This window comes from Spirosoma lacussanchae, from assembly GCF_005870035.1.
Taxonomy (GTDB): Bacteria; Bacteroidota; Bacteroidia; order Cytophagales; family Spirosomataceae; genus Spirosoma; species Spirosoma lacussanchae.
The window spans coordinates 576,715-634,385 of record NZ_SWJG01000002.1 but is presented as its reverse complement, the minus strand read 5'-3'; the positions used below and the strand labels follow the sequence as shown (position 1 = coordinate 634,385).

The 57,671-nt window shown below is 56.0% G+C and carries 46 protein-coding genes and 1 pseudogene (2 of these 47 only partly in view); 22 read left to right on the top strand and 25 right to left on the bottom strand.

What is annotated here, in order from left to right; translation table 11 throughout:
- The 7 genes from FBR45_RS13015 to FBR45_RS12985 all read left to right on the top strand — a co-directional run.
- Positions 1-715, top strand: partial view of a LamG domain-containing protein gene (locus FBR45_RS13015; protein ID WP_138502955.1) — the 3' portion only. The gene continues 350 nt to the left of window position 1, outside the view; the window shows 715 of its 1,065 coding nt (coding positions 351-1,065); the start codon falls outside the window, past its left edge; it ends in the stop codon at positions 713-715.
- A gap of 76 nt (positions 716-791) precedes the next feature.
- Positions 792-2,087 (top strand): extracellular solute-binding protein, encoded by a 1,296-nt coding sequence (locus FBR45_RS13010; RefSeq protein ID WP_138502954.1) that lies wholly within the window; start codon positions 792-794, stop codon positions 2,085-2,087.
- A gap of 81 nt (positions 2,088-2,168) precedes the next feature.
- Positions 2,169-3,020: a carbohydrate ABC transporter permease gene (locus tag FBR45_RS13005; protein ID WP_138502951.1), complete on the top strand. Its 852-nt coding sequence runs from the start codon at positions 2,169-2,171 to the stop codon at positions 3,018-3,020.
- A 185-nt stretch (positions 3,021-3,205) separates the two neighbouring features.
- On the top strand, positions 3,206-4,012 hold the full coding sequence (locus FBR45_RS13000) for a carbohydrate ABC transporter permease (RefSeq protein WP_138502949.1): 807 nt from the start codon (positions 3,206-3,208) through the stop codon (positions 4,010-4,012).
- Positions 4,013-4,031: 19 nt separating this feature from the next.
- A complete protein-coding gene (locus FBR45_RS12995; RefSeq protein WP_138502947.1) occupies positions 4,032-5,486 on the top strand; it encodes a glycoside hydrolase family 130 protein in 1,455 nt (484 codons plus the stop codon).
- Positions 5,483-6,799, top strand: coding sequence for a hypothetical protein (locus FBR45_RS26500; protein ID WP_138502944.1), 1,317 nt, complete (start codon positions 5,483-5,485; stop codon positions 6,797-6,799). Before FBR45_RS12995 ends, FBR45_RS26500 begins: the two co-directional genes overlap by 4 nt.
- A gap of 2 nt (positions 6,800-6,801) precedes the next feature.
- Positions 6,802-7,902, top strand: coding sequence for an ABC transporter ATP-binding protein (locus FBR45_RS12985; protein ID WP_138502942.1), 1,101 nt, complete (start codon positions 6,802-6,804; stop codon positions 7,900-7,902).
- Positions 7,903-7,907: 5 nt separating this feature from the next.
- Here the strand turns inward: FBR45_RS12985 and argC are convergent, their stop codons facing one another.
- The 5 genes from argC to FBR45_RS12960 form a co-directional block, all read right to left on the bottom strand.
- The gene (gene argC / locus FBR45_RS12980; RefSeq protein WP_138502940.1) at positions 7,908-8,888 is read right to left on the bottom strand and encodes an N-acetyl-gamma-glutamyl-phosphate reductase; all 981 of its coding nucleotides are present in this window, start codon (positions 8,886-8,888) and stop codon (positions 7,908-7,910) included.
- Between the two features lie 170 nt (positions 8,889-9,058).
- A complete protein-coding gene (locus FBR45_RS12975; protein WP_138502938.1) occupies positions 9,059-10,267 on the bottom strand; it encodes an argininosuccinate synthase in 1,209 nt (402 codons plus the stop codon).
- Positions 10,268-10,366: 99 nt separating this feature from the next.
- A complete protein-coding gene (locus FBR45_RS12970; RefSeq protein ID WP_138502936.1) occupies positions 10,367-11,260 on the bottom strand; it encodes a diacylglycerol/lipid kinase family protein in 894 nt (297 codons plus the stop codon).
- A gap of 223 nt (positions 11,261-11,483) precedes the next feature.
- Positions 11,484-12,221, bottom strand: a complete 738-nt coding sequence (fabG, locus tag FBR45_RS12965) for a 3-oxoacyl-ACP reductase FabG (RefSeq protein ID WP_138502934.1) — start codon at positions 12,219-12,221, stop codon at positions 11,484-11,486.
- 200 nt (positions 12,222-12,421) lie between these two features.
- Entirely contained in the window at positions 12,422-13,399 is a 978-nt protein-coding gene (locus FBR45_RS12960) for an NADPH:quinone oxidoreductase family protein (protein WP_138502932.1), read from the bottom strand.
- Between the two features lie 66 nt (positions 13,400-13,465).
- Between FBR45_RS12960 and FBR45_RS12955 the strand changes: the two genes are divergently transcribed.
- Positions 13,466-13,927, top strand: coding sequence for a YybH family protein (locus tag FBR45_RS12955; protein WP_138502930.1), 462 nt, complete (start codon positions 13,466-13,468; stop codon positions 13,925-13,927).
- A gap of 19 nt (positions 13,928-13,946) precedes the next feature.
- Here FBR45_RS12955 and FBR45_RS12950 read toward each other — a convergent pair whose 3' ends face one another.
- Positions 13,947-15,191, bottom strand: a complete 1,245-nt coding sequence (locus tag FBR45_RS12950; protein ID WP_138502928.1) for an acyltransferase family protein — start codon at positions 15,189-15,191, stop codon at positions 13,947-13,949.
- Between the two features lie 132 nt (positions 15,192-15,323).
- Here FBR45_RS12950 and FBR45_RS12945 point away from each other — a divergent pair, with 132 nt between their 5' ends.
- On the top strand, positions 15,324-15,731 hold the full coding sequence (locus FBR45_RS12945; RefSeq protein ID WP_138502926.1) for a MaoC family dehydratase: 408 nt from the start codon (positions 15,324-15,326) through the stop codon (positions 15,729-15,731).
- 286 nt (positions 15,732-16,017) lie between these two features.
- On the opposite strand, the gene FBR45_RS12940 is transcribed toward FBR45_RS12945, so the two are convergent.
- Both FBR45_RS12940 and FBR45_RS12935 read right to left on the bottom strand, forming a co-directional pair.
- On the bottom strand, positions 16,018-16,203 hold the full coding sequence (locus FBR45_RS12940; protein ID WP_077921775.1) for a histone H1: 186 nt from the start codon (positions 16,201-16,203) through the stop codon (positions 16,018-16,020).
- Between the two features lie 145 nt (positions 16,204-16,348).
- The gene (locus FBR45_RS12935) at positions 16,349-17,653 is read right to left on the bottom strand and encodes an aminotransferase class I/II-fold pyridoxal phosphate-dependent enzyme (RefSeq protein ID WP_138502924.1); all 1,305 of its coding nucleotides are present in this window, start codon (positions 17,651-17,653) and stop codon (positions 16,349-16,351) included.
- Positions 17,654-17,876: 223 nt separating this feature from the next.
- Between FBR45_RS12935 and accC the strand changes: the two genes are divergently transcribed.
- A complete protein-coding gene (gene accC, locus FBR45_RS12930) occupies positions 17,877-19,382 on the top strand; it encodes an acetyl-CoA carboxylase biotin carboxylase subunit (protein WP_138502922.1) in 1,506 nt (501 codons plus the stop codon).
- 10 nt (positions 19,383-19,392) lie between these two features.
- Here accC and FBR45_RS12925 read toward each other — a convergent pair whose 3' ends face one another.
- On the bottom strand, positions 19,393-20,550 hold the full coding sequence (locus tag FBR45_RS12925; RefSeq protein ID WP_138502920.1) for a patatin-like phospholipase family protein: 1,158 nt from the start codon (positions 20,548-20,550) through the stop codon (positions 19,393-19,395).
- A 148-nt stretch (positions 20,551-20,698) separates the two neighbouring features.
- Between FBR45_RS12925 and FBR45_RS12920 the strand changes: the two genes are divergently transcribed.
- Genes FBR45_RS12920 through FBR45_RS12910 form a run of 3 tightly spaced genes read left to right on the top strand, consistent with a single transcriptional unit; the run spans position 20,699 to position 24,108 of the window.
- The gene (locus FBR45_RS12920) at positions 20,699-21,799 is read left to right on the top strand and encodes a Nif3-like dinuclear metal center hexameric protein (RefSeq protein ID WP_138502918.1); all 1,101 of its coding nucleotides are present in this window, start codon (positions 20,699-20,701) and stop codon (positions 21,797-21,799) included.
- 17 nt (positions 21,800-21,816) lie between these two features.
- A complete protein-coding gene (locus FBR45_RS12915) occupies positions 21,817-22,572 on the top strand; it encodes a zinc ribbon domain-containing protein (protein WP_077921770.1) in 756 nt (251 codons plus the stop codon).
- Between the two features lie 15 nt (positions 22,573-22,587).
- Positions 22,588-24,108, top strand: a complete 1,521-nt coding sequence (locus FBR45_RS12910; protein ID WP_138502916.1) for a tetratricopeptide repeat protein — start codon at positions 22,588-22,590, stop codon at positions 24,106-24,108.
- A 42-nt stretch (positions 24,109-24,150) separates the two neighbouring features.
- Here the strand turns inward: FBR45_RS12910 and FBR45_RS12905 are convergent, their stop codons facing one another.
- From FBR45_RS12905 to FBR45_RS12895, 3 genes are all read right to left on the bottom strand, one after another.
- Entirely contained in the window at positions 24,151-25,338 is a 1,188-nt protein-coding gene (locus tag FBR45_RS12905; protein WP_138502914.1) for a phosphoglycerate kinase, read from the bottom strand.
- 227 nt (positions 25,339-25,565) lie between these two features.
- Positions 25,566-26,603, bottom strand: a complete 1,038-nt coding sequence (locus FBR45_RS12900; RefSeq protein ID WP_138502912.1) for a sugar phosphate isomerase/epimerase family protein — start codon at positions 26,601-26,603, stop codon at positions 25,566-25,568.
- Positions 26,604-26,745: 142 nt separating this feature from the next.
- Complete coding sequence (locus tag FBR45_RS12895) at positions 26,746-29,535, bottom strand: PQQ-dependent sugar dehydrogenase (RefSeq protein ID WP_246082220.1); 2,790 nt, start codon at positions 29,533-29,535, stop codon at positions 26,746-26,748.
- 83 nt (positions 29,536-29,618) lie between these two features.
- On the opposite strand from FBR45_RS12895, the gene FBR45_RS12890 reads away from it, so the two are divergent.
- Positions 29,619-30,401 carry an NUDIX hydrolase gene (locus FBR45_RS12890; protein WP_138502910.1) on the top strand — a complete coding sequence of 261 codons (783 nt, stop codon included), beginning with the start codon at positions 29,619-29,621 and terminating at the stop codon, positions 30,399-30,401.
- Positions 30,402-30,724: 323 nt separating this feature from the next.
- Entirely contained in the window at positions 30,725-32,383 is a 1,659-nt protein-coding gene (locus tag FBR45_RS12885) for a carboxylesterase/lipase family protein (RefSeq protein WP_138502908.1), read from the top strand.
- Between the two features lie 297 nt (positions 32,384-32,680).
- Here the strand turns inward: FBR45_RS12885 and FBR45_RS12880 are convergent, their stop codons facing one another.
- On the bottom strand, positions 32,681-33,907 hold the full coding sequence (locus tag FBR45_RS12880) for a hypothetical protein (protein ID WP_138502906.1): 1,227 nt from the start codon (positions 33,905-33,907) through the stop codon (positions 32,681-32,683).
- Positions 33,894-34,886 carry a DUF2157 domain-containing protein gene (locus FBR45_RS12875; protein ID WP_138502904.1) on the bottom strand — a complete coding sequence of 331 codons (993 nt, stop codon included), beginning with the start codon at positions 34,884-34,886 and terminating at the stop codon, positions 33,894-33,896. Before FBR45_RS12875 ends, FBR45_RS12880 begins: the two co-directional genes overlap by 14 nt.
- 108 nt (positions 34,887-34,994) lie before the next feature.
- Here FBR45_RS12875 and FBR45_RS12870 point away from each other — a divergent pair, with 108 nt between their 5' ends.
- Complete coding sequence (locus FBR45_RS12870) at positions 34,995-36,683, top strand: VRR-NUC domain-containing protein (protein WP_138502902.1); 1,689 nt, start codon at positions 34,995-34,997, stop codon at positions 36,681-36,683.
- Positions 36,684-36,743: 60 nt separating this feature from the next.
- On the opposite strand, the gene FBR45_RS12865 is transcribed toward FBR45_RS12870, so the two are convergent.
- The 5 genes from FBR45_RS12865 to FBR45_RS12845 form a co-directional block, all read right to left on the bottom strand.
- Complete coding sequence (locus FBR45_RS12865) at positions 36,744-37,670, bottom strand: heme-dependent oxidative N-demethylase family protein (RefSeq protein WP_138502900.1); 927 nt, start codon at positions 37,668-37,670, stop codon at positions 36,744-36,746.
- An 84-nt stretch (positions 37,671-37,754) separates the two neighbouring features.
- Entirely contained in the window at positions 37,755-39,176 is a 1,422-nt protein-coding gene (locus FBR45_RS12860; RefSeq protein ID WP_138502898.1) for a glucoamylase family protein, read from the bottom strand.
- A 102-nt stretch (positions 39,177-39,278) separates the two neighbouring features.
- Positions 39,279-40,775 (bottom strand): RagB/SusD family nutrient uptake outer membrane protein, encoded by a 1,497-nt coding sequence (locus FBR45_RS12855; protein WP_138502896.1) that lies wholly within the window; start codon positions 40,773-40,775, stop codon positions 39,279-39,281.
- A gap of 18 nt (positions 40,776-40,793) precedes the next feature.
- Positions 40,794-43,841 carry a SusC/RagA family TonB-linked outer membrane protein gene (locus FBR45_RS12850; protein WP_138502894.1) on the bottom strand — a complete coding sequence of 1,016 codons (3,048 nt, stop codon included), beginning with the start codon at positions 43,839-43,841 and terminating at the stop codon, positions 40,794-40,796.
- A 141-nt stretch (positions 43,842-43,982) separates the two neighbouring features.
- Complete coding sequence (locus tag FBR45_RS12845; RefSeq protein ID WP_138502892.1) at positions 43,983-44,720, bottom strand: class I SAM-dependent methyltransferase; 738 nt, start codon at positions 44,718-44,720, stop codon at positions 43,983-43,985.
- A 171-nt stretch (positions 44,721-44,891) separates the two neighbouring features.
- Here FBR45_RS12845 and FBR45_RS12840 point away from each other — a divergent pair, with 171 nt between their 5' ends.
- Entirely contained in the window at positions 44,892-45,293 is a 402-nt protein-coding gene (locus FBR45_RS12840; protein WP_077921758.1) for a c-type cytochrome, read from the top strand.
- Between the two features lie 64 nt (positions 45,294-45,357).
- On the opposite strand, the gene FBR45_RS12835 is transcribed toward FBR45_RS12840, so the two are convergent.
- A complete protein-coding gene (locus FBR45_RS12835) occupies positions 45,358-45,948 on the bottom strand; it encodes a class I SAM-dependent DNA methyltransferase (protein WP_138502890.1) in 591 nt (196 codons plus the stop codon).
- Positions 45,949-46,141: 193 nt separating this feature from the next.
- Positions 46,142-47,716, bottom strand: a complete 1,575-nt coding sequence (locus tag FBR45_RS12830; RefSeq protein WP_138502888.1) for a M81 family metallopeptidase — start codon at positions 47,714-47,716, stop codon at positions 46,142-46,144.
- A 143-nt stretch (positions 47,717-47,859) separates the two neighbouring features.
- Here FBR45_RS12830 and FBR45_RS12825 point away from each other — a divergent pair, with 143 nt between their 5' ends.
- Positions 47,860-48,714: an aldo/keto reductase gene (locus FBR45_RS12825; protein ID WP_138502886.1), complete on the top strand. Its 855-nt coding sequence runs from the start codon at positions 47,860-47,862 to the stop codon at positions 48,712-48,714.
- Between the two features lie 82 nt (positions 48,715-48,796).
- On the opposite strand, the gene FBR45_RS12820 is transcribed toward FBR45_RS12825, so the two are convergent.
- Together FBR45_RS12820 and FBR45_RS12815 are read right to left on the bottom strand one after the other, a co-directional pair.
- Complete coding sequence (locus tag FBR45_RS12820) at positions 48,797-49,558, bottom strand: PIG-L deacetylase family protein (protein ID WP_138502883.1); 762 nt, start codon at positions 49,556-49,558, stop codon at positions 48,797-48,799.
- Positions 49,539-50,708: an acyl-CoA dehydrogenase family protein gene (locus FBR45_RS12815; RefSeq protein WP_138502881.1), complete on the bottom strand. Its 1,170-nt coding sequence runs from the start codon at positions 50,706-50,708 to the stop codon at positions 49,539-49,541. The genes FBR45_RS12820 and FBR45_RS12815 overlap by 20 nt, the downstream gene beginning before the upstream one ends.
- 172 nt (positions 50,709-50,880) lie before the next feature.
- On the opposite strand from FBR45_RS12815, the gene FBR45_RS12810 reads away from it, so the two are divergent.
- The 3 genes from FBR45_RS12810 (at position 50,881) to FBR45_RS12800 (ending at position 53,656) form a co-directional block, all read left to right on the top strand.
- Positions 50,881-51,822, top strand: coding sequence for a ribose-phosphate pyrophosphokinase (locus FBR45_RS12810; RefSeq protein WP_077921915.1), 942 nt, complete (start codon positions 50,881-50,883; stop codon positions 51,820-51,822).
- A gap of 86 nt (positions 51,823-51,908) precedes the next feature.
- The gene (locus tag FBR45_RS12805; protein WP_138502879.1) at positions 51,909-52,475 is read left to right on the top strand and encodes a 50S ribosomal protein L25/general stress protein Ctc; all 567 of its coding nucleotides are present in this window, start codon (positions 51,909-51,911) and stop codon (positions 52,473-52,475) included.
- Positions 52,476-52,582: 107 nt separating this feature from the next.
- Positions 52,583-53,656, top strand: coding sequence for a saccharopine dehydrogenase family protein (locus FBR45_RS12800; protein ID WP_138502877.1), 1,074 nt, complete (start codon positions 52,583-52,585; stop codon positions 53,654-53,656).
- 71 nt (positions 53,657-53,727) lie between these two features.
- Here FBR45_RS12800 and FBR45_RS12795 read toward each other — a convergent pair.
- Together FBR45_RS12795 and FBR45_RS12790 are read right to left on the bottom strand one after the other, a co-directional pair.
- A pseudogene (locus FBR45_RS12795) lies at positions 53,728-54,444 on the bottom strand (hypothetical protein).
- A gap of 226 nt (positions 54,445-54,670) precedes the next feature.
- The gene (locus FBR45_RS12790; RefSeq protein ID WP_138502875.1) at positions 54,671-57,367 is read right to left on the bottom strand and encodes a sodium-translocating pyrophosphatase; all 2,697 of its coding nucleotides are present in this window, start codon (positions 57,365-57,367) and stop codon (positions 54,671-54,673) included.
- A 225-nt stretch (positions 57,368-57,592) separates the two neighbouring features.
- On the opposite strand from FBR45_RS12790, the gene FBR45_RS12785 reads away from it, so the two are divergent.
- Positions 57,593-57,671, top strand: partial view of a PIG-L family deacetylase gene (locus FBR45_RS12785; RefSeq protein ID WP_138502873.1) — the 5' portion only. 2,438 nt of this gene lie beyond the right edge of the window; the window shows 79 of its 2,517 coding nt (coding positions 1-79); it begins with the start codon at positions 57,593-57,595; its stop codon lies off the right edge, out of view.

The window sequence follows — 57,671 nt, the reverse complement described above, 5'->3', positions numbered from 1 at the left end:
CGCCCCCGATAAACTCGTGCTGCACATGCTGTTCAACGGCAACGCCAACGACGCGTCGGGAAAAGGGTTTAACGGTACGCTGAAAACGGGTGGTGCACAGTGGGGCGCGGGCCTGCCGGTGCTGACGGCCGACCGGTTCGGTAATGCCAACCGGGCTTATTACTTCGACAAGGGCGGCAACATCGAGATTCCGTACAACTCGGTGCTGAACCCCTCGAAAGAGATTACGATCAGCATGTGGATCAAGCGCGACACCACCCGGGCCAGCAACTACCTGCTGGCGCTGAACCGCTGGAACGGCTACAAAATCCAGTTGCAGGAAGCTAACAAGGTGTTCTTCACGGTGAAGACCACGACTGGGCCCAAAGACAAGGATAACGAGTCGGTTACGCTGGCCCGCAACAAGTGGTACCACATTGCCACCACCTACAAGTCGGGGGAGATGAATTTTTACATCGATGGAACGCTGGTCAAAAGCTGGACCGACGTAACGGGCGATCTGGCTCCTGTGAAAAGCACGATCAACATGACCATCGGTCAGGATCTGCCTACGAGCCTGTACCAGAACAACGAGAAAGACGATGCAGACGGCAACAACTTTAACGGACCGTGGGGCGGCTACTACACCGGGGCGATGGACGACGTTCGTATCTACAACGCCGTGCTGACCAGTACCCAGATTACCTCGCTGTATAACGCCGAGAAGAGTCAATAGTACTGTTTATGTCCGGCCGGGGCGGTGCATTAATAAAAGGAGCACCGCCCTGACTGGGCTTTGTTTAGCTTTGAGTATGCAAAAAACTGGATGGTTGATTAGTGCGTTGTGGCTGCTGGCCAGCGGATGCCGACAGGAGCAGGCCTCGCGACCGCTGCTGTTCTGGTGTTCCAACAATGCCGCTGAAATTACCTTCGCGCGGGAGTTCACGGATCGCTGGCAACGCACCCGCCCCGACAAACCCCTGCGCTACCAGCCCATTCCGGAAGGGCAGTCGAGCGAAGAAATCATTCTGGCCTCGGTAGTGGGCAAAACAACGCCCGACATCTACGCCAACATGTGGCAGGGCAGCGTGGAGATGTACGCCAAAGCCGGGGTACTCGTGCCGCTCGACACCATCAGCGGGTTTATGTCGTTCCTGCGCGCCCGCTGCGACACGGCCGTGATTCGGGAAATTACCTCCTCGGACGGCCATATTTACCAGGTTCCCTGGAAGGTGAACCCGATCATGACCCTCTGCAACACACGGCAGGTCAAAGGACCGGGTTTACAACCCCCACCCTATACCTATTCGAGCTACCTGAACGCGGGCCAGCAGCTCAAAAAGGATGCAGACCAGGACGGCTATACGGATCAATGGCTGGGTTACACGGAGGTGAAGGTGATCTGGTACCAGCGCTTTTTCAACTTCTACCCGCTCTACCTGGCCGCGTCGAACGGTGCTCCACTCATCAAAAACAACCGGGCTGCGTTTAACAACCGCCACGCGGTGGGCGTCTTCCGGTTTTTACAACAGCTTTACCGCAACGGCTACTTCTCGAAAGAACGCCTGTCGGCCACGCGCGACCCTTTCCTCGACCAGCGCATCGCAACCTCATTTACGGGTCCCTGGCAGGTGGGCTTTCTGGAGAAATACAAAGACACCAGCCTCCAGTACGACACCTGGCCAATGCCCGTTCCCGACACCCATACCGGCCCGGCCTATACCTACGGCGACCCCAAAAACATTGTCATTTTCAATACCTGCCCCGACCCCACAGCTGCCTGGGCGTTTATCAAAACCCTCGTCGATAAGCCCGGCGACCTGCGGCTGATGGAACTGACGGGCCAGTTCCCGAACCGGCTCAACGTAGACACCGACCCGTACTTTCAACCGTTTTTGCAGAAGAACCCGAAACTGATTCCCTTTGCCCGGCAGTCGCGCTACATCCGGGGCGTCGATAACAGCGAAGTCATCGTCGAAGTGTTCGACATCATCTCGCAGGAGTACGAAGCCTGTGTCGTTTACGACCGCAAAACCCCCGAAGCCGCCATCCGCGATGCCGCCGAAGCCGTTGACGTTTTATTAAGGAGCGAACCGGCCAATGAGTGAATTTGTGAGTGAGTTAGTGAAGGTCTTAACAGGTGAACCACTCAATCGCTCAATCACTAACTCACTCAATAAAAATAGCTTATGAAAAAACAGATCCCTTACTGGCTGGTTTCGCCTTACCTGCTGTACTTCGCGGTTTTCGTGGCGTTTCCGGTAGCGTTCTCGGTGGTGCTGACGTTCCATAGCTGGAATATTATTTCGCCTATGAAGTTTGTTGGGCTCGATAATTACCAGCGGTTGTTCAGTGACCGGCTGTTCTGGCAGGCCATCTACAACACACTTCGCTTCCTGCTGGTGCATATTCCGTTGCAGATTGTGGTGGCGCTGGCACTGGCCGAGTTTCTCAACCAGAAAATACGGGGACAGGCTTTCTTTCGGGGGGCGTTTTTTCTGCCGGTCATTGTATCGGGCGTGGTCGTGACGATTCTCTGGCAACAGCTGCTGGGTTTCAATGCGGGTATCCTGAACCGGGGCCTGACGGCGCTGTCGCTCCCCCGCGTGGCCTGGCTCGAAGAACCCGGTATCGCCATGTACGCCATAGCGCTGATGGCCACCTGGAAAAACGTAGGGCTGTACGTGATTCTGTTCCTGGTTGGCCTGCAAACCGTACCGGTTCAGTACTACGAAGCCGCCGACATGGAAGGCGCTACCGCCTGGCAGAAGTTTCGTTACATCACCCTACCCATGATCAACCCCACTATTTTTATGGTCGTCGTGCTGTCGACAATCGGTGGATTTTCGCTGTTTATCGAACCCTACATCATGACCGAAGGCGGACCACTGAACAGTACCCTGTCGGCCGTCATGTATATCTATAAACAGGCGTTTCAGTACTACCACATGGGCTACTCGGCCACGCTCGGCTTCTTCTTCGCCCTGCTGATCCTGGGCGTCGTAGCCATCCAGAAACGTTATGTCGAACAGGAAAATTAACCTTTTTATTAAGTGATTCTTATTGAGTGAGTTAGCGATTGAGTGATTGAGCGACGCCCGGAATCATTCACCATCCATACAATCACTAACCCACTCAATCACCAATCACTAACTCACTCAATCACCAATCACTAACTCACTCAATCACTAATCACTAACCCACTCAATCACCCCATAAAAAGCCCATGAAACTACTCCGCTACGCGCTACTCCTCCTGGCGGCTTTGTCGTTCATTTATCCGTTTGTCTGGATGATCAGCGCGTCGCTTTCGTCGGAGCAGGGGATTGGGTCGCTGACGTTACTACCGGTTGGCCTGACGATCAGCAACTACACAACTGTTTTTGAGCGCATACCGCTGGGCCGGGCCTTCCTGAACAGTTTGTTCGTGGCACTCGTGACAACGGGTCTGGTGCTGGTGCTGGGGGCCATGGTCGGCTACGCGCTGGCCCGGTTGCGCTTCCGGGGGCGTGATCTGATCTTTTACCTGATCATTTTCACGATGACGCTGCCCTTTCAGATCACGCTCATTCCCAATTACATCACGATGGTAAAGCTGGGTTGGGTCGATACCTATTTTGCGCTGATTGTTCCTTTCGTTATGAACTCGCTGGCGGTCCTGCTCTTCCGGCAGGCGTTTGCCAGCCTGCCCCAGGCGCTGATCGATGCCGCCCGGATAGATGGCTGTGGCGAGCTGCGGATCATTTTCCAGATCCTGCTGCCCAACATCGTTCCGACCGTGCTGACCATCACGATTCTGACCTTCATGGGCCTCTGGAACGAAGCGCTATGGCCCCTGATCGTTATCCGCGACGAGTCGACGATGACCATGCCGCAGATGGTGACGCTCTTCTCGGTCGGGGGGCGTGCCGACGCGCAGCTGGGGGTAAAAATTGCGGCAGCGGTCATGCTGGCCCTCCCTATCCTTGTCGTGTACCTGTTTTTCCAGAAACATTTTATCCGAAGCATGGCCTCGTCGGGCCTGAAAGATTAAGCTTTATTCCCCTCAACGTATGACCCAGGCAACCCGTACCGCCATTCGTTTTTCGGCTAATCCCGAGCGAGTCATTGCCCGCTACCTCACCCTGCACGGCCCCCACCGCGTGCTGCACATCTGCGAACGGATCGCCCGATTTTCAGAGGCCGAGGTCGACACGATGCTGGCCGAGGCCCGGCGGCAGTTTGGCGAACGCCACCGGAACCTCGACGCGGCTTTCGAGCGAAACTACCAGCGGGCCGTCGAAACAATGGCGCAACCGCCCTCCGAGTTTTCAGCCAACCGCCGGTTGCTGCTCGGCGCCTGCCTGACCATGGAGTATTCGACCCAGTCGGCAGCTTTGTTCAATCCCTCTATCGTGCCCCACCCCGATCAGTCGGGTCTGGAGCCTGGTACGCTTCGGTTCGTTATGAGTTTACGCGCCACCGGCGAAGGGCATATTTCGTCCATCGAGTTCCGGACCGGTACCGTCAACCAGGCCGGTCTGATCCACCTCGACGAAGCGGATCGATACGCCACCAGTTCCGAAAAAGACTGGCGCAAAACCTACACCCGCGCGTTTGTCCGGCATCGGCTCGCCTACTTCCCCCATTCCGACGAACGCGTGCTGGAGCAGCTGCCCGACGAGTTCGATCTGCAACAGGCCACCCAATGTCTGAACGAGCTAACAGCAACCCCGCCCGTCGACCCGGCCGTACAGACGACGAAGAAAGCGATCCTGACCATGCTGGACACCAACTACGATGTAGTGACCGATGCCGACGCCCCGCTGCACGAGCGGATTATCTTCCCCAATGCCAAAGGCGAAAGCAAGGGCATGGAAGACGTCCGGTTCGTGAAATTCCGCGACGACGACGGGGCCGAGCGCTACTACAGTTCCTACACGGCCTACGACGGCGAAACCATCAAAACCCAGCTGATGGAAACAAACGACTTTGTCCGATTCAGCGTCCGGACCCTGTACGGCGAGGCCATTCAGGACAAAGGCATGGCGTTGTTTCCGGAGAAGATAAACGGGCAGTATGTGATGATCAGCCGACAGGGGGGCGAGTACATAAACATCATGTTCTCCGACGACCTGTATGTCTGGAATAGCTTTCAAACGCTGCTGGAGCCGGCTTTCCCCTGGGAGGTCGTTCAGCTGGGCAACTGCGGGTCACCCCTTAAAACCGATCAGGGCTGGCTGCTGCTCACCCATGGCGTTGGACCGGTCCGTCGCTACGTCATCTCGGCCGTGTTGCTCGATCTCAACGACCCGACCCGCGTTCTGGCCCGGCTGCCGGAACCGCTTATCTACCCGCTCGAATCGGAACGGGAAGGCTACGTGCCCAACGTAGTTTACACCTGCGGCTGGCTCGACCACGGCGACCTGATCGTTATTCCTTATGCCATGTCGGACTCGGCCTGCGGGATCATTACCGTGTCGAAACAGGAATTACTTCACGACCTTTTAACCGCTCCTGCGTTATGAAAATCTACCAACGACTGCTCTGGCTACTCCTGCTTCAGTTCCCGCTGCTGTCGGTTTCGTGCCATAAAAATCAACCCAGCCAGCCCGCGCCCGATAGTGGCCGCCTGGTCAACACGACCCACCTCGACCAGCTCTATCAGGTCGTCAAACTAAACGGCGCCGATGTGGGCCTGATCAATATTTACAGTGAGTATCCGGATTACAAATGGGTAGCCGACGACGACGAAGGAGCCGCCTGTATCGACGACATAGCCCGGACGGTGGTGTTCCTGGCCCACGAACCCGATCTGGCTACCAACTCGGCCAAGCAGGACAAACTGCGCAAATTAACCGAATTTGTGTTGCAGATGCAGGCCAGCGACGGCGGCAGCGGAGCCGGCTATTTCTACAATTTCATCTTCGGCAACGGGGCCATCAACAGGACTGGTGTGACCAGCATCAACCAGCCCAACTGGTGGTCGTGGCGGGCCCTCTGGAGCCTGACCGAAGTGTATCCGTATTACAAAACGGCCGATCCAGCCCTGGCCACCCGGCTCCAGACCGCCAGCCAGCGGCTCGTGAGCAACATGATCCGCGATTTTGGGAGTAAAGCCCGTACCTATACGTTTCCGGGCGGGCTCAAAATACCGGGCTGGCTACCGTTTGGCTCCGGTTCGGATCAGGCGGCCGTGATGATCCTCGGCCTGCTGAACTACCAGCAGCAAACGCCGGACGGGCAAGTGCAAAAACTCATCGAAACCCTGGCCGATGGCATTGTACAGATGCAGTTCGGTGCGGCTAACCAGCCACCGTACGGCGCCATTTTGAGTTTCGACAACAGCTGGCACGCCTACGGCAGCGATCAGTCCTACGCCCTGCTGCGGGCGGGCAAGGCCCTGAACCGGCCCGACTGGATTACCGTTGCCCGGCGCGAAGTGGATACCTTTTATCCTTTTTTGCTCAACGAAGGGTTTCTGGAATCGTTTACCGTAAGTGAACAGGGAGCTGCGCTGGCTATTGGCCGGAAATCGCGTTTTTCGCAGATTGCGTACGGCGTACGACCCATGGTCTGGGCTACCCTCGAACTCTACGATCAGACCCGCGATGCCCGCTACCTCACCCTGGCGGGACAGCTGGCGGGCTGGTTTCTGGGTAATAACCCCGCCAAAGCCATTATGTACGACAGCGCGTCGGGTTTGGGCTATGACGGCATTAGCTCAGACACGCAGATCAACAAAAATTCGGGAGCCGAATCGACAATCGAATCCCTAATGGCTTTCCAGCGGCTGGAAAAATACCCCGACGCCGTTACGCAGGCCAATAAATACCGGTAAGTATGGCAGAAGTTAAACTGGTGCATGTGGCCAAAGCCTATGAAAACGGCCCGCGCGTGATTCGGAATGCAACCATTACCGTACAGGACCGCGAGTTTCTGGTACTGGTTGGTCCCTCCGGCTGCGGCAAATCGACGTTGCTCCGCATGATTGCGGGTCTGGAAGATATTACCGACGGCGACCTGCTGATTGATGGGAAACGCATGAACGACGTGCCGCCCAAAGACCGCGACATTGCCATGGTCTTTCAGAACTACGCCCTCTACCCCCATATGACCGTCTATGAAAACATGGCGTTTGGGCTGAAGCTGGCCGGTTTGCCCAAAGATGACATCCGGCAGCGGGTCAGCCGGGCGGCCCAGTTGCTGGAAATCGATGCGCTGCTAGACCGGAAACCCAAGGACATGTCGGGGGGGCAGCGGCAGCGGGTGGCCATCGGCCGGGCTATTGTCCGCAACCCGAAAGTCTTTCTGTTCGATGAACCGCTGAGCAACCTCGACGCCAAACTACGCGTACAGACCCGGATCGAACTCCAGAAGCTCCACCGCGAGCTGAACGCCACCATTATCTACGTTACCCACGACCAGGTTGAAGCCATGACCCTCGGCGACCGGATTGTGGTGCTGCGCGATGGCGATGTGGTGCAGCAGGATACGCCCATCAACCTCTACAACCAGCCCGCCACGCAGTTCGTAGCGGGGTTCATCGGTACCCCCCCCATGAACTTCGTGCCCGGTCGGCTCAGCGAAACGGGGCCGCTGTACTTTACCAGCACAGGGGGACAGGTACAGATCGACCTCAGTAACAGCCAGCCCGCAGCCCGGTTACAGGCCCATCGCGGCAAACCCGTTACATTCGGCATCCGGGCCGAACACCTGAGTGAGCAGCCACCGGCCGCGCAGTCCGTTCACGAGCAGGCCCTCGCGGTAGAAGCCGTCGAAAATATGGGCAACGAAACGCTGGTCTACTGCCCCATCGATACCGGTCAGCTGATTGCACGGCTACCAGCGGGATATGTAGCCAGCTTTGGGCAACCGATCCGGCTATTCTGGAATCTGGACAAAGCCCATTTTTTCGACGCCCAGACCGGGCAGGCCATCTAACCGGCTCAGAACGCGACCGCTTTCAGCCGCAGACCGGTTTCTTCGGGTAGTCCAAAGATCAGGTTCATATTTTGTACGGCCTGGCCCGAAGCGCCTTTGGTGAGGTTGTCGATAATGCTGGTGATGAGCAGCTGCCCGTCGTGCACTTCCAGGTGCAGCAGGCATTTGTTGGTATTGACAACCTGCTTCAGATCGATTGGCATGTGGCTCAGGTGCGTGAACGGATGATCTTCGTAGTAACGCTGATAGAGGTCTTTAGCCTCGTCGATCGTGCCGGTGAAGGGCGTATAGACGTTGGCCATGATACCCCGGGTGTAATCGCCCCGGTAGGGTACGAAGTTGATGGCCTTCCCAAAATCTGGATCGAGCTGGGTCAGACTCTGGCGAATCTCGGCCAGGTGCTGGTGGGTAAACGCCTTGTAGATCGACACGTTGTTGTTACGCCAGGTAAAGCCAGTAGTAGGTACCAGGGCCTGACCAGCTCCGGTACTGCCCGTAATGGCACTAACGTGTATGTCGCCCTGTAGCAGGCCCGCCTTGGCCAGCGGCAGCAGGGCCAGCTGAATACTGGTGGCGAAACAGCCGGGGTTGGCAATCCGGGTAGCCTCGGCAATCCGGTCGCGGTTCAGCTCGGGCAGGCCATAAACGAAATCATCGTGTTCGTCGCGAAAGTCGGCGCTCAGATCAATTATGGCCACATCGTCGGAGATATCATGTTCGGCCATGAACGTATGCGACGCCCCATGGCCTGAGCACAGAAAAATCACATCCAGATCGAGTTCGTCGTCGGCATCGGCGGGGGCGCTGAACTCCAGATCGGTATCGCCCAGCAGGTCGGAATGGATTGTCCAGACAGGTTTACCGGCCTGGCTGTTGCTCTGCACAAACGAGACATTAACAAAAGGGTGATTGATCAGCAAACGGAGCAGTTCGCCCCCGGTATAGCCGGCTCCGCCGATGATACCTACCTGAATTTTATCGTTCATAATGGAATACGGGTTAAAGCCCCCGACCTGCAACGGTCACGTGAACCGGTGGCGGCCAGGCCAGCGATCGGGTTGGGTACAGTCTGCCCCGCTGCGCAGACGCTCACCGCCTGACTGAGCGGTTGAAGCAGCTACACAGCGGGGCCATGAATCGTTCCGGACCTTATGGATTACTGATTGCTGATTTTCTCATAAATCATCACCTGGTTCGAGGCCACTTTAGAGAAGCCCCGCACGTCGTCGCCGGTCCAGGCGTTGTTCATCTCGCCGTAGGAGCCAAACTTGGCCGACATCAGGTCATAATCCGATTCGATGCCCAGCACCTGGAAACGGTAGGGAGCCAGCAGCACATGCACTTTTCCCGTCACGTGGCCCTGCGTGTCGGCCAGGAATGTTTCGGTATTGCGCATAACGGGGTCCATAAACTGACCTTCGTGGAGCATAGTGCCGTACCAGTTAGCCAGCTGGTCTTTCCAGTACAGCTGCCACTTGGTCAGCACGTGTTTTTCGAGTGTATGATGCGCTTTGATCAGGATCAGCGGAGCCGGGGCCTCGAAACCGACCCGGCCCTTGATGCCGATGATCGTATCGCCCACGTGAATGTCGCGCCCGATGCCAAACGGACCAGCCAGTTCGGTTAACCGGCGGATGGCATCGACCGGGTTAGCGAACGACTCATCGCCCGTTGTAGCCCCGGAAATGCCTTTGATTTCGCCGTGTTCGAACGTCAGGGTAATGGTTTCGGGCTCGGTTTTGGTAACGGGGGTTGGCCAGGCCGATTCGGGCAGGAACTGGCTCGATGTCAGCGTTTCTTTACCGCCTACCGACGTGCCCCACAGGCCTTTGTTGATCGAATAGGCTGCTTTATGCCACTCCTGCTCTACGCCTTTGTTTTTCAGGTACTCAATTTCGGCCTCGCGCGAGAGCCGCAGGTCGCGAATGGGGGTAATGATTTCGGCTTCGGGCGCTATAATCCGGAACGCCATATCGAACCGCACCTGGTCGTTACCGGCGCCGGTGCTGCCGTGCGCAATGGCGGTAGCGCCGATCTCGCGGGCGTATTCTGCCGCGGCAATGGCCTGAAAAATACGTTCAGCACTGACGCAGAGCGGATACGTGTTGTTTTTCAACACATTGCCGTATACCAGAAATTTGAGGCACTGCTGGTAGTAGTCGTCCGTTTTCGAGATCGTCACGTGCGATTTTACCCCGAGCGAATAAGCCCGTTCTTCGATAGCACGAAGTTCGTCGTCGGAGAAACCGCCCGTATCGACCAGGACCGAATGGACTTCCATCCCCCGATCTTCGGACAGATACTTAACACAGAAGGAGGTATCGAGACCTCCGCTAAAGGCAAGAACTACTTTTTGTTGGGACATTAGCTAGGAAACACCGGACACACGCCCGCCGTCGGAATGGTTTTGGCGGGGCAAATATCGGGCTTGTTCCGTTAAGTTGCGCGAATGAATTGCGCAACCTCACAGCAAAACCAGCAAACTACCCGGTAGTATCCGCACTTCGGCTTGCGCGTCCGGTATGGTAATCGGCTCCCCGTCGGCATGAATGAGCAGCGGCCCCCGATGCGTCTGTAGGTCAACGCGTACCGACGCTTTTGTTACGGCGCGTCCCTGCCAGTACGGCGACAGATTCAGGCTTTTGTTGAACAGTCGCCAGGTGAGCAGCGGCCCCATCTGAGCCGGGAAAGGCCTTATTTCGCACTGTTCCAGCTTCCCGTCGGCAATATTAGCTGTTGGCGCCACCCAGGCGTTGTTACCAAACTGACCCGCATTGGCAAAACTGAGCGAAAACAGTCGGCGCTCTTCTCCGTCGATCCAGTACCGGTCGGGCTGATACGACCAGAACGATCGAAAGGCGGTACGGATGTAGGTTGGTAACCCCCGCACCGGCTGCAGGGCAAACTGATGGGCCACATAGGCTTCGAACCCCAACCCGGCGGTACAGAAAAAAGCGTGTTCGTTGATTTCGCCACTGTCGATAACCACCGGACGACCCGCCAGCGCCCGGTCAATGGCTTTTAGCGGGTGCAGGGGCAAACCGAGATGGCGTGCCAGTCCGTTTCCAGAACCCATCGGCACAATACCCAGCACCGAGGCCGACCGGCGCAGGGCCCGGGCCGTTTCGTTGATGGTACCATCGCCCCCAACGGCCAGCACCCGGCTGACGCCCCGCGCAACGGCCGCTGTTGCCAGTTCGGTGGCATGACCGGGATACTCGGTAAAGATAGCCTCCGGGGCAAACCCCATCCCCTCGGCCCGTTGCAGGAAGGTGTCGCGCAGGCGGGTTTTCTGCGCGATCGACAGGGTTCCCGAAAGCGGATTAATTATGGCCAGAACGGCCGACAGCTGGGCCATCAGGAAAAGAAAACGAACAGCAGCATGATGAATAGAACAATAAACACGTAGTACCAACCATCCGAGAAGATGTAGGGTTTGTACTCGTTATAAAACTTACGGACGCGGTTCATAGTAGGTGGAGTACGGGATCGGTTTACGGATAGGTACGGGTTCGTCGGGCCGTCTCCGTATGACTTGGCTCGGTAGCTGCTGTCGTCGGAAGACGGCCCGTTGACAAAAGTTAGATAGCCTGCCCGCCATTTACGGCCAGCACATGCCCATTGACAAACGAAGCCTCGTCAGATGCCAGGTACAGGTACGCATAGGCAATATCGTCGGGTTTACCGATGCGCCGGACCGGCACGGTAGCTACGGCGGCATTCCGGACTTCTTCCGGCATCGCATCGGTCATGGCGGTCTGGATAAAGCCGGGCGCTACCGCATTGGCAGTAATGCCTTTCGGCCCGAGTTCCTTGGCCCACGACCGAACCATGCCAATGATACCGGCTTTGGCAGCAGCGTAGTTTGTTTGACCAAATGCACCATGTACGCCGTTGATGGATGAGGTACAGATGATCCGGCCGTACTTACGCTCTACCATGTAAGGGGCCACCACTTTGGTGCAGTTGAAAACGCCCGTCAGGTTCACATCGATCACCTGCTGCCATTCAATAAACGACATTTTCAGCAGGGTTTTGTCGCGCGTGATTCCGGCGTTGTTGATCAGAATATCGATCTGCCCGTATCGGTCAACTACCTCGCGGGTAGCGGCTTCGATGGTGGGTACGTCGGTGGTGCTGACCTTCATGAAGTCGCATCGGTATCCCTGGTCGCGCAGGGTTTGCGCCGTTGCCTCCCCCTCGTCGAGCAGATCCCAGATGATCACCGTAGCGCCTTCCCGGCAAAAAACCTCCGCAGCGCCCTGCCCAATACCCCGGGCCGCACCGGTTATAATGGCTACTTTATTTTGCAATCGCATGGGTTATCTATTTTCTAATCTCTCCGGTTTCCCGGCAAATGCCGGGGAACCATTTTTCATCCTGTGCTGCCCGGCATGAATGCCGGACCTATTCATGTTTCTCCCTCAATCCAGGTTCTCACCCATTCTACCTATGAATAGCCCTGGCATTTATGCCAGGGGACCATTTTTCATCATCTGCTGACCGACACTCTTGGAAATCAATTCATCACAACGACCGCTTTGCCAACAACCCGGCGCTTGAGGAGGTCGCGCAGGGCTTTGGGAGAGTCGGCGAGCGAATAGGTGTTATGAATGTGCTGGCTTAGCTGGCCCGCTGAAATCCAGTCGAGGATCTGGCGAAAATTCTGCAGGCTGGTTTTGGGTTCGCGCTGGGCGAAAGCACCCCAGAACACACCGATAATAGAGGCTCCTTTTAGCAAAGCCAGGTTGAGTGGAATACTGGGTATGTCACCACCGGCAAACCCCACAACCAGGTACCGGCCTTTCCAGGCCAGCGACCGAAGGGCGGGTTCGGCGTAGCGGTCGCCGACGGGGTCGTAAACAACATCAACGCCTTTCCCATCGGTCAGCTCTTTGATACGGTCGCGCAGCGTTTCGGTCGTATAATTAATGGTCTCGGCAGCACCCAGGCGTCGGCATACCTCCAGCTTTTTATCGCTCGATGCGGCCGCAATAACGCGGGCGCCCATCAGCACGCCCAGTTGAACCGCTGCCAGCCCTACCCCCCCGGCAGCGCCCAGAACCAGTAGGGTCTCGCCCGGTTGCAGCGAAGCGCGGTCTTTCAGAGCGTGGTACGACGTTCCGTAGGTGTACATGGTGGAAGCCGCCGTTACAAAATCCATATCCGGCAGCATGGGAAGCGTCGTGGCAGCATTGGCAGCAACCTGCTCGGCAAACCCACCGTATCCCGTCAGCGAAAACACCCGGTCGCCGACCCGAAGGTGGTTCACCCCCTCCCCCACTTCGGTGATGATACCCGCCACCTCGCCACCCGGCGAAAAGGGCATCGGCGGTTTAATCTGGTATTTTCCTTCGATAATGAGTGTATCGGGGAAGTTGACCCCGCAGGCTTCGACCTGAATAACGACCTGACCAGCGCCCGCTTTGGGCAAAGCCACATCGGTTAGAACGAGTTGTTCGGGCGGGCCGTATTGTTCGCACAGAATGGCTTTCATAAACATAAAGGTTCGTGTACAAACCTAGCACTATTGCCGTAGTTTTACCAGAAAACCAATTGTTACATGCAACGACTGATCGCCTTCGCCCTGCTCCTGCTGGTAATCGTACCGGCCTACAGCCAGTCAGCCCGCAACACATCGGCAGCCAGGACGCTGGCAGCTGACCGGCGAGCCATTCTCCTCATCCTGAAACGTCAGACTGAAGACTGGAACGCCGGGCGAGTCGAAAAATTCATGAACGGCTACTGGCCTTCCGACTCACTTACGTTTATCGGCAAAGCCGGAGTTACCTATGGGTATCAGGCTACTCTGGCCAACTACAGGAAGCGTTACCCGGACCGGCAGTCGATGGGAACCCTCAAATTCGATATTCTGCAGCTGGATATGCCATCGCCCAACGTGGCCTACGTCATTGGCCGCTGGCACCTGACCCGCCCCACCGTGGGCAACCTCGACGGTCATTTTACCCTGCTCTGGCGCAAGATCAAAAAGCGCTGGGTGATCGTCAGCGACCACTCGAGCTAATTCAGCAAGTGAACGTTCTTCATTCGTTCACTCGCTCGTTCTTACGCTCTTTAATAAGTTCGGTCGGTTCTTTGGCCGACAGACGCTCGCGGAGTTCGGTGACGGGGCGCTCGAAGTACTTAAACAACAGCGTCGACAGAAACAGGACCAGCCCCCAGAACAGAAATACCTTCATCCAGGCCGTTTCGAACGAGGAGGTCGGAATCCGCTCGAGAAAGCTGATCATGATGGGCGTCAGGTTCAGCAGATACATAGAGTACGATATAAGACTGATGTGCGTGATGGCCTGCGCAATCCCGAACCGCGCCCAAAGCCCCGACGCGGCCCGCCAGCCATCCATATACGGCATCAGCAGCGCCATACTCAGCCCGATGACCGGAAAATAAAAGGTCCGTTTGTAGAACACATAGGCAGGCTGTACGCCCCATTCACCGTAGTACCCTATCAAAAAGACTGACGAAGTAAAAGCAGTAAGGCCGGTCAGCACCAGACCGATTACGAACAGCCGCTGCCGGAGCCGCTCATCGGTCCAGCGGGTCGGGAAATAGTGCTTGGCATAGGCCGCCAGCACGCCGTACGAGATCGCATCCAGCCGCGTCAGTACAATACCGCGAAACCCAAGCTCACCGGCCGGCAGCGGCACCTGTGCCGACAGCACCAGCCGACACAGATTAGTACCCAGAATAACCGTCAGGATGGCCGCCAGTACGATACGCTGCCGTGGCCAGGAAGCTGGCAGCAGAGTCTGCATCAGCCACAGAATCAGGGGCAGGGTTATATACGACCACTCTTCGATTGCCAGACTCCAGGTTTCGGTAAAAAAGTCGGGTACGTAGGTGGTGAAGTTTTGTAGAAAGAAAAAATACCGAATCAGCGTATCGCGCTGAGGCAGCGAATGATGGACGCCAGCCCGATAGGCCCGTAACAGCGACAGACCAATCAGGCCCAGCAAGACCAGGTAATAGTTGGGTAACGTACGGAACCACCGACGTGTCCAGAAATTAAGCAGCAGGCCTGCATCGAAATGACTTTTCTTTTCGTACGAACGAATCAGGATTCCACCAATCAGAAAGCCACTCAGTACAAAAAACAGTTCAACTCCATCGGGTAGCAGATGATGCCAGAACGCTCCATTATAATACTCCTTCAGCGCAACGGTGGCGTGGGCATCTACCACAATCAGGATAGCAGCCGCCCGCATCACGTCCAGACCAAACACCCGTTTGGCAGGCGATACACCCAGCGAAAACAATTGATTCAGCATAACAGACGCGAAGGTAGGACGTATTGCACAATGAATAATGGACGGTAGATAATGATTTGCGACCGCTAACACGGAACTTTGCCCGCTATCAACCTCGGGATATATACGCCCTGACGTTCAATATATAGTTATATGGAATTTACCCTCGACGCTGTTCACCGCTACGCTTTCCGGTTTTCGCAAGCCGACGTTATCGATTTTGCCCGGGTTACCGGCGACAACAACCCCCTTCACCTCGACGCTGATTTTGCCGCGACAACCCCGTTCAAGCGCCCCATTATTCATGGCATGCTGGGAGCCAGTGTATTTACGAAAGTGCTGGGCACCGAGTTTCCCGGTTACGGTTCCGTTTACCTGGGTCAGACACTCGAGTTCCTGCGCCCCATGTTCGTCGACACCGATTACGAAGCCACCTTCACGGTTCAGTCGATGGATACGGTCAAACACACCGCACAGATCCTGGGCGAAATTCGGGATGTGCAAACCAAAAAAGTGACCACCCGAGGCATCGCCACCCTCATGCACCGCGAAAAAATATAAACGCTGAAATCCGGTTGACAGACTTTTCTGCTCAGCCTCCCATCCTACCTCGCCAACCCCACCTCCCACCGTGGTCCGTGGGGGCACGGACTACATGCGCGACAGCAACGAATCTTCTCACAGGTGGATCGAATTCTTTGCCGTGATCCGTGAGGACACGGACCACGATAACGCACGACGATAAGCCGGTAAAAAAAAACCCGCCGGGCCAGAAGCCGGGCGGGGATAGATTGGTTTGGCCAAAACGGCCGAATGCGCTATCAGTTAGACAGGCTGTCCGGTTGATTTACGCTTTCTCGGCTTTGTTCTTGGTGTCCTGAACTTCCGAGCGAATGGTCTGCGCCAGTGTCTTCAGATCCTGCATTCCTTTACGAACACGAGTACCGGCGGCCTGGTTATTTTTTTCGTAGAACTTCTCGAAATCACCTTCCAGCGACATAACCAGATTCTTTACTTCATCGAAGCGTGCCATAGCGATGCGTATGGGTTTAAGTGTGAAAAATGCCCAAATCCCGCTAAAAACGCGGTTTTTCGGCTGAAATTTAGTGATTCTCCTATACAGCGCAATAGGCGAGCCAAAAAATTAGTTGAAAAATGCAACTTTTCGCCAAAAAACCTTATTCAGATGCCGCTTCGGCTGACATTTCGACCGTTTTTGGGGCCGTAATCGTTGAATTTTGACGATAGAGGCCATTCTTGAGCTTCTCGCCCATTTTAGAGAAAGCATCCAGCGTATAGTTCACATCATCCAGGGTATGAGCCGCCGTTGGAATGATACGCAACATGATCGTTCCTTTGGGTACAACCGGATACACAACGATTGAACAGAACACACCCATATTCTCGCGCAGGTCCATGGTCAGGGCAGCCACTTCGGCCACGCCCCCTTCAATGTTTTGCAGGAATACCGGTGTTACCGGCGACTGTGTATCGCCAATATCGAAACCGCGCTCCCGCAGTCCGTTCTGCAGGGCCCGAACGTTGGTCCACAGTTTATCGCGCAGCTCCGACGACCGCCGTACCATCTCCAGCCGCTTCAGGCCACCAACTACGTAAGGCATCGGCAGCGCTTTAGCGTACGTCTGCGACCGCATGTTGTATTTGAGGTACATGATGATGTCGTGGTCGGCGGCAATGAACGCACCGATCGCTGCCATCGACTTGGCAAACGTCGAGAAATACAGGTCGATACCAGCCTGGCAACCGAGCATTTCACCAACACCCGCACCCGTTTCGCCCATAGTGCCAAAACCGTGTGCATCGTCGACCAGCAGCCGGAACTCGTATTTTTCTTTCAGGGCTACGATCTTGTCCAGGCTCCCTACCTTACCCGACATCCCAAAAACGCCTTCGGTAACGACCAGAATGCTGCCGCCCGTTTCGGCTACGCGCCGGGTAGCCCGCTGGAGGTTTTTCTCCAGACTGGCCATGTCGTTATGGTTGAACTTATAGTAGTCGCCCATCTTCGCCTTGTGGAGCCGGATACCGTCGATCAGGCAGGCGTGACTTTCGGCATCGTAAACAATGATATCCCGATGGTCGACCACGGCTTCGATAGCCGACATAACGCCCTGATACCCGTAGTTGAGCAGGAAAGCATCTTCTTTGCCGACAAACTCCGCCAGTTCTTTTTCAAATTGCTCGTGCAGGTCTGAGTTACCGGACATCATGCGGGCGCCCATCGGATAAGCCAGCCCCCACTGCGCCGTGGCATCAGCATCAGCTTCACGAATTTCAGGGTGGTTGGCCAACCCCAGGTAGTTATTCAAACTCCAGTTCAGTACCTCTTTTCCCCGAAAGCGCATCCGGGGGCCCAACTCACCTTCTAGTTTAGGAAATGCAAAATAGTGGTGGCCATTAAACTCCCGTGCCGGCGAGCCGATTGGGCCTAGATTGGTGCGCAGTTTCTCGAATAAATCCACTTTTTACTGTCGTTTTATGGGTTAAACCCTTGTTTTTAAAGCCATAAGTGCAAAAGTACGGTTATCTTTTTCTCGGACAAAATTGCACCTCATAAATTCGATTTTGACCGATCCGGTTCGCCGTCGGTATGCATTTGTTGGTAGCGTGTTCACCCTTTGCCCATCTTTGCGTAAATCTGCGTCTGGAAAAGCCGCCTGAGCGGTTCCTTTATCAACATACGTAATGCCAGCCATCCATAAACTCCTGGTCGCCAACCGGGGCGAAATTGCCCTTCGGATCATGCGTACCGCCCGCGAAATGGGCATACAAACCGTTGCGATTTATTCAGAAGCTGACCGCAACGCCCTTCATGTCCGCTACGCCGACGAAGCCGTTTGCGTAGGTCCGGCCCCCTCTTCCGAATCGTACCTGCGAGCCGACACCATCATTGACGCCTGTAAGCGGCTCAACGTCGATGCCATCCACCCCGGCTATGGCTTCCTCTCCGAAAACGCGGCTTTTGCCCGACAGGTGCGGGAAGCCGGTCTGATCTTCGTCGGCCCCTCACCGGAAAGCATCGAGGTCATGGGCAGCAAGCTGGCCGCCAAAGCCGCCGTGGCCGGGTATGATATCCCGATGGTTCCCGGCACGCCCAGTGCCATTACCGACCGGGCCGAAGCCAAGGCCATTTCGGCGCAGATTGGTTATCCGGTACTGATCAAAGCCTCGGCCGGGGGCGGGGGCAAAGGCATGCGGGTCGTTGAAAACGATGCCGAATTCGACGAGCAGATGGACCGCGCTGTCAGCGAAGCCATTTCGGCCTTCGGCGACGGGTCGGTGTTCATCGAGAAGTACGTAACCTCGCCCCGGCACGTCGAAATTCAGGTCCTGGGCGACCAGCACGGCAACATCATTCACCTCTTCGAACGCGAATGCTCCGTACAGCGACGCCATCAGAAAGTCGTTGAAGAAGCACCCTCGGCGATCCTGACGCCCGACATCCGCGACGCCATGGGCCGGGCGGCTGTCGATGTAGCCCGGGCCTGCGGCTACTACGGAGCCGGTACGGTTGAGTTCATCGTCAATGATCAGCTCGATTTCTATTTTCTGGAAATGAACACGCGCCTTCAGGTCGAGCACCCCGTTACCGAACAGATTACGGGCGTCGATCTGGTGAAACAGATGATCTACATTGCCGAAGGAAAACCCCTTACCATCCGGCAGGAAGATCTGCACATCAAAGGGCACGCGATTGAAGTACGGGTCTATGCCGAAGACCCGACCAATAATTTTCTGCCCGACGTGGGCACACTCGACACCTACGTTCGTCCCCAGGGAAACGGGGTGCGGGTCGACGATGGGTTTGAGCAGGGGATGGCTATCCCGATTTATTACGATCCGATGATTGCTAAGCTCGTTACCTACGGCGACAGCCGCGACGAGGCCATCCAGAAAATGATCCGGGCAATTGACGAATACCAGATTTCGGGGGTTCAGACGACACTCCCGTTTGGCCGGTTCGTGATGGAGCATGAGGCCTTCCGGTCGGGTCAGTTTGATACCGGCTTTGTTGCCAGCTACTTCAAACCGGACATGCTGACAACTGCCAGCCCGGACCCCAACGAAACCCGCGTGGCGGCTGTGCTGGCGGCCTGGCTGCTGGAAACAACCACCCCCAGACGTAGCGAAGCCGTTAGTAGCGTGCCGATAGCGTCGAAAAGTAAATGGAAAACCAACCGAATCGGGTAATCTGACAGCATTAGGGATTTAGCTCCTTTAACAACCGCCCCAGTGTCGTTCTCGACAGCTGAAAGGAGTAGGTTCCTTCAACGGGTAGGCCGGGGGTAGCTATGGCCTCCTGTACCTGGGTAACGTATCGCCCGCGACGGCCTGCCTCCAGTAGGGTAGTCATGGTGGCCGGGTCGAATATCAGCTCGTTCGGAATCAGCGCGTACAGGTCGTGCGGCATAAAATAAAACGTCAGCACCAGGCTTGGTTCGGCAGCTTCAGCCCCTACTGGCTGGCTGCTCAGCGAAGCCTGTTCAGCCGGTTGCGGGCGGGTGAGCTGGTTCAGTCTGTTCAGCAACCGCCCAATGGCTATGTTCATTTCGCGGGTGCCACTACCATAGGTGGCTAGTGTCCGGGTGAGCGCTTTGAAGACGGTAGCTTTCCCATCGGGCCAGCTGGATGCGGGTTCGTCGGCGCTGGGCAGGCTATTTATGATTACGTCGACGGCTTCGTACCGCTTGTCGAAGGCCAGTTGCAGGCCTTCCCGAATCGGAATTGGGTTTCTGACCCCACCATCGGCCCAAAAATCGTCAGCCCCCGCTTCATTTCTGGTGATATAAGGCGACATAAATACGGGCTGGTTGGCCGATGCCCAGGTCCAGTTTACCATTTCTTCATAATCGGGATGCTGGCTGGCCGACTTATAGGCCGCTTCGAGGGTTCGGAGGTTCACCACTGACACCGTAAAGTCAAGGCCCAGCGGACTGGTACGGATCTGAGCATAATCGGCTGGCGTAACGAACGTACGGATCAGATTCCGGAGGTTTTCGGTCGTCCCCAACGAAGGTTTGTTGAATCGGCACAGGGCATTCAGCAGTCGAATGCCCCCTCGCTTGTTGAACGGGTTAACGGTAAAAATATCTTTTTGCGTTACGGACGTATAGGCCCGGTTAAGCACATCGTATTTACGAAGCAGGATCAATGGAGCCATCAGACTACCGGTACTTGTGCCAACTACGTGCGCATACCGTTTTCCGGTCGAATCCAGAAAATTAGCGATTCCAACACCCCAGGCCCCCCGCGCCCCACCACCCGACACCACGAGCAAACGTTTGGGAGGTGGGTCGGTCTGAGCCATAACGGTAGACAACAACGGTAAACAAAGAGCGGACAGGAGTAAAAGTTTCATGATTAGACAAGGTTGATTTAGCAGTGACAAGCGGATAAGTTACTGATAATCTGAGCAAAGGCAATCCGTTAGGCATTAGTCGCAAGGAGTCGATTTTGGGGAAACCAGCCGAAGGGTGTAATTTTCGGACCATCGTTTTTCTGCGTTTATGACAACCATCCGCCAGCTGACCGCTTATCTGGAAAGTATTGCCCCCCTGGCCTATCAGGAATCCTATGATAATGCCGGTCTGATTGTAGGTGATCCCAACACGCCCATTACCGGCGTGCTGGTTACCCTCGACACCACCGAAGCCGTTATCGACGAAGCCGTAGCCAGGGGCTGTAACCTGGTGGTGGCACACCACCCCATCGTTTTCCGGGGACTGAAAAAACTCAATGGCAAAAATTACGTAGAACGAACGGTCATCAAAGCCATAAAAAACGAGGTGGCCATCTACGCCAGCCATACCAACCTGGACAATGTGGCGGGGGGTGTCAATGCAAAAATTGCCGAAAAGCTGGGCTTGCAGGAGGTGCAGATTCTGGCGCCCAAAGCGCAGACGCTCAGCAAACTCGTCGTCTACACCCCCGACGCCGACCTGCCGGCCGTCTTGCAGGCCGTGTATGAGGCCGGAGCGGGCCGCATCGGGGCCTATGACCATTGTTCGTTTCGGATGGGCGGAACGGGAACGTTCAGACCCCTGAACGGATCCAATCCGGTTGTGGGTACGGTAGACCGCGATGAAACCGTACAGGAGCAACGGCTTGAAGTGCTGCTGCCGACCCATCTGGAAGGCGCTATTGTAGCAGCCATGAAACAGGCGCATTCGTACGAAGTGCCAGCCTATGATCTCTATGCCCTCACGAACAGTAATCAGACCGTCGGGTCCGGCGCCGTGGGCAACTTGCCAGCGCCAATGTCAGGCGCGAACTGGCTCATGTATCTGAAAGAAACGATGCAGTTACCCCTCATCCGCCATACCGCCCTCCCCGACCGCCCTATACGGCGTATTGCCGTTTGTGGCGGAGCGGGTAGCTTTTTACTGGCCGATGCCCTGCGCGCCGGCGCCGATGCCTTTGTTACAGCTGACTATAAGTATCACGAGTTCTTCGACGCCGAAGGTCGCCTAATCATCTGCGACATTGGCCATTATGAAAGCGAAGTCTGTACGAAAGAGTTGATCGGCGGGCTTTTGGCAAAAAAATTCACTACTTTTGCGGTAATTTTATCCGGAATAGACACGAATCCGGTACAATACTTCACGTAGCACTAAATACATTCCGAATGGAACTGACGATTGCGCAAAAACTAGACGCTCTTCTGAAACTGCAATCCTTTGACTCTCAACTCGACGAACTCATAAAAATCCGGGGAGGTTTGCCCGAAGAGGTGCGCGATCTGGAAGACGATATTGCCGGTTTCGAGACGCGGATCGGGAAGTTCCAGGCCGAAATCAAAACGCTGGACGAAGAAATCGAGCGGAACCGGGTTGCCAAAAAAGACGCCGAGAAACTGATCACCAAATACAAGGATCAGCAGATGAACGTCCGCAACAACCGGGAGTTTGATGCGATCTCGAAAGAAATCGAACTGCAGTCGCTCGAGATCGAGCTGGCCGATAAACGCATCAGCGAAGCTCAGTTTCGGGTTCGGGGCAAAGAAGAGGAGATCAAGACGACCCAGGAAGCCCTGAACGAACGGAAAGAAGACCTGAAAGCCAAAAAGCAGGAGCTCGATCAGATTACCTCCGAGAGCCAGGAAGAGGAGAAAGAACTGATCCGGCAGCGCGACCAGCAGGCAACGACCATTGAGCCGCGGCTGCTGAACTCGTACAACAAAATTCGTGGTAACGCCCTCAACGGCCTGGCCGTAGTGATGGTGAAACGCGGAGCCTGTGGTGGCTGCTTCAACGTAGTACCGCCCCAGCGCCAGGCCGACATCAAAGACAAGAAAAAAATCATCGTTTGCGAACACTGCGGACGGATTTTCGCCGACGTAGAAGGCGTTCCCGAGCCGGCCGTAGTAGGCCGCGGACGATAAGTACAGCCTACCCCGATGCAACGGATCGACACAGATTTCTCACCAGGAACCCTGTGTCGATCCGTTGTTTTTTGGGTACTTGTTTGGCTGGTGGCCCCCGTGCAGGCGCAGGATTTTGTCTGGACACCCGGGCTTCAGCGGGCCTATGCCGATCTGCAGAAAGCCAACGTCCAGCCCGCCCGGCAACTACTGGCCCGCGAGCCAACTCATAACGGCATTCGTATTTTCGTCGACGATTACGCCGACATGCTCACGCTGGTCACCTCCGACGATGATCAGCTGTTTGCCACCTGGAGCGACCGCGAAGCCGAACGGCTCGACGGCCTGCAGTCGCTGGATGATACATCGCCCTGGCAACGGGTGCTTCAGGCCGAGGTGCGGCTCCACTGGGCGTTTGTCAAGCTGAAGTTTGGCAAAGAGATGAGCGCCAGCTGGGATGTCGTCCGTGCGTATAAACTGCTGGCCGATAATCAAAAACGATTCCCGGACTTTTTGCCCACCTATAAGTCGCTGGGAACCCTGCACATCATGATCGGCTCCGTACCGGAAAGCTATAGCTGGGTAGCCAGTCTGCTCGGCCTGCGGGGTACTATTCAGCAGGGGCAGCAGGAGATCAGTCGGGCGCAGCGCGATCCCGTATTTGGTCTGGAGGCCCGGCTGATCGATCTGATGGTACGGGCCTATGTACTCCGCTTCACCGAAGCCGATAGCCAGACGCTACATCAACTGGTTCGGGCCAACCCGGATAATCTGCTGCTCCATTTTTTCGGAGCCACGATAGAGCAGAAGAACGGCCATAGCGAGCAGGCACTGACGTATCTGAACGCCCGCCCTACGGCTGCGTCGTACCAGCCCATTCCCGTTATCGACAATATTTTGGGCGACATCTACCTGCAAAAAGGGCAGTACGTTACCGCTAAACGCCATTTTCAGCGATTTCTGTCGACCTATCGGGGGCGTAATTTCCTGAAGGACTCGTATTACAAACTGTTTCTCTGCCAGTGGCTGGCCAACGAACCCGACGCCAGCGCCCGACCGTTGCTCGTGCAGGTTACCCGCGTGGGTCGACAGGCTGTTGAGTCGGACAAAGCCGCCCAGCGGTTGGCCGAACAGTATCTGAAACACAGCCCCTCTGCCCAGCAGAAAGTACTGATGCGGGCGCGGCTGGCGGCTGATGGCGGCTACACGGATAGCGCATTAGCCTACCTCCGGCCCTATACCGAAGGGCTTTTTCCGGCGCTGGCCGAACAGATCGAGTACAATTACCGGCTGGGTCGCATCTACCAGCGCCGGAACGCGCCCGACACAGCGGCTCCCTATCTGAGCCGGGCGCTGACCCTGTCCGATAGCCCGGCAGCCCGGCAGCAGAATCTTTCGTTCGGAGCCTCCTCGGCGCTTCAGCTGGGCTATATCTACCAACAAAAGAACGACCGGACTCGCGCCCGGTCGTTCTTCGAAAAAGCGTTGTCATTTAAGCGCCATGAGTACAAAAACAGCGTCGACAACAAAGCGAAAGCGGCCCTGAGCGGGCTGTAGGGCGTTTGTTTTCGGGCTAGTTGTTGCTACGTTGCGTGACGTTTAGTCGAGTGCCGCTACACCTGGCAGGGTTTTGCCTTCCATGTACTCGAGCAGGGCACCACCGCCGGTAGAGACGTAGCTCACCCGGTCGCCGTAGCCTGCCTGATTGACGGCCGAAGCCGAATCACCACCGCCAATGAGCGAGAAAGCACCGTTTTCTTCGGTAGCTTTTACCACCGCTTCGGCAATGGCGTTTGTACCCGTAGCGAAATTTTCGAACTCGAATACGCCCATAGGTCCGTTCCAAAGAATGGTTTTTGAAGCCAGCACGACCTCCGTAAACAGTTTCACCGTTTCCGGGCCAATGTCGAGGCCTTCCCAGCCATCAGGAATTTGGCCGGTACGTACCACCTGCCGATTGGCGTCGTTCGAGAAATCATCGGCGCAGACGTTATCGACAGGCATGTAAATTTTGACGCCTTTCTGCTCTGCCTTCTTCAGCAGCTCCAGCGCCAGCTCCTGCTTGTCAGCTTCGAGCAGCGACTTACCGATCTGACCACCTTGCGCTTTGGTAAAGGTATAGGTCATTCCCCCGCCAATAATCAGGTTGTCGACGGTGTCGAGTAGTTTCTCGATAATCAGAATCTTGTCCGAAATTTTGGCACCACCCATAATAGCGGTAAAAGGCCGTTCGGCTTCGCCCAGCACTTTTTTGGCGTTGACCAGCTCGGCTTCCATGACGTAACCAGCCACGCGATCGGTAAAGAACTGGCCCATCACGGCGGTGCTGGCATGGGCGCGGTGAGCGGTACCGAAGGCATCGTTTACCCAGACATCGCCGAGTTTTGCCAGCTTTTCGGCAAAGGCCACATCGCCTTTTTCCTCTTCCTTGTAAAAACGCAGATTTTCGAGCAGCAGAATCTCGCCCGGTTGCAGCGCTGCCGCCAAATCTGCAGCCGTCTGGCCAATGCAGTCGTCGGCAAACTTGACCTCCCGCCCAAACGCTTCATTCAGCGCAGGGAGGATGTGTTTCAACGAATATTTTTCTTCCGGACCACCCTTCGGCCGGCCCAGGTGCGACATCAGAATGGCCGAACCGCCGTCGTTCACGATTTTCATCACGGTCGGAATCGTTGCCTTAATGCGGGTATCGTCGGTGATGTGATATTCTTTGTCGAGCGGAACGTTAAAATCGACACGAACGAGAGCTTTTTTACCAGCGAAGTTGTAGGAATCTACGGTTTTCATGCGCGGGAACACGTGGTTTGGTTTACGGGACCAAACTTAGGGAATTACGCCGGATGAATTGTCATAAAACCACCTGGATACCCCGCAGCCAGCCCCGGCAATGAGCGGTTACCAGACTGGCCAGCTCGATAAAGTTAAAACAGGCCGACTGATTCGGCCATGTACGGGCTAGTTTTACAGGTTGCAGCGCAGCGCCCAATACAACGGCCTCTATGGTCAGCCAGCAGCTACGTCAGTTCCTTCCGAACGCGCTCGAGCAGAGCCTTTGTCGCTTTTATGCCTTCGCTACTCGACAAATAGCTTCCTGTGGGATTATACATGTGCATCAATCCACCTTCGTACTCAATGCCCACATAACCATTGAAACCAGCCTCTTTGATGATTTTGAACATCCGCATAAAATCCGTTTCGGTTTCGTTACCGGCCGCGTCGAACTTGTGCGTTTTGGCACTGATGCCTTTCACGTAGGGCATCATTTTTTTTACCCCTTCGTAGCGGTCATATTCTTTGAGGCATTTGGTGGCCATTATGCCCTTGATGTCGTTGGTTTCGGGCTTGCTACGCTGCACACAGAAATTGCCGAAGTCGGGCAGCAGGCCCATGTTGGGCATATTCACCTGTTTCAGCACACCCACCAGCCAATCAATGTTGGTCGAGTTGCCAAAATGGTTTTCGACAATCACGGTCATGTTCTGTCTGGACGCGTGTTCGAGCAGGCTGTGATAGCCCTCGGCGGCCGCTTTGGCGGCTTCGTCGGCGGGGTCGTCAGGTGCGCCGGACAGGGCTTTGCTGCTGTCGCCCAGATTGACCCGAATGGTGCTACATCCGAGTGCTTTGGCCGCATCCAGCCAGGGGCGGTGTGCTTCCACGGCCTGCTTCCGTTTGCCGGCATCCAGATCAGCCAGATTAGCACCATCGACCATAATCAGGTTGTTTTTCATGCCCAGATCGTCGGTCCGCTGTTTCAGATCTTTCAGATAAGCCGCGTCGGTATGCTTGTTGTTGAAGAACATCGACACGTATTCGAGCACGTTGACACCAAACTCGTTTTTGGCTTTGGCCGGAAAGTCGAGGTTAGTCATTTTGCCCGAGAACAGCTCGGGAGCAAAAGAGAATTCGGCCAGCGAAATCTCAAATGTAAGCCCCTGACGAGTTGCCGCCGGGAGGGTTGAAGCAGCAAACGTTGAGGATGGCAGCACGGCGGCTGCGCTCAGGCCAGCGGCCGACAGGCCCAGTTGGTTCAGGAATTGGCGACGAGTTTGCATAGGAGAAGTTTGGTCAATAGCGACCCAGTACAGGCAGAGATGATTAACTTGTTTATGAACTTGGTGAATCAGTTTGCGCTGGTGACGCAATTCATAGCAACGGGGCAGGGCTACAATGAGCGTTCTGCTGTGGCAATCAGGCTTAGTTGAGCAGTTGGACGGTAACCGGAACAAACAGTGCTCCTCTCAATCCTTTGTCATGTTTAAAGACAAAATATAGATCGTGCATCCCGGTTGTGGGCGCGATTTGGGCTTTAACCACAGTAGGCTTGAAAGCATCGTTCGCGTTTGTCACTTTGCCCTCCGTAGGCTCAATCTCTTCGGTTTGGCCCAGCAGCTGCCCGGTCGGAGAATCGATATGCACCTCGATGCGTCCACCCACGGCGTTCAGGGTCTGTTTGGGAGCGGCCACCGAAAACTCCATCGCCCGGACTCCACTCAGATCCAGCTGGTTAAATTGTACATACGTGTTGGAGGCCATGACAATCACGACAGGCATCTGCCCTACTTTATAGAGCATCGTCCCTTTGGATTGACTGTCGCTGCCCCCAAACGCCAGAACCGGGTTCCGCAACACCAGTGCCTGCTCGGTAGTCTGTGCCGGCAATCCGTTGGCCCCTTTGTCTGTGTATGATGCCCGCAACACCAGATTGCCCTTCTGGTCTTTGGCAGGCGTAACGCTGCCTTTAGTAGGAAGTAACGGAGCCTCGGCTGGCTTGTCGGACAGGGCTAGAATGTATTTAACCATTTCTTGCGCGTCCGCTGTGCCAAGCTGTGGGTGAGCGGTCATGATGGCATCGCCCCATACGCCCCCACCGCCATTGATAATCTTATTCGACAGGCTGGCCACCGCATTAGCATCGCTGCGGTAGCGTTTGGCTACGTCCAGAAAGGCCGGCCCGACTGATTTTTTATCGGTAAAGTGGCAGGCTTTGCAGTCGCTCTTCTCCATCAGCACTTTCCCGGTGCCCAGGTATGTTGCCTCCGAAAATTTATGGCCCGCCGGGTCAGCGTTGGGTGCGGAGCCAGCGTCCTGATACGTCGCCCGTACCACGACCTGTTTCGGCAGAATTTTCCCCGTCGACAGGCTACCATCTTCCTTGTCGGTCACGCTGGCCTGATAGGCAATGGCTTCGCCGGGGAAGTAAAAGCTCCGGTTGCCTTTGGTCAGATTGAGTGTTACAACCGGCGGCTGGTTACCGGCCATAATGTTCAGCTCGCGGGAGTCCGACGCGCCCTGAGCATCGGTAACGGTCAGGATCACTTTATACTGGCCTGGCTTCCGGAACGTAAACGACGGATTGGCGTCGTTGAGCACGGTAGGCTGCCCACTTCCCTTCGCGTAGATTTTCCACTGATAGGTCAACGCGTCGTTGTCGAAATCTTTTGTTCCGGCCGACGATAGACTTACGCTTAGCGGCACAGCGCCGGCGATCTGGCTGGCAGCTACCTGCACAGCGGGTTTGCGGTTACCGCCGTTGTATTCAATGCGCACTAGCCGCGAGTCGTCGTTCTGGGTAAACCAACCCGTGCCGTATTCCAGCACATACAGATCACCATTGGGGCCAAAGGCCATATCGATCGGGTGACTGAAAGGCATGTTCGGCAGGAAACGCTCCAGATTGGACAGTTTGCCGTTGTCGTCAACATTGACGGTCAGAATCATGTCGCGCATCCACTCGAACAGAAACACCTTGCCGTCGTAGTAGTCTGGAAAAGCGCGTTTAGCCGCTTTGAAATCGTCTTTATAGTAAGTCGGGCCTGCCATAGCGCTGCGCCCACCTGTACCCATGATCGGGAACTTTTTGGTTTCGGAAGCCGGGTACGAAATCAGCGCCGGTTGAGCGGGTGGCAACTCACGCATACCCGTGTTGTTCGGCGAATCATTGATCGGACGGGCCGGGTCAAACTTCGCCCCGCTTTTATTCGTTGCGAAGTCAACATCGTGATACGCTTTGTTGTCGCCCACAAAATAAGGCCAGCCAAAATTTCCCGGCCGACGAGCCACGTTGTACTCATCCTCAGCCATTGGGCCTACGCTTGCCGAATCGGTACCAGCATCGGGCCCCACATCGCCCCAATAAACATATCCGGTGTGCTTGTCGACCGAAATCCGGTATGGGTTTCGGTGACCCATGGTGTAGATTTCGGGGCGGGTGCCGGGCGTACCTTTTGGAAACAGGTTACCATCGGGAATGGTGTATGTGCCGTCGGCTTCGGGATGGATACGCAGTATTTTACCTCGCAGGTCGTTCGTGTTGCCCGACGACTTTTGCGCATCCCACGGACTACGGCCTTCCCGTTCATCAATGGGCGCGTATAGCGTAGCGCGAGGACTGGTGTTATCGCCAGTAGAAAGGTACAGGTTGCCATCGCGGTCCCAGTCGATGGAGCCGCCCGTGTGGCAGCATTGTTCGCGCTGAACGGGTACTTCCAGAATCACTTTCCTGGACGAAAGCACTAGTTCATCGCCTTTCAGTTCATAGCGGGTCAGACTATTTTTGGGTTCAGTACCGGCTGGTGAGTAGTATAGATACACCCAATGGTTCTGGGTAAAATTCGGGTCGATGTTCACGCCCAAAAGCCCGTCTTCTGCTTCCGTTTCAGTGCCTTCTTTGTCTTTATACTTCGTACTGACGGGGATGGTTGCAATGGTTTTCAGTTGCTTCGTTGCTGGCGAATACAACCGAACGGCGCCATGCCGTTCTACCAGCAGCACCCGCTCGTCGGGCAGAATAGCCATTTCGAGCGGCTCGTTCAGTTTTTCGGCCAGCACCACTTTAGAAAAGCGGTTTTCTTCGGGTGGCACTGTGGTTGGTTTATCACCGGGTGCATTGAGCGGTCGGCTCGAATAAGACCATAATCCGAAAGCCAGTCCACCCAGAATAACCATCATGTTGTGTGGCCTGTTAGAGAGAGTAGAGTGTTTCATCGCCAGTGTGTATTATTGACACAATGATACTTGATTCTTATCAATGTGTAAAAAATACACACTAAAAATATTTTTATCTTCCTATGGCAGAGTCCAAAAGCGAACTCCTACTGAATTTAATTAAGGAGTACATCACCCAGACGCTCCCCTCCGTTTCACTGGACCTGGTCATTTTTGGCTTTCACGATGGGCAGCTGAAAATACTGCTGATGCGCCTGCTACATACCGAACACTGGTGCCTGCCGGGTGGCCGCATCTACCAGGAAGAAGATCTGGAAGCAGCTGCCTATCGGAGTTTGCAGGAGCGAACGGGTTTGCACGAACTTTTTTTGCAGCAATTCTACACCTTTGGCGATGTGGCCCGCTATCGACATTACACCAATCGGGAGGCCATAGCCAAGTTGGGCTTACCGGATTGGTTTACGAAGGATGTGAATCTAATTAGCCGGGATGTTTCGGTTGGGTATTACGCGCTGGTTGAGTTTACCAGAGCCAGTCCGACACCTGATCTATTTGCCGATGAATGCCGGTGGTGGAATATTGACGAGGTACCTACCCTGCTGTTCGACCACAACCGGATGATTCAGGTAGCCTTGAAAACACTGCGTCGTCAGCTTAGCTACCAGCCCATTGGCTATAACCTACTGCCCGACAAGTTTACGATGCCCCAGCTTCAACAACTCTACGAGACTATCCTGGGACAATCGATGGATCGCCGGAATTTTCAAAAGCGAATCCTGAGCTACGACATTCTGGAACGACTGGAAAAACTTCAGAACGGAAAAGCACACAAAGCTCCTTATCTGTACCGGTTCAATATGGACCAGTATCAGAAAGCATTAGAAGAAGAACGGTTTCTGTTTTAGCCCGTACATCCGGAGAATAATACGCATTTCTCCACCTGGTTCCCTGACTAATGGCGCCTGCCGAGGAGATTGTAATGAATATACGTGCCAGTAATTCGTTCATGGCGTTCTCCACTTCTCATTTACTGGACTGGCTACCCAAGCTATGGTACTTCGTTCAGAATGCATAAGCCACATTAACTCAAAACCACTCATTGCCAGCGATTAATCCAGTTTTCGAACTATAGTAAAATTTCCTTACTATGCTCCTTTGACAATATGTTACCACTGGCTAGTTCGGATAACTGGCTATACCATCTCTTTACCTTAACAGATACCCCATAATGAAAGCGTCAAGACGTAACTTTTTGCATTCAATGGGCGTTGGCGTGGCCGGTTTGGGCGTAACGCACGAATCGGCGGCTACCGCTGCGTTTCCTCCTAAAAAGAGTAAGCCTGCTGGCGACGATCAGATTTTATTTGTAGGCGACAACATCGCCATTGCCGACACCCAGTACGGTAAAGTTCGGGGCTTTATACTGCGCGGCATTCATCAGTTTCTGGGTATTCCTTATGGGGCCGACACGTCGGGCAACAACCGGTTTATGCCCCCGCAAAAGCCTACCGCCTGGACCGATGTACGGCCAACACTTTGGTGGGGAAACTCCGCTCCGCAGATCATGGAAAAACGGTACGCCAACGTATATGCCTCGTTTGTCGACCACTGGAACTACGACGACGTATCGGAAGACTGTCTGAAAATCAACGTCTGGACACCAGCGCTGGACAGTCAGAAACGCCCTGTGGTGGTCTGGCTGCACGGCGGTGGTTTTACCAATGGCAACGGCATCGAGCAGGATGGCTACCACGGTGAAAACCTGGCCCGGCTGGGTAACGTTGTGTTCTGTTCACTGAATCATCGGCTTGGCCCACTGGGTTATACCCACCTGAAAGCGGCTGGTGGCCATGAGGCTTCGGGCAACGTGGGCAATCTGGACATGATAGCCGCGCTCGAATGGGTAAAGAACAACATTGCCAACTTCGGGGGCGATCCGAACAATGTAACGATTATCGGGCAGTCGGGCGGGGGTGCCAAAGTAACGACGCTGATGAATATGCCTTCGGCAAAGGGGCTTTTTCACAAGGCCGTTGCGCTAAGCGGCAGCTCACTGGCCGGTACCAACAAGGAATACGCCGAGAAGTTAGGCCTGAAGGTGATGGAAGAGGCTGGCCTTAAACCGGGCGAAGTCGACAAGCTCCAGCAGATTCCCTGGCGGCAGTACATTGATATTGCCAACCGGGCTGCCGAAAAAATGGCCGATGAAGCCCGGCGACTTAACATGCCACGGGGTGGCTATTCGCCTGTCGCCGATGGAGTTTCTATGGATGGCGGTGCATTCTTCAGCGATCCGAACCATTTTTCGGCTGACATCCCAATGATTATTTGTTCGACCTTCCACGAGCAGAGCCCCAGTCGTACCGATGCTTCGCTGGAATCGATCTCGCTGGCCGAGGTAAAGGAGAAGATTAAACCCCGCTTCGGCGAAAAATCAGGCGAGGTGGTTGAGGCTTACGCGAAGAATTTCCCGAAAGCTCGTCCCATTGAAATCTGGGCGCTGATCGTTTCGAACCGGAAAAACGCCATTGCCACCGCCAACGCGAAGGCCGCTCAGCAGAAAGCACCTGTATACCTGGCCTGGTTTGGCTGGCAACCGCCACTCTTCGACGGCCGGATGCGGGCCTTCCACTGCGATGATATCTGTTTCTGGTTCTACAACACCGACCTGATGCTTACGCACACGGGTGGCGGCAAGCGGCCCAGGGCGCTGTCGGAGAAAATGGCCGCTTCGTTCGTCAACTTCATGAAAACAGGAACCCCAAACGGCGGTGGCCTGCCCACCTGGAAACCTTATACCAGCCAAAACGGCGAAACCATGGTTCTGGACGATGCCCCGGTGCTGGTCAACGATCCCGACCGTGAAGCCCGCAAGGCGCTGGTGTAATTCAGTTTATCAATGGTTCCCTAGCAGAGAACCATTGATAAACATCTGTATATCAGATTTATGCATAGCAAATTACCATTGACCTGGCTCGACTTCTTTCGCTTATCAGCTCTTCCAACGCTTACCCGTGCAAATGCGTCAGATAGGTAAGGGTGAAGTTCAGTCTCTGCGCCGATCATTACGGCTACAATGGCCACATTCAGACCGAAGTCGGATGTGCTTAGAATACGGTATAGACAGACCTGCACTGCATTGGCTCACGTGCCCAATGCTTAGTTGCTGGCCAGGTGAATCGATTTAATAACTCCCTTCTCCTCCGCTCCCACCAAAATTACCACCACCGAACCGGACGCCTTCTTTAGGTCCCTGCTGCGCGTTGGCTGATGCCTGAATGGCCGTTATCGTGTCAGCATGGCCCAGAATACCCGCGGGCGAGTCGTCGTCGGGAGTATCCGAGAAGCGCCCCCGGGTTTGGTCGGCCGGGCGGCTCTGCAGATACCGGATACAGGCTACAGCGATTCCGATCAGCGCCAGTCCGCCGAGCGTCAGCGCGGTATTGAACGATACGATCGCGGCATATTCGTGTAGCGTAGCCACGGCCGCAACGAGCCCCAGCGCCCCCATCGACAGCAGAATTCGATTGCGCGTCCGCAGTCCGTAGCCGAAGCAGGCGCCCGGTATCAGAAAGGTCAGCAGCCAGAACAGGGCCGGTAGACCAATCTCGGGCGCTTCGGCAAAACGGGGCCGGTCGGGCGTAGGCTCCAGCAACAGGCCGTTCAGTTCGCGCACCACAAAATAATTACCGCTGGCGATCAGCACCACCAGCGACAGCGACTCCATCAGGTTGATCGGATCGGCATAATAGGTTTGTGCTTTGGTCAGGGTGCCGCCCGGCCCGCCAACCAGCCAGCGACCGCGCGACAGGCCATATAACCCGCCCGACACGGCCATCATCACGAACGGCAGCGCATCGTTGCCCCAGCTGAACGCCAGCATGCCGTTGAACACAAAGGTGTAGAACGTAGCCAGCGACAGAAAGGCCAGTATGGTATCGCCGTAGTACCAAAGCGCCACCAGCAGGATCGGCAACGCGGCCAGGCAGTAGGTAGACAGCCGTAAATTTTCGGGCAGAAACATCAGCAGCCCCAGCACCAGAAAGCCAGCGGTCAGTACCGCCACGGCATTATCGACGCCGTTCCTGTAGAGCAGCCGCCGGTTGATCAGCTGTTGCCCCAGCCCGCCCAGACCCAGACTGAACACGACACTCACCGTACCGAAGGAGGTTCGCTCGTCGAGAAGACCCGACACCAGCGTTGTTGTCAGTAAAAACGTACCCAGTATCGCCAGCGTAGTGAACAGAAACAGGCCTACCTCCAGAATACCGTTCGTTTGCCGGAATCCCTGTGGGTAGTTTTGCTGTACGGTGCGGATCTGCGCGTCGGTCAGCAGGCCGCGTTTGTGCCACCGTTCGGCCTGTCGGACCAGCTCCCGGTTATAAATCCATTCGTCGTTATACGCTTTCATTCGTCGTTTTCCGATTAGGCAACTGGCTAAGCAGGTACGCTACAAAGCCAATGCCGGTCAGGATAAAATACCAGTAGTAACTGCTGGCGGCTGTAAAATCCAAGTAATGAAACACCAGGTAGGTAATACCGATGTAGCCGTAAATGGCACTCATCAGGATAAATAATACCAGCCCGCTGTCGACAGCCCGTTTGCGCCGGGCAAACTGGTCGAAGGCGACGCAGGTTCCGATCAGGACCAACCCGAACAGCGGGCGAACGGACTCAAAATTGAAGAGCCCGCCCAGCAGCGCCACCAGCAACAGATTACCCGCAATGGTCAGGTAGGTGTACGTGAAGTGAGGCTTGATGCGCCGACGCTCCAGCAGCAGCGCGGCCCCGATCAGCACCAGCGCCAGCACGATGGCAGAATACACCGTTTTCTGATCGAAGAAGTTGGTTTTGACATACAGCTCGAGCGGCCGTATGGTGACGCCTACCCACGAGATGAGTGCCGTAAGCGCCATACTCAATACCCCCCGGTGGTCGAATCGGTAGGCCAGGGGCAAAAACAGAACCGCCGGCAACAGGGTGACCAGCCCGTATCGGGTACCGAAAATAGTGTAGGCATACTGGGCATAACCCTCCAGCGTAAGAAACAGAAGACAGCCCAGCAACAAGGCATAATCGCCAAACGATGAGCGGCTTCGGGCTGGCTCGAACATCCAGTCGGGCCGGTGGCGCCAGGCAAAAAAGAAGCAGGCTCCGCAGCCAGCCGCCATAGCCAGCAGCAGCGCTCCATGACCAATCTGATCGAAGTTATCGTATACCAGCAAGCCCAGCCCGGAACTCAGCAGCAGGATACCACCATACAGCAGCGAACGCAGTTCCCAGTGCAGCGAAAGGGGTTTTTCGCGCTCAAACCGATCGATCGTTGCTGCTTGCTGGGCCGATAGAATACCTTGCTTTACGAACTCATTCAGGCTGTCGGTTGGGGACATATCCAGCGTTTTTTTTGTTGTCTATATGGTCAGCACGGCTCCGCCGGGCGGCTTCAAAACTGGTCTTCCGATAATAGCTACCGGGAAGCCAAATTACTAACCCCTGGCATGGTCGGACGACAGAAAGTTATTCTTACCCCCCGGTATTACCTCGACAATTTCCGCTACGTGCTGGACTTTGTTAAACGGCTGTACGGGGGCTTGCTTAACGAGGCCGAGTGGGATTTTATCCGCCGGTTCGAAGCCCTCGGGCTCGACGCCCAGTGTGTATACGTACGACTCAGTAACCGAAAAGGACTCTTTTTTCGTGTCAACAAACTGCAGTATGCCGAAATTACCGACTTACCGGCAGCCATTGGCGAACTCCTGACAGCTGGCTTTATCGAACGTTTGTCGCCACACCACGAAGGCATGGGCGACGATGCCCTGGGCGTTTTCACTAAACCCGAACTCCTGGATCTGCTCCCACTCTCACCGGAAGAGGTACGCCCGCTCAACAAGGAAAAGAAGGAAGGGGTGGTTCGGTATGCATTACATGAACTCGATTTCGGCGAAATAGTCACCAGCCTGACCACCCACGAAACGGTTATCCGGATGAATTTCGAAGCCGAGGGGATGATGGTCAAGTACTTGTTCTTCGGCAACCGGGGCGGCAGCATGACTGATTTTGTGGTCCGCGATCTGGGCATGGTCAACTTCGAGCGCTACGACGACAGCAAAATGACGGCCCGCTTTCGTACCCGCAAAGAGGTAGAAGACAAACTGATGATCTCGCTGACGAACGAGGAATTTTACGAACTAAAAACCAGCGAAACGCCCGCCGAAGATATTTACAACTGGTTTCTGAACTGGAACGAAACCCGGCCTGAGCTGACCGAAATTGCCATTCCGGGCTATCAGAAACTGGTTTGTAAGGTAGGTGGCTACCTCGAACGGCAGAAATTACCCGAGCAGGCCCTGGCTGTTTACGAACTGAGTGACCGCGTGCCGGCCCGCGAACGACGCGTCCGGCTGCTGTTCCGCAACGGCGCCGTCGACGAAGCGCTGGCCCTTTGCGACGAAATCGCCGTAGCGCCCCTGAATGCCGAAGAACGCTATTTTGCGAACGACTTCCGCGAGAAAATCCTGAGCGTTGGCGAGAAAAAGCGCCCCCGCAAGGCCACTACCCGTTTCCTGTCCGACGCCGAAAGCCTGAACATACCAGCCGCGTACCGGCATCATGTAGAGGCTGGCGTGATGAATTATTACCTCGAGTCGGGCTACGATGCGGCTTTTACCGAGAACTATCCCTGGCGTGGGCTATTTGGGCTAGTGTTCTGGGATATCATCTACGACGCCAACGTATCGGCCATTCATCACCCACTGCAGCGCGCGCCGTCGGACTTTTACCTGCCCGATTTTTATCTGAAACGCGAAGAACTGCTCAAAAAGCGCCTGGCCGAACTAACCACCCGCGACGACTGGCGACGGCATACGGGCCGTATGTTCAACGCCAAGTACGGCATCACCAACGTACTCGTCGACTGGTCGGACGAGCTACTGACGCTGGTTCAGCGCATCATCGACTTACTCGACCTGGAACAGCTCCGGCTCATTCTGCTCGAAATGGCCCGAAATGTTCGCGAACATACGCGTGGCTTTCCCGATCTGCTGATCTGGAACCAGTCCGGTCACTACGAGTTCGTGGAAGTTAAATCACCCACCGACCACCTCGGCCCTCAGCAACTACACTGGCTCGAATTTTTCCAGACAATCGGCGTTCACGGCAAGGTCGTGCGGGTTATCTGGGAGCTGTAAGACAAGACCCCACCGGGTCACGACGGCCGGTACCATCGTTTGGCCAAAACCCTGACGCATTTACTTCCTGCGGCTACGCAGACCTGCTAGCAGGGGGTTTAGAAACGGGCTGATGCCTTTATAGTCGAGCAGGGCGGGCGGAGCGGTTTCCAGCACGGCGGCCAGGTTCTGAGCCGCATCAGGTCGCTCGGCCAGTTCGCGGTCGAGTCGGTTCTGGTAGGTATGGATGCCGAACAGCACCGCGCCGGATCGCTGAAGCCGGGTAAGGGTTTGCCGCTCGATACGGACAAAAAGCTGTTGAGCTATGGTATCGGGGGTCAGTTCAGGAAGCCGTTCGGCCAGCAGCCGATCAAGCGCGGGCGTATGCTGGCTGGTCATGTCGAGCTGATCGCTGAGTTTGAGGCTCCAGTTGAGCCGCCAGACGGGTCGGCCGGCGGGTAGCCGCTCCATCAGGACCGACGCAGCCCGCATCATCGGCTCGACAATGGGGTTGATGGGCGCGTGAATGGCCCAGAAGGGTAATCCCAGCTTATCGTCCAGACACCAGCCGTTGCCGAAGCACAACTGCCCCGCCACGAGCCGAACGCCCTCTCCCGATAACACCAGCAGATCTTCGGCCACCTGCCGACCTACCCAGTCGAGTGGTTCCTGCGGAAGCGTGGTGGCATCGCCGAATGTAAACGTGTATGCTTCATTCAGCCGGTGGTTTTGCCAATGCCATTCGTTCCCCTGCTGCTGCAGCGTAAAGGCGTCGGGGGTCCGGCGGGCGGCTTGCTGCAGCACCAGCGCCAGTACGTCCCACTGCGCCGTCTCGTGGCCCGGCTGCGACTGGTAGTAATAGCCCGGCTGCCCGGTTAGCAACTGGCGTTTCAGCAGTACTTCAGTCAGGTAGTGATCATCTACGTCGACCAGTGGATCGGCGTCGGTCAGCAGGCGGGTGCCAATCTTATCATTGAACTGCGGGCCAAACGGAAAGTACGGGAGCATAGGCAGGTAGCTGAACAGGCGTTACGGTTGCCAGCGTTCATATGGCCAGCAAAGGTAACGCCTGCTCGCACTCTACCCGACGGGCTAGTTCAGCCAGCCCCCCGAAAAACCGGCTTTCACCAGCCCACGCCGGATGTGCGGATTTTTTTTCATCAGGTTCCAGACAAATTCTGTACGCAGGTTTTCGGCCATAAGCAGAATAGGGCCCTGGTCAATACCCAGGTAGTCGACATCGAACCAACCCGTTTGGGTAGAACCGTTGGCAAAAGCCGACGGGTAGCGGTACGTTGGGTTGAAGGCATCGCGGAAGCCGTAGGGGCCGTAAAGCTTATCTCCGTATTTCGTTTTCATGGCCCGCAGCGCTGGCAGGCAGATTTCAGGCGCGAACGCCATTGAACCGCCGGCCGCCGTAGGCGCAATGGTGCCGTCGTCTACGATCTGGGTCGATGCGGCTCCCCGGGCGCGGTACGAAAAGAATGTTCGGCCTGCCACCGTAGTATCTTTTGGTCCGTCGCAGGCCGTCAGTCCCCAGATGGTGGGGCCGTAATCCTGCCAGTTGGCCGGGTTGTTCAGGCAGTAGGCCCGGTTAGCATAGGTAGCCCGGCGCGAGTTTTCGGCGTAGTCGATGCCTTTGCCGCGCATGTACTCGTCGCGGATGCCCCGAAAGTCGATCCAGACGTGCGAATACTGGTGGCCAAACAGCGGGTCGAAATTGACATGCGACTGGTCATAAAACGTAGCCCACGGATACGACTTTGTCCAGGCGGCCCAGGCGTCGGTTCCGACCGGGTGCGTAGGTGACCCCAGCGCCAGCACGTATAGCAGCATGGCTTCGTTGTAGCCTGTCCAGTCGTTTTTGATGAAGCCCGTTTCGGGGTGCCAGCCCATGGACACAAACGGTTTGGATTCAGGGCCGTTCCGGCCCTGAATCCAGGTCCAGTCGACCCGGGCGTAGATCTGCTCGGCCAGCTGGCGGATTTCCGTTTCGACGGGCGTGTTCTGATCAAAGTAGGACTGAGCACTCAGGATACCACCCAGCAGCAAGGCCGTATCGATCGTCGACAGCTCAACCTGCCGGAATCGCTCCCCGGTTTTCATGTCCAGAAAGTGGTAGAAAAACCCTTTGTATCCCGCTACACCCGTTGCTTTTTCTGACTGGGGTGCGCTGGCAAAAAACCGGAGCGTGCGTACGGTGCGGTCGGCGGCCTGCTGGCGGGTGACGTACCCTCGCTCGACCCCAACCAGATACGACGTCAGCCCAAAACCTACGGCAGCCACACTGCTGAACGACGGAGTTGGCGCCCGGTCGGGCACAAGGCCGTTTTCGGAGTTGGCCGTTTCCCAGAAATACCGGAACGTGTCGCGCTGAAGACTGTCGAGAAACGACTGGTCCGACGCAGTCAGCCCCGCCGGTTTAGGAACGGGCGCAACGGGCTGTGTTCGGGGCTGGCAACAAACGATGGAAAGCGATCCGCACAGCGTCAGGATCGTAAGGATGTGTTTCATAACGTTTTGTCTATGGTACCAGGCTCGTTTTGGAGCGGGTAAAAAAGGCCCGCGAGGTCGGTTTATCCATCCTCACGGGCCCGCAATGCAATTCCGGTCTGCTTAGTAGCCGGGGTTCTGGGTCAGCGCGCCCCCGCTCAACTGAATCTGGTTCTGCGGAATGGGAAAGAGTTCGTGCTTACCCACCACAAAATTTTTGCCCTGGGCCCGCATCACGTCGGCGGCCCGCCCCTGGCGCACCAGGTCGAACCAGCGGTCATGCTCAAAGGCCAGTTCCAGACGCCGTTCGTTCCAGATGGCCGTTCGGAGGGCCGCCTGCGCCGTGGTGGTTATATTGGGGACTACCCCGGTCGCACCGCCCCGCGCCCGCGCCCGAACCAGGTTGAGCGATGTCAGCGCCTTGGCCGACTGGCCGAGTTCGTTGGCGGCTTCGGCATTCATAAGCAGCACCTCGGCATACCGCAGTATCCGAATATTCTTGTTGGTTTCCCAGTTGTCGCCGTTATACGACTCGCGGGTGCGGCTGATATACGCCTTGAAATTGTACCGGGGATTTTCGGCATTGGCGCTTACCACCTGTCCGTCCCAGAGTGTAGTGCCGCGCCGGATTATGGTTCCGTCTTTGCGGGTATCGCCCACGCTGTAGGCCTTTTCAAGGTCTTCGGTCGGCACGTTGAAACCCCAGCCCCAGCCACCGTCGCCCCGGGCGCCCTGGCTTTCAAAATACCCCTGCACCCCCCGGTTGGGCGTCGTTCCTTTACCCTGAATCTCGAAAACCGACTCCGGCCCGTTTTCCGACGACTCGCGCCAGATCTCACCGTAGTTCGGCAACAGGGAATACTGGCCCGATGCGATGATCTCGTCGGTCAGTTGCTGCACCACATTCCATTTTTTCTGGTACATCGACACTTTAGCCAGCAGCGCTTTAGCGGCTCCTTTGCTGGCCCGGCCCAGATCGGCGGTACCATACTGCGTTTTTTCGGGCAGATTTGTGACGGCCGTTTGCAAATCACTTTCAATCAGGGCGTAGACCTGTTCACGTGTGGCCCTGACCCGCCCCTGCTGAATATCGGTTGGGTTGGTCGGGTCAGCGACTGTGGTTATCAGCGGCACGCCCCCAAAACAGCGGACCAGATTGAAGTAAAAATAGGCCCGCAGAAAACTAGCCTCGCCGATGAGCCGGTTTTTGAGCGTATCGCCAATCGTCAGGGCCGGCAGGTTTGTCAATGCCTGGTTGGCCCGGGCAACGCCCTCGTACTGCCCTACCCATACTTCGTTGAACGACAGGCTCGATGGCGTAAAGGTCAGGTTGTCGAGCTGGTCTTTATCGGTACCCGTATCGCCCGGCGAGCTACCTTTTTCGGCATCGTCGGAGGTCATACTCGTTACCCCATTCCAGGAGAACGAATGGAAATTCCAGTCGAGCATCTTGGCGTAAACGGCGTTGACGAGAGTGGTAGCCGCGTTGGGGTTACTCGAGAAGAAGTCGGTGGGGGTTTGCTGCCCCTGCGGTGGTACGTCCAGAAAATTCTGGCACGAGGTTACCAGTGAAAGCCCGCCTACCAGGGCTATGGCCATTGATTTATGAATCCGTTTCATGTCTGTTGAGTGCTTAGCTTAAAATCCAAGATTGATACCGACCAAATAGGCTGACGTGACGGGATACGCATTCAGCTCGATACCCGAGTTGAGCGGTCCGCCGGGCAGCTCGGGCGAATAGCCCGAAAACGATTTGATGGTCAATGCGTTCTGCGCCGTCACGTATAGTCGGGCGCGGTTAAGTTTCGCCTTCGATACCAGCGTTTTGGGCAGCGTATAACCCAGCGTTACGTTGTTGATCCGAAAAAACGAGCCGGACTCAACGTAGTAGGTCGACGAGACCGGTACGGCATTGCTGGCGCGGGGCTCAGTATTGCTGGGGTTAGTGGGCGTCCAGCGATCAGCCCGCGAGGCTTCGATATTTTCGTTACCGAACCGCTGCGCTTTCTTGCCGTTGTAGACCTGGTTACCGAAGTTGGCGTACCAGTCCGTCGAGAAGTCGATGCTGCGGTAGGTAAACCCGCCGTTGACGCCGAAATACAGCCTGGGCTGGTACGACCCAACGAAGACGCGGTCTTCGTCATCGATACTGCCGTCTCCGTTCTGATCGACGTACCGGAAATCGCCGGGTTTGGTGCCTTCAATCTTGGCCGCCGTGTTGTTGACCTGCTCCTGCGTCTGAAAAATACCATCCGTTTGCCATACCCAGAACGAACCTACGGGTTGCCCCACGGCGGTGCGGGTCGTAAACTGACCGTTGCCGATGCCACCGTCGTTGATGGGCAGACCACCCTGCACATCTTCGAGCCGGTTGCGGTTCATGGTCACGTTAGCCCCGATATTGTACTGGAAGCTGGTATTTACCGAGTTGCGCCAGTTCAGACCGAATTCCACTCCTTTGTTCAGTACCGTGGCCGCATTGGTCAGGTACGACCCGTCCAGGTCGCCGAAAATAGCGTCGATGGGCCGCAGGAACAATGCGTCACGGGTACGTTTCTGATAGTAGGCTATCTCACCGCTCAGCCGGTTCTTGGCCAGCGCAAACTCCAGCCCGACGTCGGTACCGGTCGTAATCTCCCAGCGCAGATTGGGATCGATCAGGTTCGTGATGGTACGGCCCTGTTGCGAACTCTGGTCGGGTCCGAACGCATAATCGAGTCCGCTGGCAATGGTGTACTGGAACGCACTGGCCGGAATGCGGTCGTTACCCGTCTGCCCCCAGCTGACGCGGGCTTTCAGCACGTCGAACGGCGTTTTGCCCCGCATGAACGATTCTTCACTGATCACCCAGCCGGCCCCAATAGAGGGAAAGAAACCCCAGCGATTACTGGTCGGGAATTTGCTCGATCCGTCATAGCGGGCCGTAGCCGTAAGCAGGTACCGGTCAGCGAAGTTGTAGTTGACCCGACCAATGTACGACTGGCGGGTTTCGAGGGTTCCGGTCTGTTCGTTGGTGGCCGTTGAGGCATTCCCCGTGTTTAGATAAAAGTAGTTCGACTGGGGCGGCACATCCTGCCGGGCACTCCGCAGCACATCCCCCTGAAACCGTTCGTTCACGAAACCGGCCAAGACTTTTACCGTATGGCGTTCGGCAAAGGTATTGGCGTATTCGGCCGTGTTGGTCCAGAGCCAGCGCGCGTTGTTCGACCGCCCCACCGTCAGGGTGCTGACCGCATTCTGCTGGTTAGCCGACACCCGGTACACGGGCGAGTAGTTGTACGACCGCAGCACGTTCGACTCGATACCGAAGTTGGAAATAACGGTGATGTGCTTGGCAATGGTCAGGTTCGCGAAAAACGACCCCTGCAAACGCAGCCCCTTTGCCTCGAAGTTGGTGTAGTCGAGCTGTGCAATGGGGTTGGCGACGTTGTTCCGGGCCGTGAAACCGTAGGTCCCGTCCGGATTGTAAACCGGTACCAGCGGGGCCTGCCGGTAGGCGTTCGTGAAGGCCGAATACACCGAGCCGCTGCCCCGAACGGGCGAGGTCGTGCTGATGTTGTCGGTGGTTTCGAGCAGGGCGCTGCCCGCGTCGGCCAGTACCGAATTGCTGTTGGCCAGGCTCAGGTTATGGCCCAGTTTCAGGGCTGGCGACAGGGTATAGTCGTTGTTCAGACGCAGTACCAGCCGGTTGTAGTCATTCCGGCGCAGAATCCCTTTTTCGTTGAAATAGCTGGCGCTGAAGAGATAGGTCGTTTTCTCGGTGCCGCCACTGACCGACAGGGCGTGGTTATGCTGGATACCCGTGCGGGTAATTTCGCGAAACCAGTCGGTATTGGCCGTAATGGCAGCCGGATCGAACGGAAGCGGATCGGTCTGGCTGTCGTAGCGAACGGCTTCGTTGTTATACTGCGCAAACAACTGTGCATCAGCCATCTTGACCCGGCTGGCTGGCGTACGAATCCCCACGTAGCCATCGTAAGTGACCTGCGGAGCCCCCGACCGACCGCGCCGTGTGGTGATCAGCACCACGCCGTTGGCGGCCCGAACCCCGTAAATGGCGGTGGCGGATGCGTCCTTCAGGATATCGACCGAAGTGATGTCGGAAGTGTTGATGTTCCGGATGTCTTCAGTAATGATCCCATCAACGACGTACAGCGGATCGGCCCCGCCCAGCAGCGTACCCGTACCCCGAATCCGGACAACGGGCGCCTGTCCGGGGGCACCGGAGTTGATAACCTGTACGCCCGCTACCTTGCTCTGGAGGGCCTGCGTTGCCGACAGAACAGGTTGCCGAACCAGCTCTTCGCCTTTTACCTGCGCAACGGCGCCTGTTACGTCAATCTTTCGCTGGGTACCGTAGCCCACCACCACGACTTCTTCGAGCGCTTTGGCATCATCGGCCAGTTCAACGTTGATCTGGGTCTGATTGCCCACCGTCACCTCCTGCGGCTTCATACCGATCATGCTGAACTGCAGCACAGCGCCCTGCCCCGCCGACAGCGTGTAGGCGCCGTTGGCATCCGTGGCGGTACCGGTGGTGGTGCCTTTGATGATGACGCTCACCCCCGGCAACCCCTGTTTGTCACTTTGCGACGTGACTCGTCCGGTAATTTGTTGATTCTGGGCGTGGGCCAGTCCACAGACGGCTATCCACACCAGGAGAAGTGTATAACGTATTCTACACATGGATCGTTGAGTTTTAGGTTCTACAGAGCAAATATACAACTGACTCCTACGTCCGTACTATTTAATCTTTACAGAACCATACTCAACCGCCATAATTCCCTTTTTTCAGGTCGATAGGCCCGACCTGATCCGGCCCGACACTTACACCCGCCCCAGCCGCAGAAACACCGGAAACTGAACTTCCCGCTCCCCCGCCCCCCAAACGGGTTTGAGTGTTTCGCCCAGGTGAATGACCGGATCTTCTTCGTTCTCGTGAATGTACTGACGTACAGCCGACCACGTTCGGAGGTAATTCAGGAACCGATCCAGCGTCCAGCTCCGCCGGATGATGAACGACACCTGCTGCCGATCGGCAAACGGGAATGGCAGCGTGGCGTAGGCATTATCGATGTAGGCGCGCTGCGGGTCCCAGTACGGACCGACCCGGTTGCGGTAAAAATCAACCAGAACGGCATCAAGTTCCTCTCCCAGCACAACCAGACCATACCCCCACTCGGCCAGTACAGCACCCGGTTTAGCTACCCGCCTGACCTCCCGGTGGAAAGCCTCTACGTCGAACCAGTGCAGGGCCTGGGCTACCGTGACGAGATCGAACGTATGATCGGCGAAAGGCGTTTGTTCGGCCGTGCAGAGTTGATAGTGTATGGCCGGGTGCTGTACGGCCTGCGCCAACTGGGCTTCGCTGATATCGGTAGCGTCGACACGCGAAAACACCTCAGCCAGGGCGCCCGCCACCTGTCCGTTGCCCGTGGCACAATCCCAGGCCTTTTGTCGGTCTGTGACGAATGAGAGCACGAAATCGAATAACTCGGCCGGATAATCAATCCGATACTGAGCGTATAGGCCGGCATGCCCGGAGAAACGGTCGATGGGTGTCATTGAAAAAAATGTGTTTTTATTTTAAACGATTTAAAGAAACTATTGTCTGACAATTGTTTTAGTAGGAAAATCCCAAGCCTCGATTGGCTTATCATCTGGAAGCCTCTATTTTTGTGAGGCTTGCCTATAGCCTGCTATTCTTTTTTCCAATTAATCGCTTACCCGGTTCACATGAAAAAATTGTTTGGTACCCTCCTCGCTACGACCGCTTTGACCGTAGCTGCATTCAACGTTAACGCACAGGCACCAACAGCCGATATTCCGGCAGATATGAATGCGCTGATGAGCAAATATACCTGCATTGCCTGCCACCGCCCCAACCAGCGGCTGGTAGGTCCGGCATACGTTGATGTGGCCAAGAAAAACTATTCGAATGAGAAGATTGTGGACCTGATCTACAATCCCGTTCCTACCAACTGGCCGGGCTACCCTCCCATGGCTGCTATGAAGCAGGTTCCCAAGGAAGATGCGATGAAACTGGCCGTCTGGATCAACTCGCTCGATGATACGGGCAAGAAAACCAGCACCAAAAAGTCGACCACGACCAAAAAGACGACAACCAAGAAATCGTAGGTTGTAAACGGCGCAAAAAAAACGCGATGGATCTCTCCATCGCGTTTTTTTTGCGCCCGAAGCATCAGATCTGTTTCTGGAACAGATCGAGCCGGTAGGTATCGGCCCGCTGGTTCAGCAGATGAGTCAGGGGCTGGTCAGCGCCGGCAATAGCCATAAAATGGTCATGAACCTGATCGCCCGTCAGCGGATAATCAGGAACAAAGGGCGTCCAGTGTACGAGCAGCAGGTGCCCACCGGGCGAGAGGGTGTCGATCATTCGCTGCCGCGCCCGGGTCAGGTCATCGAGCGAGAGGTAATAGCCCACCTCCGACAGCAGAATCAGATCGAACGGCCCGTCCGGAAACTGGTCCGGAATGACCATCTGTTCGATACTGACATGTGTATAGGGAGCCAGTCGCTGCCGGGCCGTTTTCAGCGGCAGTTCACTGGCATCGACCGACAGCAGCTGCTCACAACGGCGGGCCAGCATCTCACTCAACACCCCGATCGAGCAGCCTATTTCAAATCCGTTGTGATAGTGCGCATTGGGCAGAGCGGCTATGGTTGCTTCGTATTTAGCCCGTTCGTAGGGGCTTGTTGCAAACGCCCACGGGTCGTCGCTGGCGCGGTATACATCGTCGAAGTAGGTTGCCGGAAGGGTGTTCGTGGCCACGTTGAGCAGGTTATCTGATTGCTGATGATGTCAATACTGTAAGAAAGCCCAAAACAGGCAGATTGTTTGGTCCGATAAGCGTTGTTGCAGCAGCCCGTTCGTACCCGCAGTCGTTCAGCAAATCAGTCAAGAGCCAGACCAGCTTATCGCCCGGTGCGGTTCGGTAATCGTTCAACTAACGGACTGGCAGCGCTTACTTCGACGTACCGGAGATGGGCACCAGCTGGGCCGACAGATCGGGCGTTTTCATGTCTTTGTCGAACGGGAACATGGGCCGTCGAATGCGTTTGTAGGGAAGCCGGGCTAGGTCCTGATTGACGCCACCCGGTGTCAGGGCCATAATCCAGCCCTGCTGCATGGCATAGAGCTCGGGTTCGAGATAGCCAATCTTGACCACAACGATATTGGCTTCGCGGGGCTTCAGGCCGAGCCGGGTAAAATCGATCTCCTTATGGTAGGGTTTCCGTTTCTGAGTGACGATGACGTAGATACTGCCCACTTTGACGACAACTTCCACTTCCGCATCCTTATCCCCACGAACAATTGAGGTTACCGTCCCTCGGAGCTTGACGGGTGGCGCAAACCGCGCATCGACCCGCGCGCCCGCCGTTCCGTCTACCAGACCACCCACCCCAGCTACGATGGCCTTTTTCACCAGGTCCGCATCGGGAATCGACGCGTAAATCAGTGACGGGCCGTTGGCTTTCTGAAATTCGGGTCGGGCCAGGAGCTGGGTGAGTGTCCAGGTTACGTCGCCCGCTCCACCCGCCGTCGGGTTATCGCCCGTATCGCTGATGAAGAACGGATGTTTAGGGCTGGCCAGCGCGTCGGCCAGGCATTTTTCCAGCGAACCGGTAGGGGCTACGAAGTCGAACTGATGCCGAACACCCCAAAAGTTACGGGCCAGTTTCTCAGCCGCCTGGGTTACGGCGGCCTTATCGTCGCCGGTAACCATCACCACCGCCTGATTACGGGGTTCATCGGCCCAGGCGTAGCCAATCCAGATAGCGGCATCAACAATGCCGGGCTGCTTCGAGGCTGGTTCTACCTGCTGATATAGGCTCCGGCCCGGCTCTATACGGGTACTGGTTTTCTCGCCCGGCAGCAGGATCGGCACGGGTATCCAGGCTTTGTAGGCGGGTTTGCCCTTCCCGCTTTTGATGCGCTCCAGCAGGTTAACCACGGCCCGCTCTTTGGTTTGCATGGCGTCTTCGTGCGGAGCCATCCGGTAGCAGGTCATCAGGTCTGTCTGCTGAGCCAGTCGCCACGACACGTTGCCATGCAGATCCATAGACGTTGAAACAAGTGTTTTGTAGCCAATCACCTGGCGGATACGAGTCAGAAAATCCCCTTCCGGATCGTCGAGTCCGACTACACTCATAGCGCCATGGATGTCGAAATAAAGTCCATCATAAGGGCCATACTTCTTCAGTGAATCGAGGGTTTTGGTCACCAGCGACTCGTAGGCCTCCCGCGTTACGGCTCCGCCCGGCAGCGACTTGCCAACAACGGTGGGCAACCAGAGCGCCTGTTTGCGCAGGGGCGATACCGGCATCATGAACGGATAGGCATTGAACACCTCCGGGCCATACCGTGCATGGAACGCTTCTTCGTGGGTCAGCGCCGGCGAAAAGGTGCTCGACTCAATGCCCAGACCGGCAATGGCAATGCGGGGTAGTTTGGCGGGTCCGGGCTGCCCCGTCGATTGAGTCAGCCCGTTGGTACTAACAAAAAACCAGATGACAAATCCTGCGAGAAGCTGTTTCATGGCCCCAAGTTAAACGATACGGCCTGCTTTCCGAAGGCACCCTATACTTTAAGCAGGCCCGGCCAGGGAAGAACAGGTATGAACAAAGCGGCCCGTTCGGGTAGTTTATAGGTACAACAACCCAAACAAACAGTACCTGTATCATGATTGAGTCAATCACAGACACATACACCTTAAACAACGGTACCCTCATTCCGGGCGTTGGCTTCGGAACCTGGCAAACACCCGATGGCGATACCGCCATCTCGGCCGTCAAAGCCGCTCTCGAAGCCGGTTATCGACACATTGACACGGCAGCAGTCTATGGCAACGAAACCAGCATTGGAACCGCCCTGGCCGAGTCGGGCGTCGACAGGACGGAACTATTCATCACCAGTAAGCTATGGAATACGGAGCGCGGCTACGATAAAACCATGAAGGCGTTCGAGAAAACGCTCAGCGACCTGCAGCTCGACTACCTCGACCTATACCTGATTCACTGGCCCGCCAATGCGCGCCGGTTTTCTGACTGGCAGGCCATTAACGCCGACACCTGGCGGGCGTTTGAGCAGCTGCACAAAGACGGCCGGATCAAAGCCATCGGCACCAGTAACTTCCTGCCCCACCACCTGGACGCGCTGATGGACAAAGCCGATGTGATACCAGCCATCAACCAGATCGAATACCACCCGGGGCAGAGACAGGCCGAAACAGTAGATTTCTGCCGACAGCATAACATCCTGATCGAAGCCTGGGGACCACTGGGTACCGGCAAAATGCTCGGCAACGAAACGCTGGCTGAAATAGCCGGTAACTACAACAAGTCGGTAGCCCAGTTGTGTATTCGCTGGTGCCTGCAGAACGGAACCCTCCCCCTGCCCAAATCAGTGACGCCGGAGCGCATCAAAGCCAATACAGACGTTTTCGACTTTACCATCAGCGAAGCCGACATGCAAGCCATCAACAACCTGCCCTACATCGGTGGATCGGGCCTGAACCCCGACGAGATCGATTTTTAACGACAGTATAATCAGTCGGGGTGGTTTAGCGTAGAAGCTAATTGCTACGCTAAACCACCCCGACTGATTACTTTATTCAGGATTACTCCTTTTGGATGGCTTCCAGAAACAGCTCCCGCGGAGCGTTGAAATGAGCTAACAGCTCCGGCGACAGGTAAAACGCGGTGGGGTCATCGTCGATCATCCGCGTCACCTGCGAGCGATGGGCCGCAATGGCTTCGTCGCGCTGGGCCATGACCAAGCCAATCGGAACCTGCCAAACCCGCATTTCTTCGGGGCCGGGCATATCGCGCTCGTCGCCCAGTTCCCAGAGCCAGATCAGGTATTCGAGCACCCGTGGCTGGTAAGGCAGGCCCGCCAGTACGGCATTGAGTATCTGCCACGACGCCCGATGGTCGGGGTGGGGATCACGGCGCCAGGGCACAAACACCGTAGCGGGATTGACATCAATCAGTAGCTGACGCATCTGCGCAACCGCGTCCGGGAAGCTGGCCTGGGCCGGTATAGGCACCTGCCGGTCTTTCAGCCGCATGAACAGGGCGTTACTAACCGGTACATGCAGTTGGGTTAAGGCTTCAAGCGCTTCGGCTTCCCGAACCTGGCGCAGTCGGTCGGCGGGGTAGCTGGGCGAGTTGGGATGCGACATGGTGCCATCACTCACAAACAGCACATACACCTCGTACCCCCGCTGCCGTAATAAGGCAATGGTTCCTCCGCAGCCCAGCGATTCATCGTCCGGGTGGGGAGCAATGATCAGCGCGTTGCCAATCGGGTGCAGGTCAGCCAGATCGATGGGGTGAGCGCGTTCGTCCAGCACGTGTTTTTTATCCATGCCAGAGCTCATGAGCGGGGGTGGTATTGTGCAGCACGTACCGGCCAATGTCGACCAGGGTAGCATCGGGGGCGGGCTGGCGCAGGTAAAACGTCAGGTCGCGGTGAATCCGCTCGAAGGGCAATGGTCGCATCAGACCCCGGGCTCCTACCGAGCGTTCGGCCAAAGTCATCACGCGCAGGCAGATTTCTTCGATAGCGGTCCGGGTCATGTTGGCATAGGCTACCAGTCGCCCGGCTTCCTCGTCCCGCCCCAGCCAGTCGTCGGCTCGGGCGCCCGCTGCGTTTATCCACTGATTACCCGATTCGATCAAATAGGCCATCTCGGCGAGCCGGGCCTGCTGAAACGGATCGTCGGTGCGATTCATTGAATTCAGGAAAGTACGCGTGGCTTCATACAGGGCTTCGGCACCACCGAGCTGTACAGCTGCAAACCGAATAGCGCCCCCGCTGAAGTGCGGCTGCCGGAAGTAATCGCCGGGCTGGCCGAGCAGGTCGCTCTCATCCAACTCTACGCCCGTAAAGTCGAGTTTGTAACTTACTGATGCCCGCATACCCAGGGGTTGCCAGAACTGATCGTCTTGCGGAATGGCTTTAACCCGTTCGGTCGGGATGATGCACATCTGCCAGCCAGACCGACCCTGCCCGACCAGCTCACCTGTTACCAATGGTCGCTGAATCCAGCCCGAGCCCGAGCCGAATGTTTTGGACCCTTCCAGCTCATACCGCCCTCCACCCAGCGCATGGATACGTACGCCGTCACCCGCCTGGGTGTTCCAGACGCTGAAGAGCCGGTTGGCCTGTTCTACGTCGGCATACCACCGCTGTTTCTGCTCCGGATTGGCATACTCGACTATCAGTTGTAAGGCGTTAATATGCCCTTCGTAGACCCGCCCTACGGCCAAATTACCGGCGCCGATGCGTTTCAGCAGCTGGAGCAACCGGGCCGTGTTGGCCTGTTGGGGATCGAGGGGATGGCCGGGCAGGGTAACGGCCAGCAAACCGGCCTCGGCCAGCCACGAAAAAGCAGCCTCCGGAAAGGCATCGTCACGATCGGTCTGAGCGGCCTGATCGGCTATGCGCTGGATAAGCTGGTGCAGCTGCCCGGCATCAGGCATCGTCGGCGCCGTAGGTCTGTGGCTGTCGGTCTGAACTACTGTCATAGCCAGACAAGGCCCGGTTCGAGCCAAATGTTTAGTATGCTTTCCCTTTCAAACCACTATCTTATCGAGAGGTCCGTCGGGATGGCTCCCCGATCTTCATCCATAATATGCCGGAAAACTGCTGGGCACGCCCGTTTTTTTCGTACCTTTGCGGGAAATTTGTCCAGCATCAATGGCTTCGTTTAATCCGGTTAAGATTTTTTCGGGCAGTCAATCCACCTATCTGGCTGAGAAAATTGCACATTATTATGGCAAAGATCTTGGCGGCTACACCTGTCGGCGATTCAGCGATGGCGAAATGTCGCCCAGTTTCGAAGAGTCGGTTCGGGGGTGCGACGTTTTCCTGATCCAGTCGACACCCCCTCCGGGCGATAACCTGATGGAACTGCTGCTGATGGTCGATGCCGCCCGGCGCGCATCGGCACACTATGTCACGGTGGTCATTCCGTATTTCGGCTATGCCCGTCAGGACCGGAAAGACCGGCCCCGCGTTGCCATAGCCGCCAAACTAATGGCTAACATGCTGGCCGCATCGGGTGCCGACCGCCTGATGACGATCGACCTGCACGCCGGACAGATTCAGGGTTTCTTCGACTTCCCGGTCGATCATCTGGAAGGAACGTCGGTGTTTGTGCCTTATATCAAGAGTCTGAACCTCGACAATCTGGTCATTGCCTCGCCGGACGTGGGTGGCGCCAACCGCGCCCGTACGTTCGCCAAGCATTTCAACGCCGATATTGTACTGTGCGACAAACACCGCAAACGGGCCAACGAAATCGCGTCGATGCAGGTCATCGGCGATGTAGAAGGGGCCAATGTTGTATTGGTTGATGACCTGATCGACACGGGCGGCACTATGGCCAAAGCGGCTCAGATTATCCTGGAGAAGGGCGCTCAGTCGGTGCGGGCGGTTTGTACCCACCCGGTTATGTCGGGCAAAGCCCACGAAAACATAGCCGGCTCGGTACTCGATGAACTGGTTGTTGCCGATACATTACCGTTGCGACAGCCGAACAGTAAAATTAAGGTGCTATCCGTGGCCGAGCTATTCGCCAAAGCCATCGGCCGCATCCGTGATCACGAATCTATTAGTTCTTTGTTTATTAGATATTGAGTGATCGAGTGAATAAGTGATTGAGCGTTGTTTTGCCAGTCACCCAATCACTCAATCACTTATTCACTCAGTTAAATTTTACCAGTATGAAACAAATCGAGATTGTAGGGTATCAACGAGCGAATCTCGGCCGTGCGGAATCACAAGCGATTCGGGCCGAGGGCAACGTTCCGTGCGTATTGTATGGTGGAGAGAGCCAGGTACATTTCTATGCACCGGCTATTCTGTTCCGCAAGTTGCTCTATACGCCCAATGTATTTGAGGTGCTGCTGAACATCGAAGGTACTGAGTACCGGGCGGTTCTGCAGGAGGCTCAATTTCACCCGGTAAGTGATGTGCTGCTGCACGTCGACTTCCTGGAAGTAATGCCGGGCAAACCCGTTAAACTGGCCGTACCCGTTCGTCTGGTCGGTACAGCACCGGGTGTGCAAAAAGGTGGTAAGCTGGTAACCCGCGTTCGGAAACTGCGCGTGAAAGGCACCATCGAAAACATTCCTGAATTTATCGACGTGGACGTAACCGGCCTCGATCTGGGTAAATCAGTTCGTGTGGGTCAGATTCCGGTTTCGAACATCGAAATGCTCGAACAGGCGTCGAACCCCGTTGCCAGTATCGAAATCCCACGCGCACTGCGGGGTACGGTTGGCAAATAAGCCGATTGGCAAGTCGTTCAGTAAAACTAATAGATTAGCAAAAAGCCCACTCACCCGAGTGGGCTTTTTGCGTATTTTGCCCGCTCATCAACTTCCGTTCATTACATATGAAGACCATTCTAGTGGTAGGCCTGGGTAAAGTTGGCTCGCTGGTCGGTACGCTGCTCAACAAGCGGTTTACCGTAACGGGTCTCGATCGGCAGGCACCCGCCGAAGCTGTCCCTTTTCCGGTAGTAACGGGCGACGTTACCGACGAGGCTACCTTGAGCGACACCGTCAGCGGTTTCGATGCCGTGGTATCGTGCCTGCCGTATAACCTGAACCTCCCGATTGCCCGTGCTGCCTACGAGGCCGGCATTCATTATTTCGACCTCACCGAAGACGTGCCCACGACGACCGCAATCCGGGAGATGGCTAAAACGGCACGGGGCGTTATGGCCCCCCAATGCGGTCTGGCTCCGGGCCTGATCGGTATCGTTGGGGCTGACCTGGCCAACCGGTTCGATAGGCTCCGCGATATCGAATTACGCGTGGGGGCGCTCCCCCGCTATCCAAACGGCCTGCTGGGTTACTCGTTTACGTGGTCGCCGGCCGGCGTCATCAACGAATACCTGAACGACTGCGAGGTCATTGCCAACGGACAGGTGAAGATGGTACCGGCCCTCGATGGCATCGAGCAGATCAACATTGAAGGGCAGGAGTTCGAAGCCTTCAGCACCTCGGGCGGACTGGGTACCATGTGCGAAACCTACGCCGGTCGGGTCGACACGCTCAACTACAAAACCATCCGCTACCCGGGCCATTGCCGGCTGATGCGGTTTTTGCTGTATGAACTGATCCTGAAAGATCAGCGCGCCCTGGTCGAGAAAGTGCTTACCGAAGCCAAGCCACCCGTACAGGACGATGTGGTATACGTATATGCCGTTGTTGAGGGCTGGAAAAACGGGCAGCTCGCCCGCGAAGAGTTCTACCGCGCCTACCATCCCCGTCTGATCGACGGCCATTCGTGGCGGGCCATTTCCTGGACCACAGCGGGTTCGGTAGCTGCCGTGGTTGAGCTGGTGGCGGATGGGCTGCTTCCCCAGGCTGGCTTTATCAGGCAGGAAGATATTTCTTTCGCCGATTTTCTCGAAACCCGTAATGGACAGTTCTTCCGGCAGGAAACAAGCATACCGGCTTAACTCATATACCCGTTGCCGTGAAAGCACGGCAACGGGTTGGTTCTGACGCTAACCCCAGCGGGGCCTATCATTCAGGCCGACACAGGCTGATAGCAGGGAAAGTGGGCGTCGAGAAGATTGGTACGCGCTTTGGTTGACAGATTGATGACGTCGAACCGGCGGGTGGCGCTGAACGACCCCATGTCCGTATCGCTGTTGATCAGAATGGCCCCCATCAAAATCACATACTGGCAGTTGTAACTGGTTTTGGCCACCAGCTCCCCAATTCGGTCGTCGATAGCCTCGTAAATGACTTCGGTAGCTTCGTACAGCGGAACCGGCGCTGTGATGATTCGCTGTTTATGGTTTAGCAGAATCTGCTCAATGGTGTTCATCTGGTAGTCAATATCCCGTACCTCGCCTGCTACAATCGAATCGTTTAGGAGCCGGTTCAGTGCGCCTTTGGCGGCTCCGCAGCAGCTTGATACCTTAGCTTGCCCAAACCGATAAATCTGGCCAACCGTGCCGTCTTTGGAGATCCCGATATGGGGACCTTAGTAGACAAAAACGGCTCCGTTATCCGGAACGTGGCTGGCAAAAGCGCCCATACCAGTCAGGCCGGTAAACGGAAAGCCGTCTAGCCCGCCCATTTTAAACGGTCCCAGAAACTCATGCGTCCGGGCCGGATACTGAATACTGTTGACATCATCGCTGCATATGCTGTCGGCCATCATAATCTGGGCAGGCTCCAGATCCAGTTCATCCTCCACAAAATCGATAAGCCGATTAACGGTATCAATAGTGGTCATTGCATTCGGGTAATGTTGACGAATGATCGCTAATTTCTCTCGTTTCTTCATGACGGTTTTCGCTAGTTAAGCAGCTGATTGACAGAGACCTTTACCTCGCTAAAATAAACGAAAAATGGCCAGTCTCTTTACGACACTGGCCATTTTTCGTTTGCATCAGGTACGGTGACAGTATGGGAACATCTCTGAGCCTGTCGCCCCTGCCGGGGCCCGGTGCAGGATGGGCTTATTTCTTCGTCACCCGAATGGAGATACGGCGGTTTTGAGCGCGGCCCTCTTCGGTGTCGTTGCTGGCAACCGGGTGCTCCTGCCCATACCCTTCCGACTCCAGCCGATCGGCGGCAATACCCAGCGCCGTCAGTTCTTTCTTTACCGACTGGGCGCGGTCGCCCGACAGTTTGAGGTTGGCGTCGGCGTTACCCGTATTGTCGGTATACCCGCCCAGCTTCACGCTGACGTTCGGATAGGCTTTCAGAATTTCGGCAATATTCTTCAGCTGCTCCTGCGACTCAGGCTTCAGGGTAGCACTGCCCGTCTCGAACGTCAGCCGGTCAAAATCGAACCAGGTCGTTTTGTCGATGGGTTTGTCGGATTTGATGAAGTTCAGCAGACTGGCTTCGATCCCATCTACGTCGACGCCTGTCAGCAATACACCACCATCGAGGGTCAGGTCGGTTGGGGTGAAGTTGGGGGTGGCCACGTTGGCGTTGTCGGCCGAAGTCGACTTTTCCAGATCGACACCTTCCACACCGCCAACGGCTTCGATCCCTTCACGGGCATGGCCCGGCTGATCCGACGATTTGATGGCGATATAGGGCGCAATGACCAGAGATACAATCGACATCAGCTTGATGAGGATATTCATGGACGGGCCCGACGTATCTTTGAACGGGTCACCCACGGTATCGCCCGTTACCGAGGCCTTGTGCGGCTCCGATTTTTTGTAGAACGTCTCGCCGTTGATAAGCACCCCTTTTTCGAACGACTTCTTGGCGTTATCCCAGGCCCCACCGGCGTTGTTCATAAAAATACCCATCAGTACGCCCGATACCGTTACGCCGGCCAGCAAACCGCCCAGCACTTCGGGCCCGAAGATGAACCCGACAACGACCGGCACCGTCAGCGCAATAGCCCCCGGCAGTACCATCTCCCGGATAGACGCCTGGGTCGAGATAGCCACGCATTTTTCGTATTCCGGCTTACCCGTTCCTTCCATAATACCCGGAATTTCGCGGAACTGACGACGCACCTCTTCGACCATTGACATGGCCGCCCGACCCACAGCCGCAATGGCCAGCGAGGAGAAAATATACGGAATCATGCCGCCTACGAACAGACCGGCCAGCACGTCGGCCTTGTAAATATCGATGGCCGAAATACCCGATATGCCGACAAAAGCAGCAAACAGCGCCAGTGCCGTCAGCGCTGCGGAGGCAATGGCAAATCCTTTACCGGTAGCTGCGGTGGTGTTACCAACCGCATCCAGAATATCCGTACGGCCCCGCACCTCTTCGGGCAGGTAACTCATTTCGGCGATCCCACCGGCATTATCGGCGATGGGGCCGAACGCATCGATCGCCAGCTGCATAGCGGTAGTGGCCATCATACCGGCCGCCGAGATGGCCACTCCGTACAGACCCGCAAAATGATAGGACGTATAGATACCAGCCGCCAGTACCAGAATGGGTAATACCGTCGATTCCATGCCGACCGACAGGCCCCCGATGATATTGGTAGCCGCGCCCGTTGCCGACTGCCGGATAATGGATAGCACTGGCCGACGGCCCATGGCGGTGTAATACTCGGTGATGGTCGACATCAGCGCCCCCACGATCAGGCCCGTCAGAATAGCGTAGAACACGTCCATGCGGGTGAACTCGACCCCCCGAATCTGCATCGTTACGTCGGGAAGAATAGCGCTCACCAGAAAGTACGAAGCCACTACGGTCAGGATAATCGACCCCCAGTTGCCCAGGTTCAGCGCCCCCTGTACGTTGCCGTTATCGTCTTTCACCCGCACCAGGTAGCAAGCCAGGATGGAGAAAATCAGACCCATGCCCGCAATCAGAACCGGCAGTACGATAGGCGCGTGGCCCATAATCGGGTCGTTCGGAATAATAATTTCGCGACCCAGTACCATCGTAGCCAGAATCGTGGCAACGTATGATCCGAACAGGTCAGCGCCCATACCGGCCACGTCACCTACGTTATCGCCTACGTTATCGGCAATGGTAGCCGGGTTGCGCGGATCATCTTCGGGAATGCCGGCTTCTACTTTACCCACCAGGTCGGCCCCTACGTCTGCCGCTTTGGTATAAATTCCGCCAGCCACCCGGGCAAAGAGCGCAATAGATTCAGCGCCGAGCGAGAAACCCGCCAGCACTTCGAGCGCGCGCTCCATCGGGATGCCATTGACCGGCAATACGCCATTGACCGACTCGGCCCCGGCTACGAAGAAATTATAGAGAATGATGAACAGCACACTAAGCCCTAAAACGGCCAGACCGGCTACCCCGATCCCCATAACGGACCCGCCCGTAAAGGATACATCGAGGGCGCGTGTCAGGCTGGTACGGGCGGCATGGGCCGTGCGGACGTTGGCTTTGGTGGCTATTTTCATGCCGATGTACCCGGCCAGCGCCGAGGTGAACGCCCCAAAGGCGAAAGCAATGCCGATACTCCAGTGTGAATTTTCGACCAGCGAGCCTGACCAGGATAAGAGAACGGCTACAATCAGGCCGAAGATGATCAGAACGCGCCACTCGGCTTTTAGAAAGGCGATAGCACCATCTGCAATGTACCCTGAGATTTCCTGCATTCGAGCGTCACCGGCGTCCTGCCGGGAGACCCATACGAATTTGGCAAACATCACCGCCAGGCCCACCAGACCCAGAAAAGGGACGATGTAAAGACTATTATTCATGCGACTTTGTATAGAGTTTAGAAAAAATAGGACTGCGCGCAAAGATAAAGTTTGCCTCTTCATTACCTAGCGAAGCAACGCCAATACTTGCCTTTTTCTGAGGAAAATTGCGTTTTTTCCAAGTGATGTGGGTTTAACGCCTGAAGAGCCGGTATAAAGTGACCTGCCAATAGTAATCTGTGTGTTAGCTGTTTATTTTTGCTTTTTCAGAAAACCTCCCCCGCTGTGCGTCCTGTTGTCTACCTGATTACCCTATACGCAGCGTTTGCTGCCGCCATCACCTCCGCTCAGGTTCCTTACGGTC

Bases quoted from the DNA above. Each gene is read 5' to 3' on its own strand.
- FBR45_RS12860 (WP_138502898.1), bottom strand. From the start codon at position 39,176: ATGAAACACATCCTTACGATCCTGACGCTGTGCGGATCGCTTTCCATC.
- FBR45_RS12820 (WP_138502883.1), bottom strand. From the start codon at position 49,558: ATGAGCTCTGGCATGGATAAAAAACACGTGCTGGACGAACGCGCTCAC.
- FBR45_RS12975 (WP_138502938.1), bottom strand. From the start codon at position 10,267: ATGTCCCAACAAAAAGTAGTTCTTGCCTTTAGCGGAGGTCTCGATACC.
- FBR45_RS12850 (WP_138502894.1), bottom strand. From the start codon at position 43,841: ATGTGTAGAATACGTTATACACTTCTCCTGGTGTGGATAGCCGTCTGT.
- FBR45_RS12885 (WP_138502908.1), top strand. From the start codon at position 30,725: ATGAAAGCGTCAAGACGTAACTTTTTGCATTCAATGGGCGTTGGCGTG.
- accC (WP_138502922.1), top strand. From the start codon at position 17,877: ATGCCAGCCATCCATAAACTCCTGGTCGCCAACCGGGGCGAAATTGCC.
- FBR45_RS12940 (WP_077921775.1), bottom strand. From the start codon at position 16,203: ATGGCACGCTTCGATGAAGTAAAGAATCTGGTTATGTCGCTGGAAGGT.
- FBR45_RS12875 (WP_138502904.1), bottom strand. From the start codon at position 34,886: ATGTCCCCAACCGACAGCCTGAATGAGTTCGTAAAGCAAGGTATTCTA.
- FBR45_RS12915 (WP_077921770.1), top strand. From the start codon at position 21,817: ATGGAACTGACGATTGCGCAAAAACTAGACGCTCTTCTGAAACTGCAA.
- FBR45_RS13000 (WP_138502949.1), top strand. From the start codon at position 3,206: ATGAAACTACTCCGCTACGCGCTACTCCTCCTGGCGGCTTTGTCGTTC.
- FBR45_RS26500 (WP_138502944.1), top strand. From the start codon at position 5,483: ATGAAAATCTACCAACGACTGCTCTGGCTACTCCTGCTTCAGTTCCCG.
- FBR45_RS12845 (WP_138502892.1), bottom strand. From the start codon at position 44,720: ATGACACCCATCGACCGTTTCTCCGGGCATGCCGGCCTATACGCTCAG.
- FBR45_RS12910 (WP_138502916.1), top strand. From the start codon at position 22,588: ATGCAACGGATCGACACAGATTTCTCACCAGGAACCCTGTGTCGATCC.
- FBR45_RS12895 (WP_246082220.1), bottom strand. From the start codon at position 29,535: ATGAAACACTCTACTCTCTCTAACAGGCCACACAACATGATGGTTATT.
- FBR45_RS12880 (WP_138502906.1), bottom strand. From the start codon at position 33,907: ATGAAAGCGTATAACGACGAATGGATTTATAACCGGGAGCTGGTCCGA.
- FBR45_RS12790 (WP_138502875.1), bottom strand. From the start codon at position 57,367: ATGAATAATAGTCTTTACATCGTCCCTTTTCTGGGTCTGGTGGGCCTG.
- argC (WP_138502940.1), bottom strand. From the start codon at position 8,888: ATGAACGATAAAATTCAGGTAGGTATCATCGGCGGAGCCGGCTATACC.
- FBR45_RS12955 (WP_138502930.1), top strand. From the start codon at position 13,466: ATGCAACGACTGATCGCCTTCGCCCTGCTCCTGCTGGTAATCGTACCG.
- FBR45_RS12890 (WP_138502910.1), top strand. From the start codon at position 29,619: ATGGCAGAGTCCAAAAGCGAACTCCTACTGAATTTAATTAAGGAGTAC.
- FBR45_RS12925 (WP_138502920.1), bottom strand. From the start codon at position 20,550: ATGAAACTTTTACTCCTGTCCGCTCTTTGTTTACCGTTGTTGTCTACC.
- FBR45_RS12870 (WP_138502902.1), top strand. From the start codon at position 34,995: ATGGTCGGACGACAGAAAGTTATTCTTACCCCCCGGTATTACCTCGAC.
- FBR45_RS12805 (WP_138502879.1), top strand. From the start codon at position 51,909: ATGAAACAAATCGAGATTGTAGGGTATCAACGAGCGAATCTCGGCCGT.
- FBR45_RS12945 (WP_138502926.1), top strand. From the start codon at position 15,324: ATGGAATTTACCCTCGACGCTGTTCACCGCTACGCTTTCCGGTTTTCG.
- FBR45_RS12995 (WP_138502947.1), top strand. From the start codon at position 4,032: ATGACCCAGGCAACCCGTACCGCCATTCGTTTTTCGGCTAATCCCGAG.
- FBR45_RS12950 (WP_138502928.1), bottom strand. From the start codon at position 15,191: ATGCTGAATCAATTGTTTTCGCTGGGTGTATCGCCTGCCAAACGGGTG.
- fabG (WP_138502934.1), bottom strand. From the start codon at position 12,221: ATGCGATTGCAAAATAAAGTAGCCATTATAACCGGTGCGGCCCGGGGT.
- FBR45_RS12855 (WP_138502896.1), bottom strand. From the start codon at position 40,775: ATGAAACGGATTCATAAATCAATGGCCATAGCCCTGGTAGGCGGGCTT.
- FBR45_RS12985 (WP_138502942.1), top strand. From the start codon at position 6,802: ATGGCAGAAGTTAAACTGGTGCATGTGGCCAAAGCCTATGAAAACGGC.
- FBR45_RS12840 (WP_077921758.1), top strand. From the start codon at position 44,892: ATGAAAAAATTGTTTGGTACCCTCCTCGCTACGACCGCTTTGACCGTA.
- FBR45_RS12825 (WP_138502886.1), top strand. From the start codon at position 47,860: ATGATTGAGTCAATCACAGACACATACACCTTAAACAACGGTACCCTC.
- FBR45_RS13010 (WP_138502954.1), top strand. From the start codon at position 792: ATGCAAAAAACTGGATGGTTGATTAGTGCGTTGTGGCTGCTGGCCAGC.
- FBR45_RS12830 (WP_138502888.1), bottom strand. From the start codon at position 47,716: ATGAAACAGCTTCTCGCAGGATTTGTCATCTGGTTTTTTGTTAGTACC.
- FBR45_RS12920 (WP_138502918.1), top strand. From the start codon at position 20,699: ATGACAACCATCCGCCAGCTGACCGCTTATCTGGAAAGTATTGCCCCC.
- FBR45_RS12905 (WP_138502914.1), bottom strand. From the start codon at position 25,338: ATGAAAACCGTAGATTCCTACAACTTCGCTGGTAAAAAAGCTCTCGTT.
- FBR45_RS12960 (WP_138502932.1), bottom strand. From the start codon at position 13,399: ATGAAAGCCATTCTGTGCGAACAATACGGCCCGCCCGAACAACTCGTT.
- FBR45_RS12865 (WP_138502900.1), bottom strand. From the start codon at position 37,670: ATGCTCCCGTACTTTCCGTTTGGCCCGCAGTTCAATGATAAGATTGGC.
- FBR45_RS12810 (WP_077921915.1), top strand. From the start codon at position 50,881: ATGGCTTCGTTTAATCCGGTTAAGATTTTTTCGGGCAGTCAATCCACC.
- FBR45_RS13005 (WP_138502951.1), top strand. From the start codon at position 2,169: ATGAAAAAACAGATCCCTTACTGGCTGGTTTCGCCTTACCTGCTGTAC.
- FBR45_RS12900 (WP_138502912.1), bottom strand. From the start codon at position 26,603: ATGCAAACTCGTCGCCAATTCCTGAACCAACTGGGCCTGTCGGCCGCT.
- FBR45_RS12815 (WP_138502881.1), bottom strand. From the start codon at position 50,708: ATGACAGTAGTTCAGACCGACAGCCACAGACCTACGGCGCCGACGATG.
- FBR45_RS12800 (WP_138502877.1), top strand. From the start codon at position 52,583: ATGAAGACCATTCTAGTGGTAGGCCTGGGTAAAGTTGGCTCGCTGGTC.
- FBR45_RS12970 (WP_138502936.1), bottom strand. From the start codon at position 11,260: ATGGCCCAGCTGTCGGCCGTTCTGGCCATAATTAATCCGCTTTCGGGA.